Annotated in this window: 51 protein-coding genes and 2 tRNA genes; 37 read left to right on the forward strand and 16 right to left on the reverse strand. The window is 49.0% G+C overall.

Annotated elements, in window-relative coordinates; translation table 11 throughout:
• A partial coding sequence (locus tag EOJ37_RS02830; protein WP_127957606.1) for an autotransporter outer membrane beta-barrel domain-containing protein occupies window positions 1–852 on the forward strand: 852 nt, incomplete at its 5' end.
• 91 nt (window positions 853–943) lie between these two features.
• On the opposite strand, the gene EOJ37_RS02835 is transcribed toward EOJ37_RS02830, so the two are convergent.
• Window positions 944–2,056: a patatin-like phospholipase family protein gene (locus tag EOJ37_RS02835; protein ID WP_206194013.1), complete on the reverse strand. Its 1,113-nt coding sequence runs from the start codon at window positions 2,054–2,056 to the stop codon at window positions 944–946.
• 1,075 nt (window positions 2,057–3,131) lie between these two features.
• On the opposite strand from EOJ37_RS02835, the gene acpS reads away from it, so the two are divergent.
• From acpS to EOJ37_RS02915, 16 genes are all read left to right on the forward strand, one after another.
• Window positions 3,132–3,500: a holo-ACP synthase gene (acpS, locus tag EOJ37_RS02840; protein ID WP_127957609.1), complete on the forward strand. Its 369-nt coding sequence runs from the start codon at window positions 3,132–3,134 to the stop codon at window positions 3,498–3,500.
• Between the two features lie 22 nt (window positions 3,501–3,522).
• A complete protein-coding gene (locus EOJ37_RS02845) occupies window positions 3,523–4,278 on the forward strand; it encodes an SDR family oxidoreductase (RefSeq protein ID WP_127957611.1) in 756 nt (251 codons plus the stop codon).
• A gap of 16 nt (window positions 4,279–4,294) precedes the next feature.
• Window positions 4,295–4,906 (forward strand): 3-hydroxyacyl-ACP dehydratase FabZ family protein, encoded by a 612-nt coding sequence (locus EOJ37_RS02850; RefSeq protein WP_127957613.1) that lies wholly within the window; start codon window positions 4,295–4,297, stop codon window positions 4,904–4,906.
• The gene (locus EOJ37_RS02855) at window positions 4,903–5,229 is read left to right on the forward strand and encodes an acyl carrier protein (protein WP_206194014.1); all 327 of its coding nucleotides are present in this window, start codon (window positions 4,903–4,905) and stop codon (window positions 5,227–5,229) included. Before EOJ37_RS02850 ends, EOJ37_RS02855 begins: the two co-directional genes overlap by 4 nt.
• Window positions 5,226–6,470: an aminomethyl transferase family protein gene (locus EOJ37_RS02860; RefSeq protein WP_127957616.1), complete on the forward strand. Its 1,245-nt coding sequence runs from the start codon at window positions 5,226–5,228 to the stop codon at window positions 6,468–6,470. The genes EOJ37_RS02855 and EOJ37_RS02860 overlap by 4 nt, the downstream gene beginning before the upstream one ends.
• 247 nt (window positions 6,471–6,717) lie before the next feature.
• Window positions 6,718–9,276 (forward strand): beta-ketoacyl-[acyl-carrier-protein] synthase family protein, encoded by a 2,559-nt coding sequence (locus tag EOJ37_RS02865; protein WP_127957618.1) that lies wholly within the window; start codon window positions 6,718–6,720, stop codon window positions 9,274–9,276.
• Window positions 9,273–10,502, forward strand: a complete 1,230-nt coding sequence (locus tag EOJ37_RS02870) for a beta-ketoacyl synthase N-terminal-like domain-containing protein (protein WP_127957620.1) — start codon at window positions 9,273–9,275, stop codon at window positions 10,500–10,502. Before EOJ37_RS02865 ends, EOJ37_RS02870 begins: the two co-directional genes overlap by 4 nt.
• Entirely contained in the window at window positions 10,495–11,559 is a 1,065-nt protein-coding gene (locus EOJ37_RS02875) for a hypothetical protein (RefSeq protein ID WP_127957622.1), read from the forward strand. Before EOJ37_RS02870 ends, EOJ37_RS02875 begins: the two co-directional genes overlap by 8 nt.
• Window positions 11,560–11,623: 64 nt before the next feature.
• Complete coding sequence (locus tag EOJ37_RS02880) at window positions 11,624–12,337, forward strand: ABC transporter ATP-binding protein (protein WP_127957624.1); 714 nt, start codon at window positions 11,624–11,626, stop codon at window positions 12,335–12,337.
• On the forward strand, window positions 12,318–12,995 hold the full coding sequence (locus tag EOJ37_RS02885; protein WP_127957626.1) for a hypothetical protein: 678 nt from the start codon (window positions 12,318–12,320) through the stop codon (window positions 12,993–12,995). The genes EOJ37_RS02880 and EOJ37_RS02885 overlap by 20 nt, the downstream gene beginning before the upstream one ends.
• Window positions 12,992–14,320 (forward strand): ABC transporter permease, encoded by a 1,329-nt coding sequence (locus EOJ37_RS02890; protein ID WP_170174628.1) that lies wholly within the window; start codon window positions 12,992–12,994, stop codon window positions 14,318–14,320. Before EOJ37_RS02885 ends, EOJ37_RS02890 begins: the two co-directional genes overlap by 4 nt.
• Window positions 14,321–14,340: 20 nt before the next feature.
• A complete protein-coding gene (locus EOJ37_RS02895) occupies window positions 14,341–15,093 on the forward strand; it encodes an SDR family oxidoreductase (RefSeq protein WP_127957628.1) in 753 nt (250 codons plus the stop codon).
• 24 nt (window positions 15,094–15,117) lie between these two features.
• Window positions 15,118–15,948, forward strand: coding sequence for an outer membrane lipoprotein-sorting protein (locus EOJ37_RS02900; protein ID WP_127957630.1), 831 nt, complete (start codon window positions 15,118–15,120; stop codon window positions 15,946–15,948).
• Window positions 15,945–17,342 (forward strand): hypothetical protein, encoded by a 1,398-nt coding sequence (locus EOJ37_RS02905; protein ID WP_127957632.1) that lies wholly within the window; start codon window positions 15,945–15,947, stop codon window positions 17,340–17,342. The genes EOJ37_RS02900 and EOJ37_RS02905 overlap by 4 nt, the downstream gene beginning before the upstream one ends.
• The gene (locus EOJ37_RS02910; RefSeq protein ID WP_127957634.1) at window positions 17,317–18,312 is read left to right on the forward strand and encodes an ACP S-malonyltransferase; all 996 of its coding nucleotides are present in this window, start codon (window positions 17,317–17,319) and stop codon (window positions 18,310–18,312) included. The genes EOJ37_RS02905 and EOJ37_RS02910 overlap by 26 nt, the downstream gene beginning before the upstream one ends.
• Window positions 18,309–19,343 (forward strand): hypothetical protein, encoded by a 1,035-nt coding sequence (locus EOJ37_RS02915; RefSeq protein ID WP_127957636.1) that lies wholly within the window; start codon window positions 18,309–18,311, stop codon window positions 19,341–19,343. The genes EOJ37_RS02910 and EOJ37_RS02915 overlap by 4 nt, the downstream gene beginning before the upstream one ends.
• A 99-nt stretch (window positions 19,344–19,442) precedes the next feature.
• Here EOJ37_RS02915 and EOJ37_RS02920 read toward each other — a convergent pair whose 3' ends face one another.
• Window positions 19,443–19,982, reverse strand: coding sequence for a DUF2058 domain-containing protein (locus EOJ37_RS02920; protein ID WP_127957638.1), 540 nt, complete (start codon window positions 19,980–19,982; stop codon window positions 19,443–19,445).
• Between the two features lie 177 nt (window positions 19,983–20,159).
• Entirely contained in the window at window positions 20,160–20,468 is a 309-nt protein-coding gene (locus EOJ37_RS02925) for a hypothetical protein (RefSeq protein WP_127957640.1), read from the reverse strand.
• A gap of 743 nt (window positions 20,469–21,211) precedes the next feature.
• Between EOJ37_RS02925 and EOJ37_RS02930 the strand changes: the two genes are divergently transcribed.
• The 4 genes from EOJ37_RS02930 to EOJ37_RS02945 are packed head-to-tail and all read left to right on the forward strand — an operon-like array spanning window position 21,212 to window position 28,768.
• Window positions 21,212–22,918 carry a class I SAM-dependent DNA methyltransferase gene (locus tag EOJ37_RS02930; RefSeq protein ID WP_127957642.1) on the forward strand — a complete coding sequence of 569 codons (1,707 nt, stop codon included), beginning with the start codon at window positions 21,212–21,214 and terminating at the stop codon, window positions 22,916–22,918.
• Complete coding sequence (locus EOJ37_RS02935; protein ID WP_127957643.1) at window positions 22,908–24,203, forward strand: restriction endonuclease subunit S; 1,296 nt, start codon at window positions 22,908–22,910, stop codon at window positions 24,201–24,203. The genes EOJ37_RS02930 and EOJ37_RS02935 overlap by 11 nt, the downstream gene beginning before the upstream one ends.
• Complete coding sequence (locus tag EOJ37_RS02940; RefSeq protein ID WP_127957645.1) at window positions 24,203–25,609, forward strand: coiled-coil domain-containing protein; 1,407 nt, start codon at window positions 24,203–24,205, stop codon at window positions 25,607–25,609. The genes EOJ37_RS02935 and EOJ37_RS02940 overlap by 1 nt, the downstream gene beginning before the upstream one ends.
• Window positions 25,610–25,636: 27 nt before the next feature.
• Entirely contained in the window at window positions 25,637–28,768 is a 3,132-nt protein-coding gene (locus EOJ37_RS02945; protein ID WP_127957647.1) for a type I restriction endonuclease subunit R, read from the forward strand.
• A 69-nt stretch (window positions 28,769–28,837) separates the two neighbouring features.
• On the opposite strand, the gene EOJ37_RS02950 is transcribed toward EOJ37_RS02945, so the two are convergent.
• Window positions 28,838–29,101, reverse strand: a complete 264-nt coding sequence (locus tag EOJ37_RS02950) for a hypothetical protein (RefSeq protein WP_127957649.1) — start codon at window positions 29,099–29,101, stop codon at window positions 28,838–28,840.
• Window positions 29,102–29,616: 515 nt separating this feature from the next.
• Window positions 29,617–29,692, reverse strand: a tRNA-Phe gene (locus tag EOJ37_RS02955).
• 445 nt (window positions 29,693–30,137) lie between these two features.
• On the opposite strand from EOJ37_RS02955, the gene EOJ37_RS02960 reads away from it, so the two are divergent.
• The 3 genes from EOJ37_RS02960 to EOJ37_RS02970 all read left to right on the forward strand — a co-directional run bounded on the left by EOJ37_RS02960 (window position 30,138) and on the right by EOJ37_RS02970 (window position 34,202).
• A complete protein-coding gene (locus EOJ37_RS02960) occupies window positions 30,138–30,599 on the forward strand; it encodes an Lrp/AsnC family transcriptional regulator (protein ID WP_127957943.1) in 462 nt (153 codons plus the stop codon).
• Between the two features lie 76 nt (window positions 30,600–30,675).
• Window positions 30,676–32,445: a SmdA family multidrug ABC transporter permease/ATP-binding protein gene (locus EOJ37_RS02965; protein WP_127957652.1), complete on the forward strand. Its 1,770-nt coding sequence runs from the start codon at window positions 30,676–30,678 to the stop codon at window positions 32,443–32,445.
• Window positions 32,442–34,202 carry a SmdB family multidrug efflux ABC transporter permease/ATP-binding protein gene (locus EOJ37_RS02970; protein ID WP_127957654.1) on the forward strand — a complete coding sequence of 587 codons (1,761 nt, stop codon included), beginning with the start codon at window positions 32,442–32,444 and terminating at the stop codon, window positions 34,200–34,202. Before EOJ37_RS02965 ends, EOJ37_RS02970 begins: the two co-directional genes overlap by 4 nt.
• 86 nt (window positions 34,203–34,288) lie before the next feature.
• On the opposite strand, the gene tesB is transcribed toward EOJ37_RS02970, so the two are convergent.
• Together tesB and EOJ37_RS02980 are read right to left on the reverse strand one after the other, a co-directional pair.
• On the reverse strand, window positions 34,289–35,149 hold the full coding sequence (gene tesB, locus EOJ37_RS02975; RefSeq protein ID WP_127957656.1) for an acyl-CoA thioesterase II: 861 nt from the start codon (window positions 35,147–35,149) through the stop codon (window positions 34,289–34,291).
• Window positions 35,150–35,223: 74 nt separating this feature from the next.
• Window positions 35,224–35,535, reverse strand: a complete 312-nt coding sequence (locus tag EOJ37_RS02980; protein WP_127957658.1) for an MGMT family protein — start codon at window positions 35,533–35,535, stop codon at window positions 35,224–35,226.
• Between the two features lie 314 nt (window positions 35,536–35,849).
• Here EOJ37_RS02980 and EOJ37_RS02985 point away from each other — a divergent pair, with 314 nt between their 5' ends.
• The 3 genes from EOJ37_RS02985 (at window position 35,850) to trpR (ending at window position 39,196) form a co-directional block, all read left to right on the forward strand.
• Window positions 35,850–36,545 (forward strand): helix-turn-helix transcriptional regulator, encoded by a 696-nt coding sequence (locus EOJ37_RS02985; protein WP_127957660.1) that lies wholly within the window; start codon window positions 35,850–35,852, stop codon window positions 36,543–36,545.
• Between the two features lie 343 nt (window positions 36,546–36,888).
• A complete protein-coding gene (gene sltY / locus EOJ37_RS02990; RefSeq protein WP_127957662.1) occupies window positions 36,889–38,820 on the forward strand; it encodes a murein transglycosylase in 1,932 nt (643 codons plus the stop codon).
• A gap of 46 nt (window positions 38,821–38,866) precedes the next feature.
• A complete protein-coding gene (gene trpR / locus EOJ37_RS02995; protein ID WP_127957665.1) occupies window positions 38,867–39,196 on the forward strand; it encodes a trp operon repressor in 330 nt (109 codons plus the stop codon).
• A gap of 219 nt (window positions 39,197–39,415) precedes the next feature.
• On the opposite strand, the gene yjjX is transcribed toward trpR, so the two are convergent.
• Together yjjX and EOJ37_RS03005 are read right to left on the reverse strand one after the other, a co-directional pair.
• Window positions 39,416–39,958, reverse strand: a complete 543-nt coding sequence (gene yjjX, locus EOJ37_RS03000; RefSeq protein WP_127957667.1) for an inosine/xanthosine triphosphatase — start codon at window positions 39,956–39,958, stop codon at window positions 39,416–39,418.
• Between the two features lie 210 nt (window positions 39,959–40,168).
• Window positions 40,169–40,702, reverse strand: a complete 534-nt coding sequence (locus EOJ37_RS03005; RefSeq protein ID WP_127957668.1) for a chorismate--pyruvate lyase family protein — start codon at window positions 40,700–40,702, stop codon at window positions 40,169–40,171.
• A 259-nt stretch (window positions 40,703–40,961) separates the two neighbouring features.
• On the opposite strand from EOJ37_RS03005, the gene EOJ37_RS03010 reads away from it, so the two are divergent.
• From EOJ37_RS03010 to EOJ37_RS03025, 4 genes are all read left to right on the forward strand, one after another.
• Window positions 40,962–41,405 (forward strand): PTS sugar transporter subunit IIA, encoded by a 444-nt coding sequence (locus EOJ37_RS03010; protein WP_127957671.1) that lies wholly within the window; start codon window positions 40,962–40,964, stop codon window positions 41,403–41,405.
• A gap of 38 nt (window positions 41,406–41,443) precedes the next feature.
• Entirely contained in the window at window positions 41,444–41,731 is a 288-nt protein-coding gene (locus EOJ37_RS03015) for a PTS sugar transporter subunit IIB (RefSeq protein ID WP_127957674.1), read from the forward strand.
• A gap of 51 nt (window positions 41,732–41,782) precedes the next feature.
• Window positions 41,783–43,039 carry a PTS ascorbate transporter subunit IIC gene (locus tag EOJ37_RS03020; protein WP_127957675.1) on the forward strand — a complete coding sequence of 419 codons (1,257 nt, stop codon included), beginning with the start codon at window positions 41,783–41,785 and terminating at the stop codon, window positions 43,037–43,039.
• 227 nt (window positions 43,040–43,266) lie between these two features.
• Window positions 43,267–43,773 (forward strand): YjjA family protein, encoded by a 507-nt coding sequence (locus EOJ37_RS03025; protein ID WP_127957677.1) that lies wholly within the window; start codon window positions 43,267–43,269, stop codon window positions 43,771–43,773.
• Window positions 43,774–43,863: 90 nt separating this feature from the next.
• On the opposite strand, the gene fldA is transcribed toward EOJ37_RS03025, so the two are convergent.
• The 3 genes from fldA to ybfF form a co-directional block, all read right to left on the reverse strand.
• The gene (gene fldA / locus EOJ37_RS03030) at window positions 43,864–44,403 is read right to left on the reverse strand and encodes a flavodoxin FldA (RefSeq protein WP_127957679.1); all 540 of its coding nucleotides are present in this window, start codon (window positions 44,401–44,403) and stop codon (window positions 43,864–43,866) included.
• Between the two features lie 204 nt (window positions 44,404–44,607).
• Window positions 44,608–44,892, reverse strand: coding sequence for a LexA regulated protein (ybfE, locus tag EOJ37_RS03035; RefSeq protein WP_127957681.1), 285 nt, complete (start codon window positions 44,890–44,892; stop codon window positions 44,608–44,610).
• 137 nt (window positions 44,893–45,029) lie between these two features.
• A complete protein-coding gene (gene ybfF / locus EOJ37_RS03040) occupies window positions 45,030–45,836 on the reverse strand; it encodes an esterase (RefSeq protein WP_206194018.1) in 807 nt (268 codons plus the stop codon).
• 182 nt (window positions 45,837–46,018) lie between these two features.
• Between ybfF and seqA the strand changes: the two genes are divergently transcribed.
• Together seqA and pgm are read left to right on the forward strand one after the other, a co-directional pair.
• Window positions 46,019–46,558 carry a replication initiation negative regulator SeqA gene (gene seqA / locus EOJ37_RS03045; protein ID WP_127957686.1) on the forward strand — a complete coding sequence of 180 codons (540 nt, stop codon included), beginning with the start codon at window positions 46,019–46,021 and terminating at the stop codon, window positions 46,556–46,558.
• 64 nt (window positions 46,559–46,622) lie between these two features.
• The gene (pgm, locus tag EOJ37_RS03050) at window positions 46,623–48,266 is read left to right on the forward strand and encodes a phosphoglucomutase (alpha-D-glucose-1,6-bisphosphate-dependent) (RefSeq protein WP_127957688.1); all 1,644 of its coding nucleotides are present in this window, start codon (window positions 46,623–46,625) and stop codon (window positions 48,264–48,266) included.
• A gap of 45 nt (window positions 48,267–48,311) precedes the next feature.
• On the opposite strand, the gene EOJ37_RS03055 is transcribed toward pgm, so the two are convergent.
• A complete protein-coding gene (locus tag EOJ37_RS03055; RefSeq protein WP_127957690.1) occupies window positions 48,312–50,648 on the reverse strand; it encodes a Tex family protein in 2,337 nt (778 codons plus the stop codon).
• 101 nt (window positions 50,649–50,749) lie between these two features.
• Window positions 50,750–51,250 carry a transcription elongation factor GreB gene (gene greB / locus EOJ37_RS03060; RefSeq protein ID WP_127957692.1) on the reverse strand — a complete coding sequence of 167 codons (501 nt, stop codon included), beginning with the start codon at window positions 51,248–51,250 and terminating at the stop codon, window positions 50,750–50,752.
• A 395-nt stretch (window positions 51,251–51,645) separates the two neighbouring features.
• On the opposite strand from greB, the gene EOJ37_RS03065 reads away from it, so the two are divergent.
• From EOJ37_RS03065 to envZ, 3 genes are all read left to right on the forward strand, one after another.
• On the forward strand, window positions 51,646–52,098 hold the full coding sequence (locus tag EOJ37_RS03065; RefSeq protein WP_127957694.1) for an SgcJ/EcaC family oxidoreductase: 453 nt from the start codon (window positions 51,646–51,648) through the stop codon (window positions 52,096–52,098).
• A 523-nt stretch (window positions 52,099–52,621) separates the two neighbouring features.
• Window positions 52,622–53,341 carry an osmolarity response regulator transcription factor OmpR gene (gene ompR / locus EOJ37_RS03070; protein ID WP_127957695.1) on the forward strand — a complete coding sequence of 240 codons (720 nt, stop codon included), beginning with the start codon at window positions 52,622–52,624 and terminating at the stop codon, window positions 53,339–53,341.
• Window positions 53,338–54,711: a two-component system sensor histidine kinase EnvZ gene (gene envZ / locus EOJ37_RS03075; RefSeq protein ID WP_127957698.1), complete on the forward strand. Its 1,374-nt coding sequence runs from the start codon at window positions 53,338–53,340 to the stop codon at window positions 54,709–54,711. The genes ompR and envZ overlap by 4 nt, the downstream gene beginning before the upstream one ends.
• A gap of 247 nt (window positions 54,712–54,958) precedes the next feature.
• Here the strand turns inward: envZ and EOJ37_RS03080 are convergent.
• Window positions 54,959–55,035 (reverse strand) — tRNA-Arg (locus tag EOJ37_RS03080).
• Window positions 55,036–55,505: 470 nt separating this feature from the next.
• Between EOJ37_RS03080 and folD the strand changes: the two genes are divergently transcribed.
• The gene (gene folD, locus EOJ37_RS03085) at window positions 55,506–56,372 is read left to right on the forward strand and encodes a bifunctional methylenetetrahydrofolate dehydrogenase/methenyltetrahydrofolate cyclohydrolase FolD (protein WP_127957700.1); all 867 of its coding nucleotides are present in this window, start codon (window positions 55,506–55,508) and stop codon (window positions 56,370–56,372) included.
• Window positions 56,373–56,615: 243 nt separating this feature from the next.
• On the opposite strand, the gene EOJ37_RS03090 is transcribed toward folD, so the two are convergent.
• Window positions 56,616–57,275, reverse strand: coding sequence for an acyl-homoserine-lactone synthase (locus tag EOJ37_RS03090; RefSeq protein WP_127957702.1), 660 nt, complete (start codon window positions 57,273–57,275; stop codon window positions 56,616–56,618).
• Between the last annotated feature and the right edge of the window lie 396 nt (window positions 57,276–57,671).

Raw genomic sequence — 57,671 nt, forward strand, 5'->3', positions numbered from 1 at the left:
GGCGAAGCGCGCAGCACCAGCATGTGGTTACGCAGCGAAGGCGCACACAACCGCTCACGCGACAGCAGCCAGCAGTTAAAAACGCAGGCTAACCGCTATGTGATCCAGCTTGGTGGTGATGTTGCCCGCTGGCAGTTTGATCAGCAGCGCCTGCGTATGGGGGTCATGGCCGGTTATGGCAACAGCCGCAGCAGCACCGTTGCTCAGGTTTCTGGTTACAACAGCAAAGGCAAAGTCGACGGCTACAACCTGGGGCTGTATGCCACCTGGTATGCCAATGCGATAGATAATAGCGGTGGCTATCTGGACGGTTGGGTGCAGTATAGCTGGTTTGATAACACGGTATCTGGGCAGGGTCTACAATCGGAGCAGTATGACGCCGATGGCATCAGCGCCGCACTGGAGAGCGGCTACCGCTTCAAACTGCGTGACAACCCGGCCCAGACGGTGAGCTGGTACTTGCAGCCACAGGCGCAAGTGGTCTGGATGAATGTCGAGGCGGATGATCACCGCGAAGCCAATGGCACCTGGGTGCGTGGTGAAGGGGAAGGAAATCTGCAAACGCGTGTTGGCTTAAAACTGTTTGCACAGCGCAGCCATGCCCACGAACAGGCGATGGCATTTCAACCGTTTATTGAAGCCAACTGGGTACACAACAGCAAAGATTTCGCCAGCAGCCTGGATGGGGTGGTGGTTAGCCAACGTGGCGCGGCCAATATGGGTGAAGTCAAACTGGGCATGACCAGCAGGTTAACCAACCAACTGAGCCTCTGGGGCAACGTGGCACAGCAGATCGGCAACCACGGTTACAGCGACAGCGCCGCCACACTGGGTGTGCGTTATCAGTTCTAATTGTTCTGACCACTTCTGGCACCGGTGATATTGGGTGCCAGGATACGCAATCGCTAGACAGATAGGTGAGAACCAAACGAGCTAGCTGATGTTAAATGCTGTCAGCGCGCGACTCACTGTGATCAAACTGGCGATAGAACTTGTTGGCAACCAGATAACCGTGGTTGAGAATTGTGTCGAACTCTAATTCAGTTAATTTTCTCAGCGTGGTTGGAAAATTGGCAGCGAATGCTGCTGAAGCGCAAGGGGAGCCACTGCTGATTGATTTACCTATATAGAAATAAGCACCTCTCCCTTTCTCTTTTTTTAAATAATTGATAAATGTTCGAATGCGTAAAGAGCGTGACTGCCCGGACATAATATCGGCGACACGTTTCATCCGCCATGGATTCAGTCGAGAAAAGGAAAACCCTTGCATCAACGGCGCACCTGCATCAGATACGATAATTGCCGTTCCCTGAGGTAACACGGTTTTGATCACACCTCTACCGGCATCAAAAAATGGTTCGAGACCAAGATTATCGTAGATACCGCCATCATATAAGTGAAGATTGGCATAGGCTGGTAGGATGCATTTGGCATTTTCAACCGATTCATTCCACTGCCATTTTTTCCACTGATATTGTTCGGCTGATATCGTCAATGGGCCGATTGCGCCCGGAAATGCTGCGGACACAGCCAACGCATTAGCCAAAGGAAAGTCATCCGAACGAGCATAACCTAATACATAATCGCCAAAATCTTTCTGCTTGAAACGAAAACGTTTCCCTGTCTCGGCGGTTGTTGCATTGATTGACCATTCTGGATTGTCTGGCAACTGAGAGAGCGTCGCCGTCACTCCCCATTTATCACGTAACGCATACGCCAACAAGTTAGCGCGTGAAAACCAACAGCCCCAGTCTGTTATTTTCAGCGATTTCAGTTGGCTAACCATTCCGCTGATCAAACTTTGCGTACACAACTTTTTGCGCATCACGGGCAGTGAGTGAGTAAGATACTGAGCAGAGGTTGGCCATTGCATTTTGTTGTTTTGTAACAATAAGCCTAACACCAGACTGCCTCCAGATACGCTGGAAATATGGCTCACCCGCTCTAACGCATCATGTTCAGCTAAGAAACGCAGCACTCCCAGATGAAAAACCATCGCTCTGATGCCACCACCGGAAAGCGCCAACGCAATAAGTTGATTACTGTTGCTAATCACAATCTAGCCTCTACATAAATATGAATATTATCTTGGTTGCCAATGCGCACCATTTTATCTAAGGCAAAATCACCCACGTTTTCTCACCAAAAACAGTATTTGACCTGATCGCCTATTTATGTTCTTTCCCTTATCAAAGCAAAAGAACTTTTTAGCCCCTCCCCCTGTGAAGGGGGAGGTTGGGAGGGGGTTATTTTAAAATCATCCCATGCATTAAAACCCACTCTAACCTTCTCATTATCAACCGCAGGGAACTGTCTAGCGCCTTTCCTTGTGACACAAGACAAACACAGGTTTGTGCATTTTTACACGTTATTCACTCAATAAGGTGACTATTTTTAGTCAATAATCGGGTAAAAATGTTCATGCGTTTGCCCTGCCATTTTACCGGCTTCCCGGTGTTGAATGTGTGGTCGAGCAGCAAAATAAAATCTGCTTTCCAATATGTTGGTTATTTTATTGATATTAAACAACGTGTTTTCCATTATCATCCGTAGTCAATCACAGTTAATTAACGTAAGACATTAACAAGCAGCAGGTTATATTTTGCTGGTATGACTGTGCGACAGAGCGGTTTGACTCACACACTGCTGTTCGCGTTACAACCTGCCGCTGTCCTGCTTGGCCTGAGTGTGATACTGAGCAATAGGTTCACCTTTGATACGCCAAATTATTCACTTATCATAATGATTTTAAATGAATTAAAATCATTATGATCAGAGCTGCCGTTGGTAGGGTTTGGGTGTTGAAAATCTGCTTGGCATGATTTATCCACATGTTTAAATTAATATTTATTGCACTGGCGCTGGCTGAACAGTTCAGTTGAGCCAGCGTGGTGAGTCTGCCTGAATGGCTCAGTGATTATGAGTTGAATCCAAGTATTTTTTATGTATTATGCTAGCGTTGTTTACCGCCAAGGTCACGATGGCACTCACCAGAGTGACTGAAATAGCTGGATTGACAGCGCATGACCAGCCCCGAAAGCGATCTGAAGCAACCCGGGGATAAGTGATTTTGATTAAACCACCTTGATGCATTTAGAGGTTTTAATGGATTAAGAGAGAGGTTAGGACGAATGAATCTTGGTGTAGATATTATCGAAATTTCGCGGGTAAATACGGCACTGACGCGCAGCGGTGACAAGCTGATGCAACTCTTATTAACCCCAGCCGAGCAACAGGCACTGGGCGATCTGACCGAAAACATTGAGCGGGTAGCGGGTTACTGGGCAGCCAAAGAAGCGGCGGTAAAAGCACTGGGCACTGGCTTTCGCTTGGGGATCTTATTTCATGATATTCAAATTATGCATGATGATCTCGGTTGCCCCTATTATCTCTTCAGTGGTGAGTTTGCGCGAATAATGCAGCAAAAGAATCTCACCAGTTCCACATTAAGTATTTCTCATTGTCAGTCGCACGCCATTGCTGCTGCGGCGTTGAGTTAATGATTAAAATAAAGGAATATTTATGTCTAACTATCCCGATCTTGCGGGTAAAAACGTAGTCGTCACAGGTGCCAGTGGTGATATTGGCTTGGCGATTTGTGAAAAATACCTCGAGCAAAGCACTAACGTTTTCGCTATTTACCATTATGACAGTAGCGGGTTAGAAAAATTAAAAACCACCCACCCACAGGGTGAACATCTGCATATCAGGCAATGCGACATTGCTAATATCGCCGAACTGTCTCGTCTGGCGGATGAACTTGAAAAACAGATTGATGCAGTTCATGTGCTTATTAATAATGCTGGGATCTACAAAGACAATATATTTTCCGCATTGACCTATGAAGAGTTTGATCAGGTCATTAAGGTCAATCTATACGGAACATTCGGCATGACCAAAAAATTGCTGCCGTTATTACGCCATGCGCGTAATGCGACGGTGGTGAATATCTCCTCGGTATCTGGTATTACCTCCAGTTTTGGCCAAAGCAATTACAGTGCTGCCAAGGCGGGGATTATCGGCTTCACCCGTACATTGGCAAGTGAAATGGCGGCAAAGGGCATTCGAGTCAATGCCGTGGCGCCTGGCATGATCGAATCCAGAATGGTGAAAAAAGTACCACGCCAAATTGTACGTACCGTAATGTCAGCCATCCCGTTGAAACGTCTTGGCCGTGTTGATGAGATTGCCAATGTGGTGGCTTTTTTAAGTTCAGACGCATCAAGCTATATCGTGGGGCAGACGCTAGTGGCTGATGGCGGTCTAGTGATGCGTTAACCTACAGGAATGTTGAATGGCTAATTATAACAGGAGTTTAGTTCCCCCCCCATTACTGCTTAAGATGGGGGCGTGGCGTGCACCTATCTTTATGGTTGATCGTATTATTGACTTTTCGCCTGGCGAAAAGGGTTCGATCACCGTGATTAAACACGTCACCTTTAACGAGTCCTATATTCCCGGACATTTTCCTGATAACCCCGTGATGCCGGGGGTAATGATCGCCGAGATTTTTGGTCAGTCCAGTGAATATTTGAGCTTACTGAACGATTTTTGCTTACTGCATGAACGCGAAACGCAGCAGTCATTGAAGAAATTCGATGACGTTTCACGTGAATTGAGCACCCAAGAGGGGGCAAGACGCATAGTGGCAGAACGCGCGCGCATCATCGGTGTCCTGGCGTCACAGGACGTTAAATATAAGAACTTGGTGTTACCGGGTGACACGATTGAAGTAACCAGTCGGCTGGCCTATGCCGATATCAATGGATTCTACCACTACGAAGTGGAAGCGCGAGTTGGTCGTAATATCGTGAGTGCGGGACGTATTGTCAATTTTCGGACGGATGTCAGCAAAGCTGCAAGCAAGGGCATACAGGTGAAATATCAAGGAGAAACAGAATTATGAATAACATCACGCTGATTGAGGCGATCGAACAGCGCAAGCGGGTGCTGGAGAAGATCAAAACAGGTCTGATAGAGCGTCTGAATCTCTATCAAAATGCCAAGCAGATTGACGACGACACGCCGTTGTTTGGCAGCGGATTGAAGCTGGACTCCGTCGATGCGACCGAAGTTATCGTACTGCTTGACGAAACCTTCGGCATTCGTATCAAAGAGGGGGATGATCCTTCCTACATGCGCAGCGTCAATACCTTAGCTTCGTTTGTTATCGCCAAACAGCGAGAACTCACCTATGGGGCAGCCACAGCAGGAGCGAACAAGGAATGAGCAGACTCACTGAAATTCATCAACAGCACGGTGCGATCTTGGGCGAGCGCAACGGCGTCACTATCCCGCTCAGCTATGGTGCGGCGGATCAGGAATACAGAGCAGTACGTAAAAACATTTTGCTGTCTGACTACTCCCACTTTGGCATAGCTGCCATCAGTGGTGATGATGCATGGTCACTGCTAAACCAACTGGTTTCCGGCGATGTTTCATCGATCCGCGATGAACAGGCAATGTACAGCCTGATCCTTGACGACAGTGGCAACATCATCACCGATCTGTATATCGCCTGTGATGACGAGCGTTTTCTGCTGCTATCGGAGTGGGTGAGTGGTGAGCGACTGTGTGAATTGCTGCGTGCCAAACTGGCAGAAAATGAGCAAGAGTTTACCGAGATCGACGCGATCGAATCACTGACGCCAGAGTGGGGTGTACTGCATTTCGAAGGGCCATATGCCTGGGAGTTGTTGGCTGAAGTGTACGGCATGGACGTGATAGGTCTGCCGTTCCAGGAGCACATGCATGTAGACGATGATTTGATCCTGCTGCGTAGCGGCAAACACGGCGAATATTCCTACAAACTTATCGGGCCGCAAGATCTGTTAGCTGAGGTCTGGTTACAAATGCTAGCAGCGGGTGAGCAGTACGACATGCGCACCGGCGGATTGGACTATCAGCGTTTGGTACGTCTGGAAAACCCCTGCTGGGAGCCAGACACCCTGAACAGTTATAGCCGTTGCCCAATCGCATTACAGATGCAATGGGCCGTGCGTTACGACAAAGAGAGCTTCACCGGTCAGGAAAGTCTGAACCAGCGCTTGGCGCAGGGAGTCACTCACCGAGTGGTAGGGATGAAGATTGCCGGTAAACCTGAAGCGATCCCACAGCGTGGTGACAAAGTCATCTGTGATGGCAACTGCATTGGTGAAGTGATCACCTGTGGTTATTCGCCAGATCTGGATGCCTGTCTGGGACGGCTGTTGCTCAACGATGCGATGGCCTGGGCCGACATTGATGCTTACCAAGTTATGACAGCGGGCACATCGGTCACAGTCAACACCTCGCCGGTGCCTTTCGCGCGCAACTACAGCTTCTTGGTTAATCCTTCTGAACACAGCTGTGTCGACAGCACACGCCCGCGTGACCTGCTGCAACAAGCGGAATGGAATCGATTGAAAGAGGAGAACATGCGTGCAGAAAAAGCAGCCCGGGCTACAGCAGAAAGCGAATCAACAGTATAACGCATTGATAAAATAGCTTAATTAGCTTATTCGTTGCTGGGAAAATGTGAACTCCCAGTCTGATAACTCCAGCATCTGACTGGGACCAGCACAATTAGCCAGACAAGGTGCAGTATCACGGATATCTGTTTGCCATCAACGTGGTTTTCGATAGGGCTTTTTCCAAAAATCATTCTAATCACAAGTAGTTGTTATAGGTTATGGCATATCCACATTTGATTTCTGGTTTGTTGACACGGAATACACTATGACAGTCACTCGCAAAAGAGTGGTGATAACCGGCATGGGACACCTCTCTTCGATTGCTAATAACGTTGCCGATTTTAAACAAGCGCTGCTGGATAAAACCTGTGGCATAAAACCCAGCAAAAAGTATCTGGAATGGTTTGAGGATGCGAATGCCTCCGAAGTGTTACAACCACTGAGTTGGCCCGAACTCTCGGCGGAAACGGTTGCTGCGTTGGACAATGCGGCGCTATGGGCCTACAAAGTTGGCTACGAAGCGCTAAGCCAAGGGCAATTACCCCGTGGTGAACTGCGTGATAAAACCGGGTTGATTATTGGGGTTTCCTCTGCCGGCACTGAAGCTTTTATGCCATTGATTGAACATCAAATGGAGCGTTTCTCGCTGAAAAAAGTGATGGTTTCCGGCAGTTTCTCTTCCTGTTGTGCCATCGTTTCGTCACTGCTTGGGCTAAAGGGCGGTTTTGAACTGGTCGCTACCGCCTGCACTGCCAGCACTAACGCGATGGGGATCGGTTATGATCTGATCCAGAATGGCAAAAACCCTACCGTATTGGTGGTAGGCACCGAACCTATCTACCTACCGACCTTTGCCGGTTTCTATGCACTGCACGCGATGAAGCGCACCCCATCCAGCCCGTTCTCTGGCACACCGGGAATGTCAATTGGTGAAGGGGCGGGAGCATTACTGCTGGAAGAGTACGAACACGCTCTCGCGCGAGGTGCCACCATTTACGGCGAGATGGTCTCTTATGCCACCTCTTGCGATGCTTATCACGAAACCGCACCTGATCCACGCGGTGATGGCGCGGTACAAGTGATGCGCCACGCGATGCAGAATGCGGAAATCGGGCCGACAGACATTGATTATATCAATGCGCATGGCACCGGCACCGAGGCTAACGACCGCTGTGAAACCTTAGCCATGAAAAAGGTTTTCCCCAATATCATCGATATTCCAGTGAGTTCGACTAAAGCTTACGTCGGCCACAATATCGGTTCCGCTGGGATTATTGAACTGCTGGCCTGTTTTCTGACGTTACCTGAGAACAAAATCCTGCCGACACTTAACTTTACTACCCCACGCCCGAACTGTGATCTCAACTACGTGCCGAATGAGTTCCAACACGCTGAAGTTAAAATGTTCATGAAGAACAACTACGCCTTTGGTGGTAACAACTGCTGCGTGATCGCCAGCGTGAAGCCGGAACAGAGCCCAGCCAGCCAATACCAAGCTAAACGGGTAGCGATCACCGGCATGGGCGCGGTCAGTTCTGTTGGCCACACGCTGCACAACATCCTGGAAAAAATGTGGGCGCAGCAGCCACTATCGCAACTTCATCCGCTATTGCTTGACGCCTCAACCAGTCAGGATTTTGGCGAAATCCTCAATAGCATGAAGAGCAATCATGAAGTGGTTGACTACATGCAGCACCATTTCAGCGCAAGCGATATGGCGAGCAAACTGGATCAACCTTCAGGGGTGCATCAGGTTCTCGATCTCGATGCACGTAAAACCCTGCGCCGTTTTGACCCGCGTAAAGCCAATACCATCAGTACCTTTGCCTTACTGGCAATTACTCAGGCAATGGCCGATGCCGGGCGTAAAGTGAAGCGCGACGGCCAGACGCTCGGCATGATCCTGGGGATGTCAAAAGGCCCGCAAAGCACCGTCGTTCGCTATCTGGAAAGCCTCTTTCCTGATCCAACCAAAGTACGCACCTCTGAGTTCCCCGGCTCACTGATGAACGCCATCTCCACCTTCTGTTCGATTTCTGAAGGGATCAAAGGCTACAACACCTCACTGGCAACCGGTATCAACGCCGGCTTGGGGGCGTTGACCTACGGTTATGAATTGATCCGCCAGTCGTTACAGCCGCAAGTGATTGTCGGTGGTGCGGATGAAAACATGAGCACTTTCGTCATCTACCTGCTGGCGTTGAACAGTGATCTACAGTTGACCCTTGATCCGGCTGACTTCAAAGTTTACAGCCAGCATGCCAAAGGCTACGTTCCTGGTGAAGGGGCGGGTATGCTGCTGATTGAAGATCTGCAACATGCTCAAGATCGCGGAGCACATATTCATGCTGAGATCATCGGCTACGGCAAATCGAGCGACGGTAGCTTCTTTGAACAAGACAATATCACCGCCAAAGTGGCCTCGATGGCCAGCGCGATCCGCCAGGCATTACAGGAAGCGGACATCAAACCGCAGCAGGTCGATCTGATTTGTGGCACCAGCGACGGCACCCCGATCCGCGACGCGGCTGAGATCGGGGCGGTGCGCGAAGTGTTTGCGGAGTCGCGTTACCATCTGCCGTTTGTTAACTACAACGCCTGGTTTGGCTTGGTGGAATCCTGCATCGGTATTCTCAACATCGCGGTCGTCACCGAGATCATGAAACGTGGTGAAATATTACCTATCCCCTATACCGAGCAATTCTGTGCTGATGATATCGCCTTTGTCACTCAGCCATTAAACAAAACTGTCCGCATCGCGCTGGTGCTCGGTGCCACCGAAGGGGGCAACCATTATGCCGTGCTGTTGAGGAGTATGGCGTGATAGATAACGTCGCTCTCAGTGGTTGGAGTGTAACCAGTGCCTATGCGCCGGACTTTCCGGCGCTGATCGACGGTTTGATCGCCGGCAGAGTGATCGGCTCGCAACCGTGGTTCGATAGTGCCCATGAATGGCAAGATTTGCGCTTAAGCTGTAACCCGCACTATGCCCCTGAAGCGAAGCCCTTCGGCGCTGCTTTTTCTCGCCTGCAACCGGTGATTGCGCAAGCGCTCACCACGGCGGGTTTAAATCAGCAACAACTGCAAGGAAAACGGGTACGGGTTTATCTGGTCGGTCATGGCCAGCGCGCTGACATCGCCGACTACCTAGGCTATCAGGATCGCAACGATCAAGAAGAACTGCTGCTGTTTCCCAGCATCAAACGGCTACATGCCGACAACTTTGATCAGGATCGATTGGTACAACAGTTAACGCAAGCCTATCAGCTCAGTTGGCCGGTGATTTCACTCTATTGTGCCAGCAACTCCTCATTGGCGGCGGTTCATCTGGCACAGGCAGCGATTGCCGCCGGAGAACTGGATCTGGTACTGATTATTGGCTGGTTGGAAACACAGACGCAGGACATCGTGTTCCTGGGTGGACAAGACATGCTGGGCGAAGGGGGTTCACAGCCGTTCAGCAATCACAACAGCAGCATCTTACCGACTAACGGCGTCGTGGCACTCATCCTAGAAAGTGGACAACACGCTCAGCGGCGAGGGTTTAAACCGAGTGCTTGCTTACGTAGCTCGATGTTTTGCCAAAGCAGCGGCGGGCGCGGTAGCAGCTCGTTCACTGCCGATTTTCGCACCATCGCACAGACACTGGAACGCGTACTGAAACAGGCTAAGTTATCGCCCCAGGATATTGCCTGTGTTTTTCCTCATGCCAATGGGGTGATCGCCAGTGACAAAGCCGAGGCCATGGCACTGCAAAAACTCTGGGGAAAGACTGGCATTCCGGTGGTGAGCTACAAAGGTCAGATCGGTTATATGGTCACCTGTTGTGGCATCCTTGATCTGATGCTGATTGGTGAGGCGTTACAGCAGCGCCGCCTGCTGGCATCCACCAGCCGCTACCCTATCGATGAAAGCCTGCAAATTCAGGTTCATGCTGATAGCCCACCCTTAGCATTGGAAAAAAGTCACATCCTCAAATCCGGCATCGGGCTGGACGGCTCAGCGATCGCGATGGTGATTTCTGCTAACTGGGAAGGTGCCAATGCGTGAAGAGAAACGAACGATACCGGCAGCAGCGATTAATTTGGTCGGCTTTTCGCTGCTGGAACCGCGCCTGCCGATGCGCCGATTTTCACCGAGCTGGTACAACGTTTGGGAAGCGTGGCTGTATAAAAAAGCCAATGCCAAACTGGGCAGCAGCCAGTGGTTGTTCCGGCGCTTCGGGATTGACAGCGAGATGCTAGCGGAAGAGGCACTGCGCAAAGCCAATTATCGCGACTGGTTGAACAGCATGAACAGCGCTTGTAGTCAGGCGATGGCGCAACTCGGTAGCAAAGGTGAATTCCACCTGCGCCATGAGCGCAATGCGCTGTTTTATGTCGACTCCTGGGGAGAGACTGCCACCATTGAAGGGATCAACAGTTGGCGTGATTCATTAAGCGTCGACATTCTGCCGAAAAGCATTGTACGTGACTACGGCATTAAAGATTTCACCTGCAAATTGCGCGGTGAGCGCAATGGTTTGATGAATGCGCTGCTGCTGGCACAAGACAGCCTGAACAGCAATATGGCGGATAACGTGATCATTTGCGGCCAATTCCGCAGCTTCCCGGTGCTGGTTTTTTCCGAAACCCAGCGCTTCCCGCCCGCCAGCAAGCGCGCGCCGGTGTCGGCTAACTGCCAATTCAGTATTGAACGTGTCGGCTGCCTGATCCTGAAAAAGGCCGCCGGACAGGGGGTGACATTGCATCTCAGTGACTATCAGAGCCTACAAGGCTCAGCGCAGCAGCGCGCCACCCAGTTGGCAGATCAATGTAACGCTTATCTTCGCGCAGATACCCACGCCGTGTTAGGCGTCACACCACCCGCGCCGTCACTGCGCGCTATGCAACGCCAGGCTTTCCAGCAATTAGCCAACCACCCGCGCGTACCCAACCGCCAACTCGGTGTTTCACTCAGTGATCGGTATGGTGATAGCGGCTGCATGAACCCGGCACTGGCCTGGCAATATCTACAGCAAAACGGTATCAGTGGTCACAGTTTGCTCAGCGTGCTGGACGGTGACGGTAGCGCCTGGTTACTGGAAAACTGGGGAGCGCAGCAATGATGCACGATGACGGATTACTGTGGGCACAGGCGGTTCCGTTGCCGTCATGTTATTGGGGAGCATCATGACCACGCTACAGACCGCACAACCGCTGCCGATTGTCTCAATGCAGCAGGCCGGCAAACAATTTGGTAATGGCCCCGGTGCTATTGTTGCGCTGGCAAATATCACCACCGAAATTCATGACGGTGAATTTATCGCGCTGTGCGGCCCCTCCGGCAGTGGTAAAAGCACCCTGCTGAATCTGATGGCCGGGATCGATTACCCGACCAGCGGCCAGGTTTATCTACTGGGGAATGATCTCTCGCTGCTGAATGATCAGCAAACCGCCCGCTTGCGCGCTGATGCCATCGGTTTTGTGTTTCAGTTCTTTAACCTGTTGCCGGTGTTGAGTGTGTTTGACAACGTCTATTATCCGCTGATGCTCAACGGGTTTAGCCGCCGGGTAGCACAGCAACGGGTGATGGAGATGCTGGAGAGAGTGGGGTTGGCGGCACATTACCAGCGAATACCCAGCGAACTCTCCGGCGGACAACAACAGCGCGTGGCGATTGCGCGTGCGTTGGTAAAGCGTCCGCGCCTGGTAGTTGCCGACGAACCTACCGGTAATCTGGATAGCCGCACTGGACAGGAGATTATCGATCTGCTGCTGACGATGAATCAGCAGTTGAAAACGACATTTGTTATTTCCACTCACTCATTAGCATTGCGTGATCAGGCGAAACGGGTGTTGGAAATCAGGGATGGGAAACTGGAATATGATTCTGTTAGCGTTTAAACGTTACGCTGTGGTTTTGTATTTATTGGTCAGCGTGTTATCACTGACTAACAACGTGCTGGCAACAGCAGTTGAAACCCAGGGCAGCACAGGTTTGTCACTGTTGCAGGGGATTAATGCCCAAGCTTCAGTGAGTGCATTAACCGAGGCGGCCAGTCAGTTACAACAAAAGTATCAACAAAATGCCGATTATCGCATTGGCAAAATGTTCTATGGCTACGCTCAACTGTTTATCGCTAACGACTTCCTGAATAAAAAGAATTATATGCGTGCAGCAGAAAGCGCCAAACTGGGGTTTTTCTACATCGATGAAGCTGCAGAAACGGATGAACATGATTGGCAGATGCGCTTTCTACGCGCCAGGATGGATGCCTTTGTACCGCCATCTCATGGCCGCTGCGTTATCGCATTGCAAGACCTGCATTTTTTGCAACAGCAGCCAACTGTACCGACAGACCTGAAACCGATGATGGCGCTGATGTCGGCCAATGCGCTCACCGCTTGCCAACGCGCAACCGATGCCAAGATTGCGCTGGCCACGCTGGTGCAACTGGGCGCGGAGGGCAAACGGCTATCTCAGCTCAACAGCGGTGTGGCACCCGCATGGACACCTGCGGAACTGCGGCACATTATCCAACCACTGGCGGAGAAACCATGATGATGAATATCTTATTCTGGCTCGCCAATATCATCATTGTTTACGCACTGCTGGTGGTGCTGATCACGGCGATCCGTAAACCGACCGATATTCGTTATACCTTTCTTAATCTGTTCCGCCAACGCCGCCGTTCTGGCGTCACATTGTTGGCGATCACCTTGGGGGGCGTGGCGGTATTTATCTTTGGTGGTTTTGTCGATTATTCGTTCTGGGCATTGCGCGAGCAAACTATTCGCACCAACCTCGGACATATTCAGTTATATGAGCGGGGTTATCTCAACAGTGGCGCCAATAACTCGTTGCAATACACCATCAATAATTACGACCAGCTGAAAAATATTCTGCTGGCCGATCCGGTGATTGCCGCCAACATCGCCACCATCACCGGGCAACTGGCTTTCAGTGGCATTATTTCGCAATACGAGCAAGAGACATCCACCTTCTTCAGCGCTGTCGGCATTGAACCGCAAACCTCGTTAGTGTTGGGTTCACTCGATCGGATCATTTCAGGTAGCGATCTGTCGCGCGTGAAACCACAACAGATCACCCTCGGTTCTGGCATTGCCCACTCGCTCTCTGCCGGTTATGGCGATTGGGTCGATATGCTGGTGGTCAACCCGCAAGGTGGACAGAATGCCCTGTCTGCGCAGGTGCGTGGCGTGTTCCAGTCCGGCATCAAAGAGTACGACGACACGGCAATCAAAATGCCGCTGCACACCGCTCAGCGCCTGTTACAGACTGACGGGGTGAGTAAAATCATCATCATGCTACAGCAGACTGAGCAAACAGAAGCGGTATTGGCGCGCATCAATCAGTTGATCAACGATAAAAAGCTCAATCTGGAAACGCGCTCCTGGAATGAGCTGGCCGTGTTCTACCATCAAGTCGTCAACCTGTTTGAAGGGATTTTTCTGTTTATCAAATCGATTGTCAGCCTGATTGTGGTGTTTATGATCGGCAATACGCTGATGATGAATGTGATTGAACGCACACGCGAAATTGCCACCTTACGCGCATTAGGGCTGAACCAGTCTTATATTGGCCGCCTGTTTGTGCTGGAAGGGATCATCATCGGCATCATCGGTGCGCTGCTCAGCGTCAGCTTCGGTATTCTGATTGCTTCAATTATCAATATCAATGGCATACCGATGCCGCCCTCACCGGGCTACACCCAAGGTTATCTGGCCTTCGTGAGATGGGATCAGGATCTCAATCTATTCTGGTTCTCCTGCGCGTTACCGCTGGTCACCGCGTTGCTCGCATCGATTATCCCGGCTCGCCGCGCCTCGAAACTGGTGATTGCGCAAGCCTTCCGCTTTGTTTAATAGCTTGAGGGAGAAACGAGATGTCAAACGGACAAACTGTACTTATCACTGGCGCAGGCCGGGGCATTGGAATGGCGATCGCTGAAAAGCTGGCCGAACAAGGCTACCACCTGATCCTCAACTACCGTAAAGATCAGGGAAAAAGTGCCGCCAACCTGCAACGCTTTGTGAGCGCAGAAACCCGAGTCAAAGTGACATTGGCCAAAGCAGATATCGCCGAACCACGTGATATCAGTGAAATGGTGAAAAAACTGCGTCAACAGGGCATCGAGCGTATCGATCACTTGGTGCTGAATGCCGCCGCTGCGCCGTTCAAGCCGTTTATTGAGATGACACGCAATGACTGGAAACTGTTGCTGAATACTAACTTGATTGGTAACACCACCTGTGTACAGGAAATCGTGCCGCTGATGACCAATGGCGGCACGATTTGTGTCATCTCCAGCCTTGGCAGCCAGCGGGTATTACCAAAATACCCGCTCGGTATTGCTAAGTCAGCGCTGGAAAACCTGGTGCGTTATCTAGAGGTAGAACTGTATCAGCGCAATATTCGCGTCAATGCAATCTGCGCCGGGGTGGTGAATACCGATATGGCACCGTTCCTGCGAGATCAGTGGCCAGAGCTGTTCCAGCGCTACGAAAATAGCCCGCGCCGTTGGGTGTTGGAAGCGGAGGAAGTGGCCAATATTGCGGCGTTTCTGCTCTCTGACCAGTCAAGTGCGATACGGGGGAGCACCCTGGTTGCCGATCTTGGCATGACACTGGAACCATAAGCATTGCCGACAAGGAGTATACCGATGAAACATCAACTGGCTGGATGCCTCGTGCTGTTGAGTCTATCAGGCTCAGGGCAGGCGGCAGAACCCGCGCCGCTTTCGCTTGAAGGTGAGCAATTGAATCACCTAACCCAGCAAGATCAGCGTGCGCGCGAAATTATCCGTCGTGCCGATCGCGTGCGTGCCCCAGCCCAACCTTTCCGCTATACCCTGACGCTGTTGGAACATAAAGGCGGGCGCGACGTTAGCGAGGATCAGCAGGTGCTGGATATCTCAATGCGTTTCTACAAACCTTCAGAACAAGTGGAAAAGGGCGATGCTCGCGCACTGGTGCGCTTTGTCTCACCGGCACGCGATAAAGGTAAAGCGCTGCTCTCTGATCTGGATAAAATGTGGTATTACGCGCCTGATCTGCGCCGCCCGATCCCGATCTCACGCCAACAGCGCTTGAGAGGGCAGGTCTCCAACGGTGATGTGGTCGCCGCCGATTTCGACTACTCCTACATCTCACAACTGGTGGGTGAAGAAGCCTGTGGCGAGAGCCTCTGTTACAGACTGGCCTTGCAGCGCCGCTGGCCCCATGTCACCTATCCCGCGATCAACTACTGGGTGGAAAAACAGAGCGGCTACCCTAAACGCGCCGATTTTCTTTCTGCCGATGGCGTTGTGATCAAACGTTCGCACTATCGTGATTTTCAGCCGGTACTGGGCGAGATGCGGCCGACCACTATTGTGGTGGAGGATGCGCTGCACAAGGGCAACTACACCACCATGCGCTATAGCGATGTCCGTTTCGAGTCACTGCCGGAAAGTGTCTTCCAGAAAGAGTATCTGATGAGACTCAATGGATGATCAGCACTTATCGGCCTACGGCGATCGGCATACTATTGCTGGCAGCAACTTACAGCGATGCCAGTTGGGCGCTGGATTGCCAGCTACGGCGCGGGTATGCCGGTATTGAAGCACTCTCTTCGCATAGCGCGCAATCGTTATGGCAATTCGACGCGCCCGCGTTTGTTAACAACCGTGCCGCCAGCATCTACCTTTCCAGTGTCGGGCGTTGCAGCTTGAGCCAGCGCTTTACTATCAAGGCGCAAATCAGTGGGCAATACATCGCTCATGCCCACACACCGGGCGAGTTGGAAGATCAACGCCGCCAGCACTGGATGGTGCTCAACGAGCTGGTCGGCAGTTGGCAGGGCAGTGACAACTGGTATGTCGATATTGGCAAAATACGCCATACCAGCGGCTACCTGTTCTCGTTTTCCCCACTTGATGTGCTGCGCAATAGCGTTGGTCACCGACGTAACGTGCGCATCTTTGCCTTGGGAGATCGTTGGCGTAATTTTTATGATGAAGGCGCTTACGGTATCAGCAGCTCGTGGTACCGCAATGAAGGCAGCTACACCTTTGCCGCCTTTCCGCGCTTGAAGCGCCATGATCAGCGCCAGCAGGCCGGTTCTGAATGGGATGCACTGCTGCGCACCAACAGCAGTGACAGGTATTATGCCAGCTATAGCGCCACCGGGTTGAAGGCGTTCAACCCGACCATTTCGTTGCTGGCAGGCCAACAGAAAACGCTGGCACTCGGCACCAGCGGTAACCTGACCGACAAACTGATCCTCAGCGTTGAGGGATCGGTATCTGCTCGTGGAACTTGGCGCCATCTGGACAGCACCGCCGCACGCGCCATCCGTGACTACCGTTACGTGCAGCAGCCCTATCGGATGCGCTCGGGGGCGGTTGCGGATATTGGCATCGGTTTACGTTACACCACCGACGATCAAACCGAATACGGCGCAGAGTATTACGGCCAGAGCCAAGGCTATAGCCGCAGTGAGTGGCGAGAAAAATTCGCCACACTGCGTTTCGTTAACGGCGGTTACCGCAACCTGTTACCGCCAGAAATTGCCACACTTTATCGCGCTTTTTATCAACTTTACTCCCGCATGATGGCGGCAGAAATCGACAACGTTTCCCGCGCTGGGCATCTGCTCGGCAAACACTATCTCACGGTTTATATCCGTACCAACAAACAACAGGTCGGCAGCGTCGACTGGTCAGCCTCTGGCATGACCCATCTGGTGGATGGCAGCCATATGCTGAATTTGCACCTCAGCATACCGCTAAAAAACAGCACTGAAATTTACACCGGTGTTGCCGCCAGTTTCGGCAGTCAGGAGAGTGAATTTGGCACCTTCGGAGAAAAAGGAAATATCTATGCAGGTATACGAATCAATTGGTAACACGCACACTGGCGCTGAGATAGCGCAAGGCTGGATGATGATCTTTTCTGGCCAGGGTTCCCCAGCGGTAGGCATGGGCAGTGATGTGTGTGATATCTCGCCCGGCACCAAAGCGGTATGGGATTGTGCTAGCGATGTTTCAGGGCTGGATGTGCGCAAGCTGTGCCAGAAAGGGCCGATGACACGCCTGACGAAAACAGTCTACCAACAGCTGGCAGTCACCACCGTTAACACCGCGATGTTGACTGCGTTACGTGAGCGTCAGCCGGTGTTGGAAACCGGTTACGCCGGGCACAGCGCCGGTGAATACACGGCACTCTATGCCGCTGGCGTGATGGATTTGGAGACGTTATTTCGCGCTATTACCTTGCGCGCCACCATCATGCAAAACTTAGCTGAACAGTGCAAAGGCGCGATGTATGTACTCAAACCCTACAGTTATCAATCACTCCGTCAGCAGATTGATCATCTGGGACTCAACGATGTGCTGAATGTCTCCTGCGACAATGGACGGCAACAGCAAGTGGTTGGCGGTGAGTTGGCGGCGATCAAGACACTGATTAATCAGCTTGCACGTAGCGGGGTCGAGACCATCAAACTGGGTGTTAATGGAGCCTGGCATACGCCACTGATGCGCGAAGGGGTCAGTCAGATGCGCCAGGCACTGGCGGGCCTGCCATTTTTTACACCAACCTGCCCAGTCGTCATGAACTGTAGTGCAACAGCGGAAGATGATGTGGCCAAGATCAAAGAAAACCTGGCACTGCATCTGACGCATACCGTGCGTTGGCGTGAGAGTATGGATCTGTGGGCGGCAATCGGCCATTGCCGCTACCTGGAGATCAGCAATAAGAAAACCCTTAGCCATCTGCTGACTGAGCATTACGGCACGCGTGAGGATTATCACATTCAGCACTATTACCCGTTTATTGCCAGCCAACTGGATCACGCAGAGGGAAGGGCAGCATGATCCCTAGATTTGCTCCTTTCAGTGAAAAATACCTGAAGATAGCGGCAATCCCAATCGTGACCATCTCCAGCATGTTGAGTTGGTCACTGATCCGCAATGTGATCGATATCAGCTTGCTGGAGACGATCACCGGCTTAGGTGCGATTTGCCTCTCCATCGTCTGGAGCATGATGCGCGATGGTCGAGGCTATTGGGTATACAGCATTTTTACTATGCGGGTGTTCGAAAGCCCGCAAGTGCTGGAAAGCTATATCCAGCGTGAAACCAAGCCCACAGACAAATTGCTGTACCAGCCTTTTTGGGCTTCGCTGGTCACGCTATGTTCGGTGGTGACATTAAGTAGTCTGGTTTGGTTGGTGGAAGCAAACTGGCGCTATGTTTTGATCGGCTTACTGGGGGGCGTTGTGTTGCCAGGCTTGATGCTGCTGCAACTCAGCAGGTCGATCCGGTTCAATATTGTACGGGCGTTGCAATCCCACCGTGATCTGAACGTGGATCGCCCTCGGCGGCGTAGCCTGCCGGGCTATGTGGCTGAAGATTTATTATTGAGCCTACTGATAAACTTCGCCTTGGTATTGCCGATCGCGCGTAAACCGGCATTTAGCCTGGCGGCTGGCTATGCAGCGCCTGCGTTTATCATCGCATTTATCATTCTGATGGGCATTGTGATGCTGTCGATGCTGGTATTTGCCAGCCGGCAAAGGCGTTATGTGATGTTAGGGGAGTTGCTGAATGGTACGTTAGATAGTGAAAAGGTCCCTTTTGCGGCATGGTCATTCACCGGCAAATTGACGCGCTTTAAACGCAGCGTGATCTGGTTATTGGCCACTCTGCTATGGAGCATTTTGATTTGCCTTATCTTTGCTGCCTGGCCGATCACCCCACAATTTATGCCACTCTATCTCTGTGCGCTGTTACCACTGCTGGTGGTGTATTGTGCCGAACGCTATCAGACGCTATACAGTAATTTCCAGCAAGCACAGGAAATGTGCAAACGTTATCAGGCGCATATCTCAACTAAGACAAGATGATGCGCTAATTTACTGCTGCTGCACTTTCTCTGGCAATTGGCGCTCTGGCAATTGGCGTATTGTCACAGAAAGTGCGCTACGCTTGCTCGAACAGCCGGATCACCACATCAAATCATCCGGCACTTTAAAATCAGCATACGGATCATCGGCATCTTGCTCTTCCTGACTCAGCGCACTGTTTAATACGATGCTGCTGGCATCACGTTGGGCAATTTTATCCGCCACGCTAGCGGGGATAATGGCATACTCACTGCCACCGGCCTGATCAACCGCCAAACGCGCAATCGCCAGGCGGCCACTGATCAACTGAGCCTGTGTTGGTTTATCTACCACCAGTTTTTTAATTAACTTATTGTCGGTGAAGTTGAAATCAATATCGCCATTGGCAATCACGATCCTATTCATCTCAATCAGTTGTTTAACCTGTGCTTTGTATTCTTTTGATAAAGCCGCCTGTTTTTGCTGCTCGCTGAGCTGCTTATCACGCTCCAGTTGCGCCTTCTTGTTTTCTTCTACCGCCTCCCTTGCCTCACGCGCCTGAAGCCGCGATTTTCTCGCCGTTCTTTGCACTTTGGCCACTTTTTTGCTGGAGACTAAACCGGCTTTTAGCAACTGCTCTTGTAGGGTGAGTTTTGTCATCTTGGTTTTGAAATCCGCTGAAAAATTTTGTGGTTAGATATTCAAGTTTAATTTGCTTTCAGGGCAAAAGGTATCGTGTTGCTTCCTGTGTCATTTTCATCGTCTGAAAAACGTCCTGCCTTTTCGACCAGGTTATTCCGAACCCCAAATAAAGGATGCCGTAGTTTCATCTAACGCTTAATCACTACTACCACCATCACCGCCGCTGTCACCGCCACTGTAATCACTGCTACTGTCGCTGTCGCTTTGGTAGTGATAACTTGTCACTGAGTTAGTGCTGTTTTGTACACGGCTGTTGTTACCTTGAACAGGATGGGACAAGTGTAAGCCAAAATCTATCAAACTAGGCAGCAGCATAAAGCAAAGGATCAGACCACAAATGACGGCTATCACCCCCATGTCCAGGGTTATCGATAATATAAGAGTGGCAATCGTCAGTGAAATACGGACTGCACGGCTAAATAAAAGATTCTGTTTTATCTTCATGATGCAACTTTCCTAACTAATTGGTAACGCGTTGTTCTAGAGGGTTTGATGTTACATATTAATGATTTCTTGTTTACATTCATCCAGTGATGGCATAAAAGATACATCCTCTAAAAATGGGTGCTGTCCCATTAAATATTTTGAAATGCTCCTAACCAGTAATGATATAGCATAATTTTCTGTAGTAGTGCATTGAAAAATAAATGTTATCGATATGGCGTTTCTGGTGGGTGTGACGCAGATTTAGTCGTCATGGTTGATTGTCAGATACCAGCCAGTGATCTTATGGTGTATTTCTTCTGACTTTGAGTAGCAAAGGGTGTTGGTATCTGTATCTGTTTGCCTCTTGTACGGATATTGACCCGCTAGCCAGTGGTATGTGTTTTTTGCGGTGCAGTTGCCAATACCGGCAGAAGTGATCACGGGCAATACACAGACGATGCAGTGTAACCGTGTACTACATACACCGGCCTATCATCTACAGAATTGGTCAGCACGTTTGGCTCTTTACTCAAAACAAGTGATGGCTGATTGAGTGTCACGCCCCAGTTATGCTGGGGTATTTTCTCAAGCATTTACTACAGCTCTGCTTTCCTCCATAAGGTAGCTCTCCTGTTGAGGGTGATGGCTAGCTCACGGTTACGGTGATCTCTCGTTGGCGATAACGCTTGTTACGAGTATCATTTTGCGAGATGCATTCCAACTCACGTAGCTTGGACCAATACCGCTTTTTAAGGATTTTCATGAATAACAGTGAACAACTTTTCCTCAATGAGTTGGAGAAAAAACTCTGGAAGGCGGCAGACAAACTGCGCGCCAATATGGATGCCGCCAACTACAAACATGTGGTACTGGGGCTGCTTTTCCTTAAATATGTTTCGGATGCGTTTGACGCACGCCAAAAGGAGCTGCTCAAACTGTTTCGCGAACAAGGCAACCCGGACAATATCTATGCACTGCCGCGCGAGGATTACGGCTCTGATAAAGAATATCAGCAGGCACTGCTGGATGAGCTGGAAATAGAAGACTATTACCGCGAGAAGAATGTGTTTTGGGTGCCGAAGGCATCGCGCTGGGATACCTTAAAAAGCAAAGCGGCGCTGCCTATTGGCACGGAGCTGTGGCAAGATGCCGCCGGTAAGCCGGTGGTGCTGCGTTCGATCTCCTGGCTGGTTGACAATGCGCTGGAAGAGATCGAAAAAAGCAACCCGAAGCTGAAAAACATTCTTAACCGTATTGCCCAATACCAGCTAGGCAATGAGGTGCTGATTGGCCTGATCAACACTTTTTCCGATGCTAATTTCAACAGCCCGGAATATCACGGCGAGAAGCTGAAACTCAACAGCAAAGATCTGCTGGGGCACATTTACGAATACTTTCTTGGGCAGTTTGCGCTGGCTGAGGGTAAACAGGGCGGCCAATACTACACCCCAAAAAGCATCGTTACCCTGATTGTTGAAATGCTCGAACCATACCAAGGCCGGGTATACGATCCAGCGATGGGCTCGGGGGGCTTTTTTGTTTCCAGCGATCGTTTTATTGAGGAACACGCCGACGCGCAGCGCTACAACGCCACCGAACAGAAACGCAATATTTCAGTTTACGGCCAAGAATCTAACCCGACCACGTGGCGGCTGGCAGCCATGAATATGGCGATCCGTGGTATCGATTTTAACTTTGCTAAAAAGAACGCCGATACGCTGCTGGATGATCAGCACCCGGATCTGCGTGCGGATTTTGTGATGGCCAATCCACCGTTCAATATGAAGGAGTGGTGGAACGCTAAGTTGGAAAACGATGTGCGCTGGCAATATGGCACCCCACCGCAGGGCAACGCCAACTTTGCCTGGATGCAGCATATGATCCACCATATGGCGCCGAAAGGCTCGATGGCACTGTTGCTGGCTAACGGCTCGATGAGTTCTAACACCAATAACGAAGGGGAGATCCGCCGGGCGATTGTTGAGGCCGATCTGGTGGAGTGCATGGTGGCACTGCCGGGGCAGTTATTTACCAACACCCAAATTCCGGCCTGTATTTGGTTTCTCACTAAAGATAAATCTGGCAGCAACGGCAAGGCACACCGTAAAGGCGAGGTGCTGTTTATTGATGCGCGTCAGATGGGCTATATGAAAGACCGGGTACTGCGCGATTTTACCCAGCAAGATATTGCCACCATCGCGGATACTTTCCATGCCTGGCAGCGTGATCAAGGTTATCAAGATCAAGCTGGTTTCTGCTTTGCGGCCACACTGGCAGATATTAAGAAACATGATTATGTGCTCACCCCGGGGCGTTATGTTGGCGCTGCCGAGCAGGAGCAAGATAGCGAACCCTTCGCCGAGAAAATGGCACGGCTCACTGAACAACTAAAAGTGCAATTGGCCGAAAGCGCCGAGCTGGAAAAGCAGATTAAGGCTAATTTGGGGGGGCTGGGGTATGAGATTTAGAGTTCTGCTTTCTGATATTGCAGAAATAATTATGGGGCAATCACCTAAGAGTGATGATGTAAATAATTCAGGAGATGGCATCCCTCTTTTGAATGGACCAACGGAATTCAGTGAGCGTTATCCTAATCCAGTACAGTTTACTGAAAACGGTAAAAAATTTTCAGAAAGGGGAGATGTTCTATTTTGCGTTCGAGGCTCAACAACTGGACGAATGAACTATGCAGATAGAAAATACGCTATAGGAAGAGGTATTGGAGCAATAAGAGGGAAAAATGGATTTCCTACGCCATATATACGCGCTGTGATAGAAGAAAATTTAGAACTATTATTGAAGTCTGCTACAGGATCGACATTCCCAAATTTAAGTAGGGATGCTATCAGCAATTTTGAGGTGATGACTGTTGATAAAGATGTAGCTAGCTATATAAATAAACTGATTGTTGCGTTTGAAGATAAAACTTATCTCAACCACAAAATCAACCAAACCCTGGAACAAATGGCACAAGCGCTGTTTAAAAGCTGGTTTGTTGATTTTGAACCGGTTAAAGCCAAAATCGCCGCTCTGCAAGCAGGCGGCTCGCAAGAAGAGGCTTTACTCGCCGCCATGACCGCCATTTCTGGCAAAGATAGCACGGCGTTGGCGGAGTTTGCCGTTGAACAGCCGGAAAAATACGCTGAACTCAAAGCTACCGCAGCGTTATTCCCAGCAGCCATGCAGGAGAGTGAGTTGGGGGAGATTCCGGTGGGGTGGGAAATACAACGCATTGGAGATCTTCTTGAGTTAGTTTATGGTAAGGCCTTGAAGTCAACAAACCGTAGAGAAGGAACCATACCGGTTTATGGTTCTGGTGGTATTATTGGTTTTCACAATGAACCACTTGTTTCACATGGTTCGATTATAGTTGGACGCAAAGGTACGGTGGGTAGTTTGTACTGGGAAGACAACCCTTTTTTTGCTATTGATACAACTTATTACGTGCGGCCACTCACTGTCCCATTGACATATTGCTACTACGCAATGCAAACATTGAGGCTTGAGAATATGAACACTGATGCAGCTGTTCCAGGTCTTAATCGTGAGAATGTTTATCGACTTGAATTAGCTTGTCCAAGTGTATGCATTCTTGAAAAATTTGATGTGGAAGTTTTACTATTACGAAATGCTATAAGTGTTAACTCAAATTCTAGTAAAACTTTAATTAACCTCCGCGACACCCTACTCCCCAAACTGCTTTCGGGAGAGTTATCTTTCGTTAATCAATCAAATGAATTGGAGAGAAATTAATGTCAAAGTGGGATGATAAATATCAAGATTATATGATCTCATGGAATGAACTTGTTGAGTATTTAAATAGCCTGGATTCAATAAGCAATCCTGATATTTCGGAAGAGTTCGAACGCATCAAAAGAATTATTAATTATCTCGACGAGTTGCTGAAAATTATTGATCCCGAGCTCGTTAAATTTTCTTGCTGGGATGAATGGAAGGGCGTATGCAAGCAGATAAAAATTCAATTCAATCGCTATTCACATAATATGGCCTCTCGAGAAATACTTCAAGCAGGCCATTTGGTTGAACAACTATTATCTCAGATGCAAATATATAGCTTTACCGATTCTAAGTCTATAAGTAATATAAGAAAATCCACTACAACAGCAGTTAGGCAGTTAAAACAAAGCTATGAGCAAATGAATGGTGAGATTAATGAGATTAGAAAGGATCTTGTTGATAATAAAAAAAGAATGGATGATCTCTTGTCCGATATTATTTTAAATCAGCAGCAATCAAATAATTTCAAAAATGAAATTGAACAGTTTCACTCTATTAGCAATAAAAATAACCAAGCTATAACTGCGTGCTACAATGATGTTTTTTTGGGAGATGAGAATTCTCCGGGAATAAAACACTCTATTACGGAAGCTCATGAAAGTATCTTGAGAGGACGAGATCACATAAATTCTAATTTACGCGAGATTAACTCTAAGATAGATGAAATAAAGGAATTCCATGTCAAAATTTTTGGAAGTGGTGATAATAGCTCAGATGGTTTAGAGAAGAGTCTGGATTCTTTAAAAAAAGAACTAGAGAAATTTCAGGAGGTACAGAAAGAACGTTATCTTGCACTTAATCAACAAATAGAGTCTCTACTACCCGGAGCCACAGCAGCTGGTTTAGCTTCGGCTTATCATGAAATGAAGCATTCATTTGATCAGTCGATTAAAAAATCCAGTTGGCTTTTTTACTGTTCAATTATTATTTTTATTCTTGGATCAGTTTATTTATCAATTGACAGTATTGGTGGTGAATCATGGATTAAATTTGTCGCCTTGGAGGACTGGAGCGCAATTTTTAAACGAATGATCTATAAGCTACCTTTGTTTGGTGCGGTAGTTTGGTTAGCACTCTACGCCTTAAGAAGGCGCAGTGAAGCACAACGCCTTCAACAAGAATATGCCCATAAAGAGGCACTTGCCAAGTCTTACCACTCATATAAGCAACAGCTTGAAGAATTAGATTCCAGTGATACTGCAATGTTAAAAGACTTGATTAATAAAGCAATTGATTCAATTGCCTATAATGCAGCAAAGACATTAGACGGAAAGCACGGTGATCAACATCCTTCTGTTGAGTTACTCGAAAAGCTACTTGATAAAACGAATGAGAAACTGACTAGTCCTAAACGCCAATGATGTGAAATAAAAAAAGGGCACACAGAAATGACCGAAGATCAACTCGAACAGCAATGCCTCACCTGGTTTGCTGAAACCGGTTGGGAAGTTTGCCACGGCCCTGATATTGCGCCCGATGGCTGCAATCCGCAGCGCGGCTCTTACCATGATGTGTTCTTGCGTGCCATCTTGGCAAACAGCTTGCACAGCATTAATGCACACTTGCCCGTCGAGGTGTTCGAGCAGGTTATTGCCCAAGTGACGCGTGCGCAAAGCCCGGATGTGCTCATCAGTAACCAACACTTTCATCATCTGCTGCTGCAAGGGGTGCCGGTGCAATACAAACAGGGGGATCAGGTTATCCATGATCACGCCTTGTTGATCGACTTTAACCAACCGAGCAATAACCGCTTTATGGTGGTTAACCAGATGACACTGGTTGGTAGCAAACAACTGCGCCGACCTGATATTGTCTGCTTTATTAATGGATTACCAATCGCTGTTATTGAATTAAAAAGCCCTGCCGATGAGAGCGCCGATATCTGGGCGGCCTTCAACCAGTTACAAACCTATAAAAATGAATTGAGTGATTTGTTTATCTGCAATCAAGCCTTAGTGATCAGTGATGGTTACCATGCGCGTATTGGTTCCCTCACGGCAGATCAAGAGCGCTTTATGCCCTGGAAGACCCTTAGCCACCAGAATGATAAACCGCTGCTGGAGTGGCAATTGGAAACGGTGGTAAAAGGCTTCTTCAATCGTGAATTGCTGCTTGATTACCTGCATTACTTCATTTTGTTTGAACAGGGTGATAAACATCTGATCAAAAAAATCGCCGCTTATCACCAGTTTCATGCGGTGCGTGAAGCGGTACGTGCCACCATTGTCGCCACTACCGGTAAACACCTGGATTTGCACAGCGCTATTCTTCCTGGTGGAAAAAAAGCGGGGGTGATTTGGCATACGCAAGGCTCAGGCAAAAGCATCTCAATGTGCTGCTATGCGGGCAAACTGCTACAGCAACCAGAAATGGATAACCCCACTATCGTGGTGGTCACCGATCGTAATGATCTTGATGACCAACTGTTCACCACCTTCTGCCTGGCACAGGCACTGTTTAAACAGACACCCGAGCAGGCTGAGGATCGCGAAAAACTGCGTGAGCTACTCAATGCGCGTGAGTCTGGCGGTATTATTTTCACCACCGTGCAGCGCTTCACCTTGGAAAAAGAGGAGAAGATACACCCGGCACTCAATCTGCGCAGCAATATTGTGGTGATCTCCGATGAAGCACACCGCAGCCAGTATGGGCTAAAGGCTAAGCTAGAACGGAAAAGCGGCGAATATAAATACGGTTATGCCAAACATATGCGTAGCGCCTTGCCTAATGCCTGTTTTATCGGTTTCACCGGCACGCCCATCTCTGCCGAGGATAAAGATACGCGCGCGGTATTTGGTGATTATGTCTCGATTTACGATATTCAGGATGCGGTAGAAGATGGTGCCACCGTGCCGATCTACTACGAATCGCGCCTGGCTAAACTTGATCTTAACCATGAAGAGCTAGAGTCCCTTTCTGATCAGGTTGATCAACTGGTAGAAGACGAAGAGAGTGATCAGCAGGAGAAAACCAAGGGGGAGTGGAGCCGCCTGGAAAAACTGGTCGGTTCTACCCCACGCTTGCGTCAGGTCGCCGAAGATCTGATCCAACATTTTGAAGCACGTAACAACGCCATTGATGGCAAAGCCATGGTGGTAGCTATGAGCCGCGAGATCTGCGTGCGGCTGTATAACGCCTTGGTCGAACTGCGCCCAGAATGGCATAGCGATGATGTAGAACACGGCGCGATCAAAATCATCATGACCGGCTCTGCGGCAGATAAAGCAGCACTGCAACCGCATATTTACAATAGACAGACCAAAAAACGCCTTGAAGCGCGTTTTAAAGACGCCAGTGATCCGCTGAAAATCGTCATCGTGCGTGACATGTGGCTCACCGGATTTGATGCGCCTTGCTGCCATACCATGTATATCGACAAACCGATGCATAGCCACAACCTTATGCAGGCGATAGCACGGGTCAACCGGGTATTTAAAGATAAACCGGGTGGATTGGTGGTCGATTACATCGGTATTGCCAATGAACTCAAGCAGGCGCTAAAAACGTACACCGATTCACAAGGGAAGGGGCAAACTACCATCAACGCCCAAGAGGCGTTTGCGCTACTGCTGGAAAAGCTGGATATCATTCACGGCTTGTTTGCCAAAACCTCCAACTCAACGGGCTTTGACTATAGCGGCTTTGCCGCCGATCCCAGGCCACTGCTGCTAGGGGCGGCAAACCATATTTTGAGCCTACCTGAAGGTAAAAAGCGTTTTGCTGACACGGTGTTGGCAATGAGCAAAGCCTGGTCGCTGTGCAGCACGTTGGATGAAGCGGAACCGTTGCAACAAGAGATCGCTTTTTTGTGTGCGGTTAAAGCGGCCCTCACCAAACTGGGTTCTACCGATCACACACTGAGCGAAGCGGAAAAACACTCGGTACTGAGCCGTATTCTAGACAATGCCATCGTCGCCAATGGGGTCGATGATGTGTTCGCGCTGGCAGGCTTGGATAAGCCCAATATCGGCTTGTTGTCTGATGCGTTTTTGCAGGAAGTACGTGATATGCCCTATCGCAATCTGGCGGTGGAGTTACTGCAAAAACTGCTTAATGATGGCATTTATGCCCGCAGCAATAATAACGTGGTGCAGACTAAGAAGTACTCCGAACGGCTTCAGGCAGTGCTCAACCGCTACAACAGCCGGGCGATTGAGACTGCACAGGTGATTGAAGAGCTGATCCAGATGGCGAAAGAGTTCCAGGCGGCGATGTCACGCGATGAAGAACTGGGGCTGAACCCGGACGAAATCGCCTTCTATGATGCACTGGCAGAAAATGAAAGTGCGGTGCGTGAACTGGGTGATGAGGTACTCAGAAAACTGGCGATAGAGGTGACCGAACAGCTAAGAAAATCGACCACAGTAGATTGGCAGGTGCGCGAAAGTGTGCGTGCAGAGTTGCGTATACGTGTGCGTAATACCTTGCGTAAATATAAATATCCACCGGATAAAACACCTGGAGCGATAGAGTTGATACTGAAACAGGCCGAGGTAGTCTCAAACAGTTGGACGCAGTAATAGCGGGTAACGGGCTCATGCATCGACATGGCGCGAATTCAGATAGAAAGTATGTTCATGGTGATATTTTCATATATCACAATGAATTATGTTGGTGGCTATTATTCTATTTTTTGCTGTGAGAGATTTTTTTGCTTCTGAGATAAGCCATTCAATCACATCTAACGGGAGATCCTCTTCGTAACATGTCAGGAAGAATTGGTGGGTCACATCAGAATAGAAAACTTCAGCAAGTTGTCGAAGCGGAGATGTTCCCGCTTCAGACAACTCGAGATACATACCATCACGGTGAATGTCACTGCCGCGAGTCAGCATATATTTAATCTTGGCCATAATAGAGGTATCTCTATTGCTCGCATAAAGGATGCGGTAGTGCAGAAGTATAGTGAATTTGGCCACCTAATTAAAGGTGATATCCTTACCCCAACCTAAAATAGGTGACTTAGAGCCTATTTTCAGCCGCCATGAACGCCATTTTCTTCGTTCTGAGGATGGGGTGCCAAATGTCGTCACACTGCCACGGGATAACCTGCAAATTCAACTGATTTGAGAAGTCGGTGAAATGTGGTTATTTATCGGCACCTTCATCGAACGTGAGTATTACGTTGATATAGCATCAACTGATTGAATACATAACCGTCAGGGCCATAATTGGAAGGCAACACTTGATCGAAGAAGGATGCCCTCATCATTGCCCCTGAAATTACCTGGTTAGCAATGGTCAGGAGTAGATAAGACTGGTGCATCATTGAAATGCGCTAAAAACGTTAAAGGGGATATTAAATAATGAGATATGGCAGATTGGAGACATAAAAAAAGCCACCGTAAGGTAGCTTGATTTTTATTGATGGTGCCCGGACTCGGAATCGAACCAAGGACACGGGGATTTTCAATCCCCTGCTCTACCGACTGAGCTATCCGGGCAACGACGCGCATTAAACCCCATTTGCCGCAGGGCGTCAAACAGTTTTTGATTGCGATCTGGCTGAATGACTCATTTTTCATCAATAATGCACTGGGTTTTCAGCCGAATGTGATGAGCTGGTCGCATTGAAGCGAGCGTCTGTGTGGCTTAGGTGATGTGACGCAATGTTCTGTATGATGCCGTTTATTTGCCGCGAGGAGCGCTAACGACCTCTCTTTCCAGTGCCATATGAGTTGCTATTTTGTTCGCGTGTTGTCCGCGTACTGTGCTCGAAATCTTCAGTTTCTGTGTGTACGCTGCGTTTTTTTATCTGCAGCCAGTGTGCAAACGGCTGGGGTCAATGATACTTACTGGGATAGGTGCTAAATTTTCGGGGTGCGCAGAGTGCGGTTTTTTGCTACTTTGTTGTGCAAAGCGAGAAAAAATTTCTATGACATCACCAATATGCTAGATAAAACTGATCGAAAGTTGTTGCGTATGTTGCAGCAGGATTGCACGCAGTCACTACAGGTTTTGGCCGAAGCGGTTAACCTGACTTCAACGCCGTGCTGGAAAAGGCTGAAGCGACTTGAGGATGAAGGGTATATTCGTGGCCGAGTTGCGCTGTTGGATAATGAGAAACTGGGTCTGCGCTTAACCGCGTTTGTGCAGATCAAAACACAGCAACACAGCAGTGAGTGGTATCAGAAATTTGTTGATATTACTTCACAGATGCCGGAGGTGCTGGCGTTCTACCGGATGGCGGGAGAGTATGACTATTTGATGCAGGTTGAAGTGGCTGACATGAAGAGCTACGACAACTTTTACAAACGGCTGGTGACTGGGGTTTCCGGATTGATTGATGTGACTTCCAGTTTTGCAATGGAAAAAATCAAATACACTACCGCGTTGCCATTACCAGAGTAGTGAGCCAATTCAACCGCCATTATGGCCGGGGCCACCGAGAATTTCCCTTTTCGTTAAGCGGGTTGGAATAAACTGCGTGAGACTATTTACCCAAATTGGCTGGTATTTCCGCCGTGAGTGGCGTCGCTATGTTGGTGCGGTGCTGCTGTTAATCATCATTGCCATATTGCAGTTAGTGCCGCCCAAACTGGTCGGTGTGATTGTGGATGGTGTGAGCCGCCAACAGATGTCCGCTGAAACGTTGCTCTATTGGCTGGGCGTGATGGTTGCGATTGCGATTGTGGTCTATCTGTTGCGCTATGTGTGGCGGATTTTGCTGTTTGGCGCGTCTTACCAACTGGCGGTTGAGTTACGCAAAAATTTTTATCAGCAGCTCAGTCGGCAGAATCCTGGCTTTTATCAACGCCACCGTACCGGTGATTTAATGGCATTAACCACGAATGATGTCGATCGCGTGGTGTTTGCTGCCGGGGAGGGGGTGTTAACGCTGGTCGACTCACTGGTGATGGGGTTAGCGGTGCTGATGGTGATGAGCACACAGATCAGTTGGCAGTTAACGTTATTGGCGTTGATCCCGATGCCGGTGATGGCGGTGGCGATTAAGCGTCACGGTGAGCAGTTACATCAGCGCTTTAAGTACGCACAGGCTGCGTTTTCTGGCCTTAATGAGCGTGTGCAGCAGAGTCTGACTAATATTCGCATGATCAAAGCATTTGGTTTAGAGCAGCAGCAGTCACTGCTTTTTGCCGAGACCGCCAGACAAGCTGGTGTGAAGAATATGCACGTGGCACGTGTCGATGCGCGTTTTAATCCAACCATCTATATCGCGATTGCTGCCGCTAATTTATTGGCTATCGGTGGTGGTAGCTGGATGGTGATCAACCAACTGATGACATTGGGGCAATTGACCAGTTTTGTGATGTATCTGGGTTTGATGATTTGGCCGATGTTAGCACTGGCGTGGATGTTCAACATTGTTGAACGTGGTAGTGCGGCTTATAGCCGTATTTGTAATCTATTACAGGAAGCTGCCACAGTCACGGATGGCGATCAGCTGCTGCCAGCAGGGCGGGCTGATTTACAGATTAATATCAAAGCATTTTCCTATCCAGGAAGCGATCAGGTAGCGCTGCATGATGTGTCATGCCAATTGCCGCCTGGACAGATGCTTGGTTTGTGTGGGCCAACTGGGGCGGGCAAGTCAACACTGTTAGCGCTGATCCAGCGTCAGTTTGATATTGATCAGGGTGAGATCTGTTATCACGGGTTGCCATTGACGCGGCTAAAGCTGGAACAGTGGCGCGCGCGTTTATCGGTGGTCAGCCAAACACCGTTTCTATTTTCAGATACTGTGGCGAATAACATTGCGCTAGGTAAGCCGGATGCCAGTACTGAACAAATTGAGCAGGTAGCCCGGTTAGCGTGTATACATGAAGATATTCTGCATTTGCCACAGGGGTATCAGACCGAAGTGGGCGAGCGTGGAGTGATGTTGTCTGGTGGGCAAAAGCAGCGTATTGCGATTGCTAGGGCGCTGCTGTTGGATGCGGAAATCCTGATCCTCGATGATGCACTTTCTGCGGTTGATGGCCGTAGTGAATATCAAATTTTGCAAAACCTTAATGTATGGGCGCAACATCGTACCGTGATCATTAGCGCTCACCGTCTTTCGGCGTTGCAACAGGCTAATCACATTCTCGTTATGCAGCAGGGCAGTATCGCTCAGCGTGGTCAACATCAGCAGTTGATCAGTCAGCCAGGTTGGTATCGTGAGATGTACCGTTACCAGCAGTTGGAAGCGGCATTAAGTGATGTGCCCATCGTCCAGCAACAGGGGGGCAGATGAACGCTAAACCAGCCCTGTGGCCAACATTAAAACGCTTGCTTGCTTACGGTGCGCCTTATCGTCACTCGCTGATAGCGGCGGTGATTATGTTGTGGATTGCCGCAGCAGCCGAGGTGGCGGGGCCGTTTTTGATCAGTTACTTCATTGATAGTTACCTAACCCAAGGGAAACTACCGCTGTCGTGGGTGGCAGGATTGGCTCTGGTTTACATTTTGCTGCAATTGCTCGCGGCGCTATTGAGCTATTTTCAGACCGTGCTGTTTAGCCAGGCTGCGGTTGGGGTCGTGCAACGGTTGCGAAGCGATGTGATGTCTGCGGCATTGCGTCAGCCATTGCGTATTTTTGATACCCAACCAGTTGGTCAGCTTATTTCGCGTGTGACTAATGATACCGAAGTGATCAAAGATCTCTACGTCACGGTGGTGGCAACCGTACTGAAGAGCGTGGCGCTGATCAGTACTATGCTGGTGGCTATGTTTAGTTTGGATGTGCGCATGGCAACTATCGCTATCTGTATCTTCCCTGCCGTGTTGATTGTGATGGTGATTTACCAATATTACAGCACACCGATTGTGCGTCGCGTTCGTGGTTATTTGGCTGATATTAATGATGGCTTTAACGAGATTATTGGCGGGATGACGGTGATCCAGCAGTTTCGCCAGCAGCAACGTTTTGCCGAGCGAATCAGCCGGGTCAGTCAGGCCCACTATTCGGCGCGTATGCAGGCATTGCGCTTGGAGGGCGTGTTATTACGGCCACTGTTGAGCTTGTTTTCAGCACTGGTACTGTGTGGTTTGTTGATGCTATTTGGCTTTAGTGGCCAGGGGGCAATTGGTGTTGGCGTGTTATATGCCTTCATCAATTACCTTGGGCGGTTGAATGAGCCTTTGATCGAGTTAACCTCGCAGCAAGCGATTTTACAGCAAGCACTGGTGGCTGGAGAGCGAGTGTTCGAGCTGATGGATGCTGATTTGCAACCCTATGGTGATGATGATCGGCTATTGGCCAGTGGGCGGATTGATATTCGCGAACTGAGTTTTGCTTATCGTCATCAGAAGCAGGTGTTGCATAACATTTCATTGCAAGTACCCGCGCGTGGTTTTGTTGCATTGGTCGGCCATACTGGCAGCGGTAAAAGTACGTTAGCTAACTTATTGATGGGGTATTATCCACCGAATCAGGGTGAGATCGCGTTGGATGGCCGGTTACTGCCCACACTCACCCATTCAGTTTTGCGTCAGGGGATTGCGATGGTGCAACAAGATCCGGTGGTGATGGCGGAGTCTGTGCGGGAAAATGTGACACTGGGCCGCGCAATCAGTGAGCAAACTGTTTGGCAAGCGTTAGAAACGGTACAACTGGCGCAGTTGGTGCGAAGCTTTCCGGCTGGGCTCCAGACGTGTCTGAGTGAAGAGGGGCGATCGCTGTCGGTAGGGCAAAAGCAGTTGCTGGCATTGGCGCGTGTGTTGGTACAACCGCCGCAGATCCTGATCCTTGATGAGGCTACCGCTAACATTGACTCAGGAACAGAACAGGCGATCCAGCGCGCTTTGCAGGTGATCCGCCAACGCACCACCCTGGTGGTGATCGCTCACCGGCTATCGACCGTGGTCAGTGCGGATACGATATATGTGCTACATGCAGGCCAGATTGTCGAGCAGGGTGAACATCGTGAGCTATTGGCACAGCGCGGGCGTTATTATCAGATGTATCAGTTACAGTTGGTGAGTAAAGAGTTGCAGGCAGCCACAAGTTAGTGGGCTAAATTGTGGCTGCTATCGGAAAAACAGCGGGGCAGTCTTTTTCAACCCCGACAGTGGGCAGTTCCGCCGTGGATCGAGCACTAGGTCCAGTGCCGAATCAGCCCCTCTTGTGCGCTGGATGCGACCAATGCGCCATCACGGCGGTAGAATTGACCGCGTACCAGTCCACGCCCTCCCGCCGCAGATGGGCTTTCTACCGCGTATAGTAGCCACTGGTCGAGACGAAAAGGGCGATGAAACCACAGTGCGTGATCCAGTGTGGCGACTTGCATGTTCTGTTGTAGAAAACCAACGCCATGCGGTTGCAGTGCGGCGGGGAGAAAATGGAAATCAGAAGCATAGCCGAGTAAGTATTGGTGCAGGTGCAGGTCATCCGGCAATTTACCGTTAGTTCGCATCCAGATATAACGATAGGGCGGTTCCGATTTTCCTTGTAGCGGGTTATAAAACTTCACTGGGCGCATTTCTATCGGCATTTCAGCGGTAAATTTTTCGCGTATTGCGGCGGGTAGAGTTGCGGCGATTTTTCGCATCAGAATCGGTTCTGCCTGTAGCGTTTCCGGTGCTGGCACTTGCGGCATATTGTTCTGGTGTTCAAACCCCTGTTCTGAGAGCTGGAACGAGGCGGTGAGGTAGAAAATAGCATACCCTTTTTGCACTGCACCGACGCGTCGAGCACTAAAGCTGCTACCATCACGTAATGTTTCTACTTGATAAATTATGGGTTTACTGCTGTCTGCCGGGCGTAAAAAATGGCAGTGCAATGAGTGTAGTGTGCGTTCCCTGATCACGGTCTGTTGTGCGGCATAGATCGCCTGGCCAATCAATTGGCCACCAAAAACTTGGCGTAAGCCGATATCTTCACTGTGGCCACGAAACAACCCCTCTTCGGTTCTTTCTACTTGCAGCAGGGCAAGTAAATCCTTTAGTGGCTGGCTCATCAATTATCATCCTGGTTATTGTTATCGATAGGGTATCTAGCTGTTTCATCGGTGGTGGGTATGGCTGTGATCAGCTAGTTAATCTGCCAACCCTCACGTTGTAAATCGATCTGCCCTTGGGGGTTAAAGTGAATGCCTTCAGCCCGTAGCGCTTGTCGTTGACGTTGGAAATCTTCTCCTTGCTGTGAAATCTGCCCATAACGATTGACCACGCGATGCCAAGGCAGTGTGCTGTTAGGTGGTAAATTGCGTAATACGCCACCAACCTGACGCGCTGCGCGCGGTGAGCCGGCCAGTTTTGCTACTGTGCCGTAAGTTGTCACCTTCCCGTAAGGGATGGCAGCGACGATCATTATCACCCGTTGTTTGAAGCTATCTACTGACATGCTTTATTTCCGTACTGCTGAGATACAATACATCTTGTTACAATTAGTGTACATTTTATTCCGATCGGTGAGTGCATTTGTACAGCATAGAGCGAGTCGCGCTGTTAGCGAGTATCACTTTGATCGATAACTACAATCGATAACCACGCTCCTAGTGCCGTAGCCTGACATTTTGTCATTGATGAGAGCAGGGTTAAGCCTGGTCATCGACCGCATCAATGAGTGATATCTACCCGCGAGTTGCCAAGCTGCTGCTTAGATTAACACGATGTTTTCTGCTCGGTTAGTATTGCCGTTAAAGGAGTTTCACCGCCATGACACGTACCCAGCGCCTGCTTGAGTTGATGCAGCTATTGCGAGCATACCGTTATCCGGTTACTGCCTTGATATTGGCGGAAAAGCTCAATATTAGTGTGCGCACACTTTATCGCGACATTCAGACACTTCAGCAGCAGGGAGTTGAAATTGAAGGTAGTGCCGGTGTCGGTTACCGCTTGAAGTCGGATTACCTTCTTTCTGCACTGATGTTTAACCAACAAGAGGTTGAAGCGTTATCACTTGGGCTGGATTGGGTCTCGTGCCATACAGATCCTGAACTGCAAAAAGCGGCAAAAGAGGCACGAGTGAAGATCCACTCACTGTTGCCAGACAAGCTGGCACATGGCATTGAGTATCCATCATTAATGATCGCCAGCGAGGGTAGCGATCAACTGCATGAGGTGATGCCGGAAATACGGCGCGCTATCCGTCAGCGCCGTAAACTCAAATTTACTTATCGTGATAAAGACGATGTTGTTTCATCACGCTTGGTTTGGCCTGTTGCTGTCGGTTTTTTCAACTCAGTGCGTATATTGGCTGGGTGGTGTGAGTTACGTCAGGCATTTAGACATTTTCGTCTCGACCGAATGATCAGTGTGCAAGTGATGCCGCAGCAGTATCCTAATAGCCGTCATCAACTGCTTAAAGCATGGCGAGAAGATGAAAATATGCTAGAAAAACAGACCTACTGACCAACACGGTCATGGCATCAGGTTGAACCAGAACAGTGAGAGTCAGCATTGTCGCCGGACCTGATGACTAACAACAAAATTCCAGTATCACATTGATTAAAAGTGGATTAGATATCCACACAAAATTTTTGTCGAAGTTATGGCGGAATTGCCGCCATTTGCGACTATGATACGCGCCAGAGAGTGACCTGATGTGCAGTGTTGGCACTGTGTTGGGGGTTGGCTCAAATTTTATGCTGTTATTGGGTCATGAGTATTCACACTAATTGGAACTGGTAAAATAAAAAGTGAATATTTAATTGATTTTATTGTTTTTTTTAAGGTGGAGAGGAAACCGTTTAGTATGATCAAAATAGGAAGAGTATGCCTAGCGGTGGTTGGGCTTTATTTTTGTACCTCTTCTGGTATGGTGCTCTCCGGAGCGCTCGATGAGCAGCGTCAGCGTTACCAGCAAATTACCCAAGCGTGGGATAGAAACCAGATCGAGCTGGTCGAGAAGTTAATGCCGGCGCTGGAAAACTATCCGCTCTATCCCTACCTTGAGCATCGTCGACTGATGGAAACGATGCCGAGCGTTAGCCGGCTTCAGATTGAACAGTTCTTACGGAAGTATCCCGATTTGGCCGTCGCCGATTCACTTACCAATGCTTTTATCAACGAACTTGCTCGGCGTGAAGATTGGCCGGGAGTGCTGGCATTTAGTCGACAGGAACCAAAAACAGTTGAGGCCCGTTGCCACTATCATTATGCCAAGTGGCGCGTTGGTGAGGCACACGCAGCATGGCGTGGTGTTGAGCAACTTTGGTTAACCGGCAGTTCGTTACCACGCGCTTGTGACAGTCTGTTAACGGCATGGCGTGCAGCGGACCAGCAAACTGCGCTTCAAACCCTCACGCGTATGGCATTAGTACTCAAGGAGGGAGGTAATGGTTTATTGGCTGAACTTTCACGCCAACTTCCCAGTGATCATCAGCCGTTGGGCAGTGCCTTATTGCGTTTGCAAAAAGACCCGTCCACCCTAGGTGCATTTGTGCGTAGTGAGCCAGCCAGCGATTTTAGCCGTTCAGTCAGTGGGATTGTGCTGGCTAAGTTGGCACGCCAGGATGTTGAAAAAGCACGTCTGTTGCTACCAACTTTAGTTGAGTTGCAAAAAATGAGTGCGCCGGAGAAGGTGGCACTTGAAGAAGCAGTGGCGGCGCGTTTAATCGGCAATGAGGCGAACAGTAAGCAGGCAGAGTGGCGTGATCAGGTGCTGGAACGTAGTCAGTCGGTAGCATTGCTTGAACGACGTATTCGTTTGGCGTTGGCGACGGCAGATCGCGACGGGCTTAAGTTTTGGCTTGAGCGTCTGCCTGAGCAGGCGCGTAGCAAAGAGGAGTGGCAGTATTGGCGTGCCATCTCTTTGCTTGAAAATGGTGAAGAAGATAAAGGCCGGGATATATTGCGCCGTTTGGTAAGAAAGCGTGGTTTTTATCCGATGGTGGCAGCGCAAAAACTAAATATGCCACATTTGATTCGGGTCGAAGTGGCTCGTAGACCTGAGCCTGGGTTGAGCCAACGGTTAGAGATTGCTCGTGTACGTGAGCTGCTCCATTGGAATTTGGATGAGTTGGCGCGTAATGAGTGGAAAGTGTTTGTTGCTAATCACAACCGATTGGAGCAGGAGGCGCTAGCGCGTTATGCCTTTGAGCAGCAATGGGTCGATTTGAGCGTTCAGGCGACCATTGTGGGCAAGCTTTGGGATCATTTGGAAGAGCGTTTTCCCGTGGGTTGGCCACAGGAGTTTCGTCACGCGACGGATGATAAAGCGATTAGCTTGAGTTATGCCATGGCGATTGCGCGCCAGGAGAGTGCTTGGGATCCGAAAGCGCGTTCTCCAGTGGGAGCTACCGGGCTGATGCAACTGATGCCGCGAACTGCACAGGATACCGCCAAGAAATTTGCGATTACCGATTATCGTGATAAAAGCCAATTAGTAGAGCCGCAAATGAACATTAAAATAGGCACTCAGTATCTTGAGTCGGTCTATCAGCAGTTTGACCATAACCGTATTTTGGCGTCAGCAGCCTATAATGCTGGGCCTGCACGAGTAAAAAGTTGGCTGAATAACAGTAATGGGCGGTTGGATTCAGTTGCTTTTATTGAGAGTATTCCATTTGCCGAGACACGCGGTTACGTAAAAAATGTACTGGCATATGATGCGTTTTATCGTTACTTTCTGCACCATCAGCCGACAAAAATTCTCACTGATGCCGAGTGGCAGCGGCACTATTGATGGCAATAGCTCTGGTACTTCCCATTCATAATGTATGGTGGCAACAATGACCCAATCATCTTCAAACGATCAACTGCTTGCTACAGCGGAGAACCGCGATTGGCAGCGTGTGATGACACTACTGCAACAGGCAGTGGCGCAGAATTTGCACCAACCGTTGATGCAGTTGTTGCTCACCCCAGATGAGCGCAGCGCACTCAGTACCCGAGTACGTATTATTCAAGAGCTAATGCGCGGTGAAATGAGTCAGCGAGATTTGAAAAATGAGCTGGGAGCAGGGATCGCGACGGTAACACGTGGTTCAAATAGCTTAAAGGCTGCCAGCCCACAGTTGAAACAGTGGTTAGAACAGCAATTATTGGCTGAGGATAGATGATCGGCTCAATTTGTGCCGCTGACTTGAACAGTTGGCACGGTGCAAAAAGTGTGGCAGACAAGGCAGGGTGAGCGCAGCTAGATCGCTGGCCAAAATTTGAACGGCAACTTGGTGGCGGTAAATCGTATAGGTGCTGAGCTGGCGCACTCCTCAACGTAAGCGGAGGTAGGCCAGCTTCAGGTGGGGCATGGTAGCCACAGAAACATTATCGATAGGTTGTTATAGTACAGGTACAGGCTGGTTTTGCTGTTGATACACTGGGTTGCAGAATGGTACCAGTGCCAGTAGCAGTGCTTGATGGTAAACGCTGGTGCGACTCAGTTTACCATCGGTGAACAGCCCGATTGCACCACCTTGCCGTTTCAGATCGCGGTTGCCAGTCAGTAAGGCGATTTCACTGCCCAACTCACGTCCAGTGCGGATACCTTCTAATACCAACTCTGGCAGCATCAGGCTGGCAGAGCGAGATTCACCACGGATGGTTGGGTTTTCTACCGTCATCCAGGCGAAAGTCATGTTTTCTTCAATGCCTGCTTCCACGCCAACCCAGAAATCGGCTTCAGGTCTTACTTGCCGTGCTTCCATCACACGTTGACGGGCACCGCTGCGTGTTTCTGCATTTCCCATCGGTTGTAATGAGACTCCGCTAGCGACATCAACAGGTTCGAGGCGGAATTGATCAGCACCAAAGGTGTCGGCAAAGGCCAACTCAATCGCTTTAATCTTGGCTGGATTCGTCGTTGCTGCGATAACATGATACATAGCGGGTATAGCTCCCTTAAATATTGAGTTCTACGTTGCCTACTCTGGCCGGATAGGTGCGAGCATTCACCATTCAGCGCGAGTTGCCAAACGACGCTAGCTCGATCTTCGTTTATGTCACATAAGCGATATGGCACAGAAACTGCCAGCTAAAATAGCGCCTATCGCTCTCCAGATGGTTGGTTGGGCTAGCATGTTACTCCAGCATCACTAGTTATGGCAAAGCAGATCAGGAAGAAACAGCTCATGAATCAGTAATGGGCTACCATCAAGAAACAGGCGTGAACGTCGTCCCCATACGGTAGCAGCACGACAGTAGGGGTTGGATAAAATCTCGAAATTGGCCAATTGCAGGTGGTCACGTGGCACAAATTCAGCCGCAAATAGCCGATCGCCTATTGGTTGCGCAGCAGAGACGGTCGATGCATTTTGCATAAGCACCGAGTTGGTAAACAGCGTCCAGGCAAGGATTGCTGGTCCGTGATCACCATGTAAAATTACTGTGCGGCAGACTCCCTGGGTACTGGTAGACGCGACCAGTTGTTGCTCTTCACATGAAAAATCAACAGTCTGGTTGCCCAACCACGTTAATGAAAAATGCTGATGATGGCGGCGTAGCCGCTGGGTTAACGAGCAGGGTTCCAGTAACCAGGGGCGCAATGGTTGCGGGAATGGGTAAGATTCCGCAGGCTGCCATGCGCTGGTTCGTATTAACGGAATGGGGAGAGTAACAACATTGTGCATTACGAGTTTACCCGTGAGTTGCCGGTTGGTCTTTCAGCCGGCCATTATCGATAAATTGACGGTAAAAAGTAAGTGTTAGTGTGTTGGCAGCGAGAGACATAGACAATCATCGTGCCAGTTGCTGAGGTCAATAGTGAGTGCAAGCTAACCAAACCAGCGTTTACGTCATTTGGGTTGTATAGTTTATTTTGATATACTTAACACTACTTCGCTGCCAATCTGACTGGGTTGGCGATCTACTTTTCCATCGGATAGCATCATGTTGACTCAACTTTTGACCGCAGAGGTCATCCGAATTGAACCTACTGCGCGTGACTGGCGTCATGCGATTGAGCTGGCAACCGCCCCACTACTGGCGAAAGGCATCATCAATCCCTCCTATGTGAACGCTCTTTTTAGTTCCCACGAGAAGCTAGGCCCTTACTATGTGTTGGGACCTGGTATTGCTATGCCTCATGCTCGCCCAGAAGATGGCGTAAACTGTTTAGGCTTGGGCTTGACGGTGATCAAACAGGGCGTGAATTTTGGTTCGGATGGCAATGATCCGGTCTATTTGTTGATCACGCTGGCGGCCAGTGATAGCAACTCTCATGTTGAAACCATCGCTCAGTTAGCCGAGTTGTTTATGAATGAAGCCGACGTGTCGGCGATTATTGCTGCCGAGACGAAAGACGAGATACTGCGCATCTTGGCGCGTTATTAATTGGCGCTGATTGGCGCATTGAACAGAGGAAGTAAGTGATGAAAATTTTGGTTGTCTGTGGTCATGGTCTTGGTACTAGTCTGATGATGGAGATGAGTATCAAAACGATTTTAAAAGAGTTGTCAGTCACTGCGGACGTTGATCACCGTGATCTGGCTTCTGCTGGTACAGAAACGGCGGAAATATTTGTAGCTACCCGTGATATTGCTGAACAACTGCAAGCAATGGGAGTGAATGGCCGTTTGGTAGCGCTTGATAATATGGTCGATAAGGCAGCAATGAAAGAGAAAATTTCTGCTGCGTTGCGTGAGCTTGGTGCGTTGTAACACCTCTGTTTGCGGCCCGAGGGCCGCCTCTATGACTGTCTGGAACTGACTATGGCGTTTTTCAATTTTCTGATGTTTGATGTGCTCTCTGAACCAGCAGTACTGGTTGGTCTTATTGCACTGATCGGTTTGATTGCTCAGAAAAAACCGGTAACTGAGTGTATTAAAGGTACAGTTAAAACCATCATGGGTTTTGTCATTTTGGGGGCTGGTGCCACTTTGGTGATTAACTCTCTGGGTGACTTTGCCACCATTTTCCAACACGCCTTTGGTATTAAGGGGGTGGTGCCGAACAATGAAGCGATTGTTTCGATCGCTCAGAAGTCGTTTGGTAAAGAGATGGCGATGATTATGTTTTTCGCCATGTTGGTGAATATCCTGATTGCTCGTTTTACGCCGTGGAAGTTTATCTTTTTGACCGGCCACCACACGATGTTTATGTCGATGATGGTGGCTGCTATTCTTGCTGCGGGTGGCATGTCGGGCGTGGCGCTGATCGCGGTCGGTAGCCTTGTGGTAGGGGTAACGATGGTGCTGTTCCCAGCATTGGCGCACCCTTACATGAAGCAGATCACCGGTTCTGACGATGTTGCACTGGGGCATTTCTCGACCATTTCCTATGTGTTGGCCGGTTTTATTGGTGCCAAACTGGGTAACAAAGCACACAGTAGTGAAGATGTGCAAGTGCCGAAAAGTCTGCTTTTCCTGCGTGATACTCCGGTGGCGATCTCGTTCACTATGGGGATCATTTTCATCATCACTTCGCTGTTTGCCGGTGCAGAGTTTGTTGCAACCCTCTCTAAGGGTAAGCATTGGTTGATGTTCTCGTTGCTGCAATCAATCACGTTTGCTGCGGGCGTGTACATCATTCTGCAAGGGGTGCGCATGGTGATCGCCGAAATTGTGCCGGCGTTCAAAGGCATTTCTGATAAGTTAGTGCCGAATGCTAAGCCAGCACTGGATTGTCCAATTGTATTTCCCTATGCCCCGAATGCGGTGTTACTCGGCTTTTTAGCCAGCTTCACTGCTGGGCTGCTGGGCATGGTTTTGCTTTACCTGGTTGGGCTAACAGTGATTATTCCTGGTGTGGTGCCGCACTTTTTTGTCGGTGCCGCTGCAGGTGTGTTTGGTAATGCAACCGGTGGACGTCGTGGTGCTTTGCTAGGTGCTTTCGCCAACGGTTTGCTGATCACCTTCCTGCCAGTTTTCCTGCTGCCGGTGCTGGGTGATCTTGGCTTTGCGAATACTACATTCAGTGATGCTGATTTCGGTGTGGTTGGCATTCTGCTGGGTTTGATTGTGCGTTAAATAGTCATTTGGTGTTTAAAAAAGCCACCTCAGAATACCGGTCAGGATTTCCTGGCCGGTATTTTTTTATGTTTAATCATCAGCAAGATCATGCTATTCAATCGAGTCTGTGCTTATTGTGGTTCAATCACACTTGAATAAAGGGAACTTATCGGTAAATATATCGTCTTAAGCGATGTTTTTAGATAAATATGAAACATTCAAACTTAATTAAGGGTTTTAACGATATGAATAAGCAAAATCGTCTGTTGCTGGCGTTGAGCGTGGCTAGCGTACTGGTAACCGGTAGCGTGCAGGCTGGGGTGCTTGATTCACTGAGTAGTGCGATTGGTGGCTTAACAAAACCAGGCAGTAGTAACACCACAAGCACTGCCAACAGCGCTAACACGTTATCACTTTCTACATTGACCGATTTACTCAATGGTGGCGATTCTGCCTTGAGTGCGAAAACAATGGGTAATGCCGCCGGTATTTTGGAGTATTGCGTCAAGAATAATATCTTGTCGCAGAGTGGTACTGATCTGGTTAAAAATCAGTTGCTGGATAAATTAGGGCTAAATACGCCCGCCAGCGCTAATAATCAGGATTATCAACAAGGATTGGCTGGGCTGCTAAACACCAATAATGGTCAACAGGTTGATTTGGCAAGTCTGGATATGTCAAAAATCACCGAGCAGGTGAAGCACAAGGCGTGTGAGCTGGTGCTGGATCAGGGTAAGTCATTTCTGTTCTAACGGTTAATCACCGCTGGCAGTGTTTATTGCCTGAATGGCATCGCACTGTGAAGGAGAGGGCACTGGGTCGGTGCCCTGCTCTGATGCGGGTTAGCCAATGATTTCATCCAGGCTTAGCTCATCACGGATCTGCTGTACCCACGCTTCTACCCGTTGGGCAGTCAGTTCAGGTTGGCGATCTTCGTCGATCGCCAGACCGATAAAGTGTTGTTCATCAGCCAGCCCTTTAGAGGCTTCAAAATGGTAACCGGCGGTTGACCAGTTGCCGACAATGACCGCACCACGCGGCTCGATGATGTCACGGATGGTGCCCATCGCATCACAGAAATATTCCGCATAATCTTCCTGATCACCACAGCCGAACAGCGCCACTAATTTTCCATTAAAGTCAATCTCTTCCAGTGTTGGGAAGAAGTCATCCCAGTCACACTGTGCTTCACCGTAGTACCAAGTTGGGATACCAAGCAGCAGGATATCAAATGCTTCCAGATCCTGTTTACTGCTTTTCGCGATGTCGTGCAGTACAGCGACATCTTTCTGGTACTTTTGCTGAAGAATTTTTTGGATCATCTTGGCAATGTTTTCGGTATTGCCAGTATCGCTGCCAAAGAAAATACCTACCTGAGCCATATCAAATATAACCTTTTTATTCAATTAACTGCATCAAAAACGTCACCACAACCGACTATCAAACCCTGCTGTTATTGAGCAGCCAACGCTGTATACGATCTGTTTTCTGCTGTTGTCCCGTGAGCAATCAACCAGTTCAATTGGCTGACGATTCTGTACATGTCAGCAACTCTGTGCACCACCGCAAGGGTTAAAACAGGCGGTTTACGACTCTGACTGTTCTGCTAATTGGGCCAGCAGCATCTGCTCAATCAGCTCGCTGCGGCTCAGATTACGCTGTTGTGCCAGCTTATTTAACGCAGTGACTGCATTTGCGTCCATCTTCAGTTCTACACGCCGTAATCCACGCACTTTGTCGCGTTTTAGCTGATTGCGCTTATTCACCTTGAGCTGTTCATCACGGGAAAGCGGACTGGTTTTCGGCCGCCCAGGGCGGCGTTCATCAGCAAACAGATCCGGTGTGGTACGATCGGTTTGTTCTTTTGCCATTGTTGCACTATTGCCATTGTCGCACTATTGCAAGAGAGTGTAATACCTTTGTTACCTGAACGGGCAGGCGTAGCGCGGCATATTACCTTAGCAGTGGTAATAACGACAATGGGTAATGTGGCTAAAAACGCAACAAGCTATGTGTTGTGGTCCTCGTTGGTTGATTTCTCGCTGATGAAACGTTCAATTGCACGTAGCACTGTTTCTGGTTTTTCGGCATGTACCCAGTGGCCGGCTGCGGCCACTTCATAAGCGCGCGCTTGTGGAAATTGGCGCACAATCTGTTCACGGTAGCTATCCTGAAGATAGTTAGAGTGTGCCCCACGAATAAACAACACCGGATGTGGCCAAGGTGGCAGCTCTTGCCAACCGATGATGTGGTGATATTCCGCCATCAGTGCTGGCAGATTAAAGCGCCAGTTACCTTGGTGGAAAGATTTCAGCAGAAACTGGATCACGCCCTCTTCGGTTAAGGTTGTTCGTAACTGTTCAGCCGCTGCTGAGCGTTGCGTGATGCCAGCCTCAACGACGGACTGTAGTGCCGCGAAGATGTGATCATGCTGACGTAGCGAATAACTGACCGGTGCAATGTCGATCACCACTAGGCGAGCAATACGTGCAGGGGCTAATGCCGTGAGCGCCATGGCTGCTTTGCCACCCATTGAGTGACCAATCACGATAGTCTGTTCTATCTGTAATTCATCAAGCAGTTGCAGGAGATCTTCCGCCATCAGTGGGTAATTCATCGCGTTGCTATGAGGAGAGCGGCCATGATTGCGTAAATCGACTTTGATGACAGCGTGTTGCTGGTTTAATTCGCGTGCCAATTGGCCTAAATTATCAAGATTGCCGAACAGACCGTGGATCAGCAGTAGGGGTAAGCTTGCCGGTTGTGCGGTTTGAGCAGGCAGTAATTGGTAGTGTAATTTCATGCTGAACAACATCACAGTGAAATGGTCTGTAGCACGTTACTGCAAGATGGCCTTATGAGCAACTTGCCGTGTTTTCGGTTTAATAGATCGTTCACCCAGCAGGCGATCTGGTGTAAGCTGGCGCGGTTCGTGCGGTTACCAAGTTATGCAGCCACAGTTGGCGCAACAGTGTAGAGAAAACAGACTGGATTAAGATGAAAACGATAGAAGTTGATGAAGAACTGTACCGTTATATCGCCAGCCATACCCAGCATATTGGCGAGAGTGCCTCCGACATTTTACGCCGGATGCTAAAATTCACCCCAAGTCAAACCCCAACAGTGGCCGAGAGTGTCAGTGCGCAGGTGCAAACAGAATTGGCGCTGGTCGCGCCAGCACCGCTCCGTGAGCGTGTGCGTGCGATGCGTGAGTTGCTGCTGTCGGATGAATATGCGGCACAACGTAAGGTGGTTGATCGTTTTATGTTGGTGCTAGCGACACTCTATCAGCTCGATGCTGCCATGTTTTCCACCACTGTGAGTGAGTTGCATGGGCGTACTCGTACCTATTTTGCGGATGATCGACAAATATTGCTGGATCGTGGTACTCATACGCAGCCAAGGCAGATTGCCGATACTCCTTACTGGGTGATCACCAATACTAACAGTGCGCGTAAACGTAGCATGGTCGAACAGATTATGCTGGCGATGCAATTTCCGCCAGAGCTGATTGAGAAGGTGCGCACGACTATCTAAGTGAGCGAATTCTGCCGTAGGTTGTTGCGTGATGACTGACGGCTTTGGCTTTGGGAGAGAATTCATGATCAATAATCCACGAGCCGGGCAAGCGGCTCAGCAAGATGATTTAATCAATATTGCGCAACTGACATCACACTATTATGTCTTACAACCACAACCCGATAACCCTGCCCATGCAGTGAAGTTTGGTACATCAGGCCATCGAGGTTGCGCCAGCCGGCAGAGTTTTAATCAAGCACATATTTGGGCGATTGCACAGGCGATTGCTGAGGTACGTAAGCTGAGTGGTATTGACGGCCCCTGTTATGTTGGTAAAGACACTCATGCGCTATCGGAACCGGCTTTTATCTCGGTGCTGGAAGTATTAACGGCGAATCGGGTTGAAGTGGTGATTCAGCAGAATAATGGTTTCACCCCAACGCCGGCAGTATCGCACGCTATTTTATGCCATAACCGCCAGGGTGGTAGATTGGCGGATGGTATTGTGATCACGCCTTCACATAATCCACCAGAAGATGGTGGTATCAAGTACAACCCTGCAAATGGTGGCCCTGCTGACAGTGATTTGACTCGCTTGATTGAGCAGCGCGCTAACCAGTTATTGGCTGACAATCTACGCGGAGTGCAACGGCAGTCTATCGAACAAGCCTGCCAGAGCAGCTATTTACATGTTGAAGATTTAGTGCAGCCATATGTTGAGGGGTTGGTGGATGTGGTCGATATGGCGGCGATCCAGCGTGCTGAATTAAAGCTGGGTGTTGATCCGTTAGGTGGTTCAGGTATCGGTTACTGGCAGCGGATTGCCGAACATTATCGGCTGGATCTGACGTTGGTGAATCAAGCGCTGGATCAGACGTTCCGTTTTATGCCACTCGATTACGATGGCATGATCCGGATGGATTGCTCATCAGAATTTGCTATGGCCGGTCTGCTGGCGTTGCGTGACAAATTTGACTTGGCATTTGCCAATGATCCCGACTATGACCGTCATGGCATTGTGACGCCCAGTGGATTGATGAGCCCAAACCACTATCTGGCGGTGGCAATCGACTATCTTTTCCGCCATCGCCCAGCATGGGCAGCACAGGTGGCGGTAGGTAAGACGCTGGTGTCGAGTGCGATGATTGATCGCGTCGTGGCAGCTTTGGGGCGTCAATTGGTAGAGGTGCCAGTGGGCTTCAAATGGTTTGTTGACGGCTTGTTTGAGGGGCGTTTCGGTTTCGCTGGTGAAGAGAGTGCTGGGGCCTCTTTTTTGCGTTTTGATGGTCACCCTTGGTCGACGGATAAAGATGGCATCATTATGTGTCTGCTGGCGGCAGAGATCACTGCGGTTACTGGGCAAAACCCGCAACAGCACTACTTATCGCTAACCAACCGTTTTGGTTCATCCAGCTACAATCGGCTACAGGCAGCCGCTAGTGCGGTGCAGAAAAAGGCGTTGGCACAACTCTCTGCTGACAGCGTACAAGCGACGATGCTGGCAGGAGAACCGATTATCGCTCGTTTGACTCGCGCGCCGGGTAACGGTGCGCCGATAGGCGGTTTGAAGGTGATGACTCAGAACGGCTGGTTTGCTGCTCGTCCTTCCGGTACTGAGGATGCGTACAAAATATATTGTGAGAGTCTATTGGGTAGCGAACATCGCGAACAGATTGAGCGTGAGGCGGTCGAGATCGTCAATACGGTATTGGCTTCATCTGGCTAACAGTGAGTTGCCACCGTGGGCACGGCAACGGTGGCAACTTGGCGACTAACGTTTTTTGTTAAATGCTGCCGCTAGTGCATCACTCATCGCGCTGTTGCCGCTGTTTTGCACACTGCTCGGCTTTGCTTTATGTTCGCTTGAGCGGGCGGTGTTGCGGTTGCTGGCGGGATTGCCACTGTGAGTTGTGCCTCGGCGCGTGTTGTTTTCGCCAGGCTGCTCGTCTAGACGCATACTCAGCGCAATACGTTTGCGCGGTAGATCTACCTCCATCACCTTCACCTTCACGATGTCTCCTGCTTTGACGACAGTGTGTGGATCTTCAACGAATTTATTCGCCAGCGAAGAGATGTGTACCAGACCATCCTGGTGTACGCCGATATCAACAAAGGCACCAAAATTGGTGACATTGGTTACCGCACCTTCCAAGATCATACCGATTTTAAGGTCATTCAGCGTTTCGACCCCTTCGGCAAATACCGCTGTTTTGAACTCTGGGCGCGGATCTCGTCCTGGTTTTTCCAGCTCTTTCAGGATATCACTGACGGTGGGGACACCAAACTTCTCATCAGTAAAATCACTGGCTTTGAGATTGCGTATTGCGCTGGCATTGCCCATCAGATCACGCAGTGCTTGTTCGGTTGCCGCCAGAATGCGTTCAACAACTGGGTAAGCTTCTGGGTGTACCGTTGAGGCATCTAACGGGTTATCGCCTTGGTTGATGCGCAGAAAACCAGCACATTGTTCGAACGCTTTCGGCCCCAGCCGGCTGACTTTTAACAGTTGATTGCGGTTGCTGAAACGGCCATGTTCATCACGCCAAGCGACAATGTTCTGTGCCATCATTTTTGTTAGGCCTGCGACGCGTGTGAGCAGCGGTACCGAGGCGGTGTTTAGATCAACCCCAACAGCATTAACGCAATCTTCAACTACTGAATCGAGTTTCTTGGCTAATTGGCTTTGGCTGACGTCGTGTTGGTATTGGCCGACACCGATCGATTTCGGATCGATCTTGACCAGTTCCGCCAAAGGGTCCTGTAACCGGCGAGCGATGGAAACGGCCCCACGCAGTGACACATCCAACTGGGGAAACTCTTGTGCTGCCAGTTCGGAAGCGGAGTAGACTGAGGCTCCCGCTTCACTGACAATCACTTTTTGTGCCGTTATTGCTGGGTATTGCTGTTGTAATTCGCTGTAGAAGCGTTCGGTTTCGCGTGAGGCGGTGCCGTTGCCGATGGCGACCAGTTCTACATTATGCTTACTGCACAGTGCAGCGACAGTGGCGGCGGCTTTTGCCGCTTGACCGGTATGTGGGTAAACGGTGTCGGTGGCGACCAGTTTGCCGGTGGCATCAACAACGGCGACTTTAACCCCGGTACGCAGGCCTGGATCGAGCCCCATAGTGGCACGCATTCCTGCGGGTGCTGCCATCAGCAGATCGTGCAGATTACGGGCGAATACCTTGATTGCTTCATCCTCGGCACGTTCGCGCAGTGTGCTCATCAATTCAGTTTCCAGATGTAGCAGCACTTTAATGCGCCAAGTCCAGTTCACGACTGATTTACGCCAGCTATCTGCCGGTGCCTGATTTAAACGTAAGTCCAGATGGTTGATGATGATCAATTCACCCTGGCTCTCGCGTGGTGGTTCCTCGTGGTGTGGATCGGCATTCAGTGTGAGTTGCAGGATGCCTTCATTGCGACCACGGAACATGGCGAGTGCCCGGTGTGAGGGCACCTGAGCGATGGGTTCTTGGTGGTTAAAGTAATCACGAAATTTCGCCCCTTCCTCTTCTTTGCCTGCTACCACACTGGAGACCAGATGAGCATTTTTCCATAAGTAATCACGTACTTTGGCCAGCAAGGCAGCATCTTCAGCAAAGCGTTCCATCAAAATATAACGTGCGCCATCCAATGCGGCTTTGACATCGGCAACACCTTTTTCCGGATCAACGAATGCGGCAGCTAGCTGTTCTGGTTGCTGTTGTGGCTGTTGCCAGAGTGTTTCTGCCAGTGGCTGTAAACCGGCTTCGATAGCAATCTGACCGCGTGTGCGGCGTTTCGGTTTGTACGGTAGATAGAGATCTTCCAGTTCGGTTTTGCTCAGTGTGCGCTTGATCGCTTGTTCCAGCTCTGTGCTGAGCTTACCTTGATCACTGATCGACTTGAGAATAGTTTGACGACGTTCCTCCAGTTCACGCAGGTAACTTAAGCGAGTTTCCAACTGGCGCAGTTGGGTATCATCTAATGCGCCGGTCACCTCTTTACGGTAACGGGCGATAAACGGCACGGTGTTACCTTCATCCAGTAAACGGATTGTGGCATCCACTTGTTCAACGCGAACTTGGAGTTCGCTGGCAATGGTACTGCTGACTGACTCAATCATAAATAGGATATCTGCTTGCAACAATAATCAATGAGGGACAGTTATACGTTCTGCTAGCCTGAAATGCCAGTGCAGCACTGAAAGCTTGTCCCAGTAGCGTATTAGGTAACCGAGTGATCAGTTTCAGTGGTTTTAATATAGTCAATCTGGTTGACCCACCACTCAACAATACCGGTTGGTGTGTGCACGCTAGCACTATCGCCCTCGGCTTTTTTGAGCAGTGCGCGAGCCATCGGGGAATCGATTGAGATGTAATCCTTACGACCAAAAATTTCATCATAACCCACAATACGGAATCGTTTGGTTTCACCGGCTTCATTCTCGACCGTGACCCAGGCACCAAAAAAGACCCGCCCCTCCTGTTGTGGCGAGTAATCGACGATCTTTAACTGCTCCAGGCATTTGGTTAGGTAACGGACACGGCGATCAATTTCACGCAGGCGTTTCTTGTTGTACTGATAATCTGCATTTTCGCTACGATCACCAAGGCTAGCTGCCCAAGTGACCTTTTTAGTCACTTCAGGACGCTCATCACGCCATAGAAAATCTAGCTCCTGTTTCAGTTTGTTGTACCCCTCACGGGTGATCAGCAATGTTTTCATCACAAAATCCGTTGATAGCCTTTCGGTATAACAGATTTTCGCACAAAGTTGGCTTGCTGCTAATGGTTTATCAAGTCACCGTTGGATTGGTCGAGGTGCTTAAAACGGGATTTTCATTATCTATATAATAAATAAAGTGATTATAACCAGGTTTGCAACTGTGGTGGCTAAGATGGAATGTGCCAGCTATCCCGATAAGGGAAAAATATATTTTATATCAATGAAATAATTTTATTGTGGTGATAGCTGATAGGTTTAAAATGGGATTTTTTGATTAAAAAATGATCTTTTTGATTAAAAATTGATCTTATTGGTTGAGAAATGTTCTACTTTGCCCTCATCCTACCTCGGCAGTGCAACAGAGTAAATGCTAACTATTAGGAGTTACTATCACTATGAAAGAATTTGTATCTCTGGTTATACCTCTGACGTTGTTTTCGGCCTCTTCTTTGGCAACTGAAACGCACGGCTGTGCTAATGCTACTCCTCAGCAGATTGCAGCACTGTTTGAACGCTGGAACAGTGCGTTAATGACAAGTGATGCGGTACTGGTTGCGCAACACTATCTTAGCGATGCAGTTCTGTTACCGACTGTTTCTAATCAGGTTAGGTTAACCGATGCTGAACGGATTGACTATTTTGAGCATTTCTTGGAAAAAAGTCCGGTTGGTCAGATTGACAGCCGTACTATTCGTATTGGTTGTAACACGGCGATAGATACAGGAACATATTCTTTTGTCTTTAAAGATCAATCAAAAGTCTCTGCTCGTTATACCTTTACTTACGCTTGGGATGGCAGTGAGTGGAAGATTTCATCCCACCATTCGTCAGTGATGCCTGAACACTGATTAACGCTGCACACACTGGGCTGTCGCCCAACACTGAAACGTCATCGTGCCTATTGATCTGCCGATGGCGTTTTTTGTTTTTATCTGAGTTAAACTGTTGAGTGTGTCGTTACGCTATTTTGTGCCTAAAATTGCTGTTTAGGTATGCTCCGAGGGGTATTTTTTGCTGGTAGTGACACGCTTTTAAGCAAAGCTCATTATTATTTGTTTGAAAAACAAGATTTGTAACAATAGTTATAACATGCATACCATTAACTACTGTTAGTAATAATGAGTTTTCTGACAATACAAGACTATTGCCGATGTAGTCGCTAGCGTGGGCGGTGTATACCTAAATGAGCCTAGGGGAAGAAGGTAGCACCAGCTATCAACCCGTAGCTTTGGCAAATGGGGTATACTCGAGAGTACGTTTAGGGTAGAAAGAGGTAAGGCGGCCAACACCGCTGCCTCTTGATGAGCGACGGGTATATTAAGGGCGAGGCATGACCTCGAATCAGGCAATACAGCCTTTGGGAGTAAGCTAATGCAAGAAAATCATAAGATCCTGGTCGTCGATGATGATATGCGATTACGTGCGCTGTTAGAGCGTTATTTAACTGAACAGGGTTTCCAGGTTCGTAGCGTTGCCAATGCTGAGCAGATGGATCGTTTCCTGACGAGAGAATCTTTTCATTTGATGGTGCTGGATCTGATGTTGCCCGGAGAAGATGGGTTATCTATTTGTCGCCGTTTGCGTAGCCAGAGTAGCCCAATGCCGATCATTATGGTCACTGCCAAGGGTGAAGAAGTTGATCGAATCGTTGGTTTGGAAATCGGTGCTGATGACTACATTCCGAAACCATTTAATCCACGTGAGCTGTTAGCTCGTATCCGTGCAGTGCTGCGTCGGCAGGCGAATGAGCTACCGGGAGCACCTTCTCAAGAAGAAGCCGTGATCGCGTTTGGTAAGTTTAAACTCAACCTTGGCACACGGGAAATGTTCCGTGAAGATGAGTCTATGCCATTAACCAGTGGCGAATTTGCTGTGTTGAAGGCGTTGGTTAGTCATCCGCGAGAGCCACTTTCTCGCGATAAACTGATGAATTTGGCACGTGGGCGTGAATACAGCGCAATGGAGCGTTCGATTGACGTGCAGATCTCCCGTTTGCGTCGGATGATCGAAGAAGATCCCGCCCACCCACGTTACATTCAGACAGTTTGGGGGTTGGGCTACGTCTTTGTACCGGATGGCCGTAAGGCATGAAACGATTGCGTTTCTCACCACGCAGCTCGTTTGCTCGCACTTTGTTAATGATTGTCACCTTGCTGTTTGTGAGCTTGGTGACAACTTACTTGGTGCTGCTTAATTTCGCCATTCTACCGAGTCTCCAGCAGTTTAATAAGGTATTAGCCTACGAAGTACGTATGCTGATGACTGACCGGTTACAGTTGGAAGATGGAACGCAGCTTGAAGTGCCCGCTGCTTTTCGTCGTGAGATTTATCGTGAACTCGGTATCTCTCTTTATACCGATGCGGCTGCACAAAAAAGTGGTTTACGTTGGGCACAACACTACCACTTTCTCAGTGAACAGATGGAACAGCAGCTAGGGGGACCGACTGATGTTCGCATTGAAGTCACCAAAAATTATCCGGTAGTCTGGTTAAAAACCTGGCTGCAACCGGACATCTGGGTGCGGGTGCCTCTGACAGAGATCCATCAGGGCGATTTTTCACCGCTATTCCGTTATACCCTGGCAATTATGCTGTTGGCGATTGGTGGCGCTTGGCTGTTTATTCGTATTCAGAACCGCCCGCTACTAGAGCTGGAACATGCTGCTTTGGAAGTTGGGCAGGGGCGGATCCCGCCTCAATTACGCGAATATGGAGCTTCTGAAGTACGTTCGGTGATCCGTGCGTTTAACCAGATGGCGGCAGGCGTGAAACAGCTTGCTGATGACCGCACACTGCTAATGGCCGGAGTGAGCCATGATCTGCGCACCCCGTTGACGCGTATTCGATTGGCTACTGAGATGATGAGTACCGCAGATGGCTACCTGGCTGAGTCGATCAACAACGATATTGAAGATTGCAATGCCATCATTGAACAATTTATTGATTATCTGCGTACTGGGCAGGAGATGCCGACAGAGTTGATGGATCTTAACACCATCCTTGCGGAAGTGATTGCGGCAGAGAGTGGTTATGAGAGGGTAATTGAAGGCGCGTTGATGGAAGGGCCACTGCGTGTTGAGGCGCATCCGCTATCGATCAAGCGAGCTGCGGTGAACATGGTTGCCAATGCAGCGCGTTATGGCAATGGGTGGATCAAGGTGAGTAGTGGTCGCGATTTTCCACGTGCCTGGTTCCAAGTGGAAGATGATGGTCCTGGTATTAAAACTGAGGAAATCAATTATCTACTGCAACCTTTTGTGCGAGGTAACAGTGCACGCAGCACGAGCGGCACGGGTCTTGGTCTGGCAATTGTTCAGCGCATTATTGATGCCCATGCCGGTGAGCTAGAGATCGGTACTAGTGAACGTGGTGGATTGCGCATTCGGGTCTACCTGATCCAGCCGATAGAGAAGAAAGAGGTAGCGGCAACCAGCCCTAAACCTAACAAAGAACCGAGTTGAACAGTTTCGTTTTGCTGGTTATCAACGCTAGACTTGGGCGCACTTTGGGTGCGCCCTTTGTTTTCCTATTTACTAGGTAACATCTTCTGGCTGGTGGTTAATCGTGCGAGCGATGCTGCTGGCAATGCTTGCTGTCAGTAATAGGTTATTGAACACGATAGGTGAGGGCGGCGCTTGTGCGATGTCACTAATCTGGCACTTTTGGAAAGTGTGGCTGTCGGTGAATAGTATAACTTATTGTTTCTAATGGCACGCCCTACAGGATTCGAACCTGTGACCTACGGCTTAGAAGGCCGTTGCTCTATCCAGCTGAGCTAAGGGCGCAGAGTGAGGAGAGTGAGTGCGATATTGCACTGAACAACATTTAATTCAGCAATGCTTGCTTGAATATTGACTTAATTTCAACGCACAGCATCCCAGTGAACAACACGCTGAGGATGCTGATTATACGGCTGAACGCCCTTGAGTCAATGCCTTTTGACTGTCTGGCGATCGAGTGAACATTTTTTATCGAGTAAAAAATTTTGCTCAATTGCTAGCACAAACCAATTGCTGAATGTATCGCTTCTGTTAGGAGCTGTTGACGCAACAGCAGCCCATTTCCCTATTCTGGATCATGCAGAACAGCGAGCAAGCTGTGCTATTTCATGTGGATGTTTTTCTTTGATCATAAAACGTAGCACATTTATTTACCGCTCTGTAGTTTTCGGCTGATTCATCACCTGACAGAGTCCCTTTCTTCTGACAAAATAACAGCACTTCTGCTTCTTCATACACGATGGGTTTTCTTTTTGATGTCAGCAAAGATTATTGATGGTAAAACAGTGGCGCAACAGGTCAGGAACGAAGTGGCCGAGCGTGTTAGACAACGATTGGCTGCTGGTAGACGTGCTCCAGGGCTGGCAGTTATCCTGGTTGGTGAAAATCCGGCTTCACAGATTTATGTTGCCAGTAAACGTAAAGCTTGCGAAGAAGTCGGTTTTGTTTCTCGCTCATATGATCTGCCGGACTCTACGACAGAGGCGGAGCTACTTGCACTGATCGATAATTTAAATGCAGATAATTCGATAGATGGCATTCTGGTACAACTGCCGCTACCTATAGGCGTTGATAACATCAAAGTGCTTGAGCGTATTCATCCAGATAAAGACGTTGATGGTTTTCACCCTTACAACATCGGTCGACTCTGTCAGCGCGCCCCCAGACTACGCCCCTGTACGCCGCATGGCATTATTACCTTACTTGAACGTTACCAAGTTGATACTTACGGTCAGAATGCCGTTGTTGTTGGAGCATCGAATATCGTTGGTCGTCCAATGAGTCTAGAACTGCTGCTGGCAGGCTGCACCACTACCGTGACGCACCGTTTCACTAAAAATTTGCGCCATCATGTTGAAAATGCTGATATATTGATTGTTGCTGTTGGCAAGCCACACTTTATTCCTGGTGACTGGATCAAACGGGGAGCGATCGTGATTGATGTCGGGATCAATCGGTTGGAAACAGGCAAAGTGGTCGGCGATGTTGAGTTTGCCACTGCCAGTGAGCGTGCAGCATATATTACTCCAGTGCCAGGAGGCGTGGGACCGATGACGGTGGCAACACTGATCGAGAATACCTTGAAGGCGTGTGAGGAGTACCACGATACAACACCTGTTTGATTGCGGTACTTGTTGAGGTAGTCGTTCGATCTGAACAGCTAGAACAGCATGGTGGCGCAAATGGGCGCTATGTGACACGACGATGTTGTCAGTAGACAGGATTGCTGTGGTGCATTAGCGCGATGTTTGGGGGTAGCGCGGTATTGAGATAAGTGATTACCCCAGAGGTTGGTCAATGACTGTTCTGGGGATTTATCTGTCGTGAATTAGCCAAACACCATCACTAGCCGTTAAACGCCATGATTAGCTGATGACAGCTTCGGCTGCTGCAACCGAACATATTAGTGGCCACTCCTTCAGTTGAGATCTTTCAATTGGGGCATATTTGGTTATCCCATCAATTAAAATATTTTGATTTTCAACATCGTTTGGTAAATTTAATAGATAAATACTTTCATTCTTTTCTGATAAACCTTTCGATATGACTGTAAATTTCCAGCCAGAACGCTCCAGAATTGTGAACATTGAATGACTAACAATAGTTAATATTCCATCATAATTGAAATTTCTGGAGTAATTAATTGTGGCCAGAAACATAAGTAAACTTATTGGGAATCTCTCACGGTTTATCTTTTTTGCTCTTGCTTTATCGACAAAAAATCTGCTTGATTCAATGTAGTTACCCTCGGGAAGGGTAAAGTTTTCAAAACAAGAGGCAAAAGTTCCAACGATCATATTAGGGTATTGCATTTCAATGAGTCGTGAACCACAAATTACGGTGTCATCCATAATGCCAAAAAGATAATTTGCATTATGGTCATCATACTCATCGAACTCCAAACCATTAATACAGTTCACTGACCAATTCAGACGATCTTTAAATACTTCTTTTCTTAATGCAAACAGTTCTTCTGATTTTCTCTCAGAAAGAAAGTCATGATTGACACTAATAATTTCTAACATAATGTACCCCGCCCACTACAGTTCAATTAGCATACCAAGTGCAACAGGCAATTGACTCGGAAGAGATAATCTGTAGTAAATTCCTTGGTTCTGAAACTATGAAACAGTTGCCTGATCTGCCAATACAAAATAGGCCACATAGTTTGTGACGCGCAGCAAAGATACCAGTTTTTTCCCCTAAATCGCAAAGGTTTTCTTAAGAGTTATTGGCGTTCAGTAGAGAAAATCATGTTTATCTGTAGCGATACACCATCATAAACATAATTTAAAAAATCATTTTAAATCATTTCGTTAAGTGTTCATTGATGTATTGTTATAGAAGTAATAGCTTATTGCGCTACTTTTTTCCGGATAAAATTCGAGAGTGACTGATTGAAGTTTATAGTCATTGAAATA

Origin of the sequence: Serratia microhaemolytica (assembly GCF_004011885.1) — a bacterium.
Taxonomy (GTDB): Bacteria; Pseudomonadota; Gammaproteobacteria; order Enterobacterales; family Enterobacteriaceae; genus Serratia_G; species Serratia_G microhaemolytica.

Excerpts from the sequence above, each read along its gene's own strand:
- acpS (WP_127957609.1), top strand. The coding sequence starts at position 3,132 with ATGAATCTTGGTGTAGATATTATCGAAATTTCGCGGGTAAATACGGCA.
- EOJ37_RS02845 (WP_127957611.1), top strand. The coding sequence starts at position 3,523 with ATGTCTAACTATCCCGATCTTGCGGGTAAAAACGTAGTCGTCACAGGT.
- EOJ37_RS02850 (WP_127957613.1), top strand. The coding sequence starts at position 4,295 with ATGGCTAATTATAACAGGAGTTTAGTTCCCCCCCCATTACTGCTTAAG.
- EOJ37_RS02855 (WP_206194014.1), top strand. The coding sequence starts at position 4,903 with ATGAATAACATCACGCTGATTGAGGCGATCGAACAGCGCAAGCGGGTG.
- EOJ37_RS02860 (WP_127957616.1), top strand. The coding sequence starts at position 5,226 with ATGAGCAGACTCACTGAAATTCATCAACAGCACGGTGCGATCTTGGGC.
- EOJ37_RS02865 (WP_127957618.1), top strand. The coding sequence starts at position 6,718 with ATGACAGTCACTCGCAAAAGAGTGGTGATAACCGGCATGGGACACCTC.
- EOJ37_RS02875 (WP_127957622.1), top strand. The coding sequence starts at position 10,495 with ATGCGTGAAGAGAAACGAACGATACCGGCAGCAGCGATTAATTTGGTC.
- EOJ37_RS02880 (WP_127957624.1), top strand. The coding sequence starts at position 11,624 with ATGACCACGCTACAGACCGCACAACCGCTGCCGATTGTCTCAATGCAG.
- EOJ37_RS02885 (WP_127957626.1), top strand. The coding sequence starts at position 12,318 with ATGATTCTGTTAGCGTTTAAACGTTACGCTGTGGTTTTGTATTTATTG.
- EOJ37_RS02890 (WP_170174628.1), top strand. The coding sequence starts at position 12,992 with ATGATGATGAATATCTTATTCTGGCTCGCCAATATCATCATTGTTTAC.
- EOJ37_RS02895 (WP_127957628.1), top strand. The coding sequence starts at position 14,341 with ATGTCAAACGGACAAACTGTACTTATCACTGGCGCAGGCCGGGGCATT.
- EOJ37_RS02900 (WP_127957630.1), top strand. The coding sequence starts at position 15,118 with ATGAAACATCAACTGGCTGGATGCCTCGTGCTGTTGAGTCTATCAGGC.
- EOJ37_RS02905 (WP_127957632.1), top strand. The coding sequence starts at position 15,945 with ATGATCAGCACTTATCGGCCTACGGCGATCGGCATACTATTGCTGGCA.
- EOJ37_RS02910 (WP_127957634.1), top strand. The coding sequence starts at position 17,317 with ATGCAGGTATACGAATCAATTGGTAACACGCACACTGGCGCTGAGATA.
- EOJ37_RS02915 (WP_127957636.1), top strand. The coding sequence starts at position 18,309 with ATGATCCCTAGATTTGCTCCTTTCAGTGAAAAATACCTGAAGATAGCG.
- EOJ37_RS02920 (WP_127957638.1), bottom strand. The coding sequence starts at position 19,982 with ATGACAAAACTCACCCTACAAGAGCAGTTGCTAAAAGCCGGTTTAGTC.
- EOJ37_RS02925 (WP_127957640.1), bottom strand. The coding sequence starts at position 20,468 with ATGAAGATAAAACAGAATCTTTTATTTAGCCGTGCAGTCCGTATTTCA.
- EOJ37_RS02930 (WP_127957642.1), top strand. The coding sequence starts at position 21,212 with ATGAATAACAGTGAACAACTTTTCCTCAATGAGTTGGAGAAAAAACTC.
- EOJ37_RS02935 (WP_127957643.1), top strand. The coding sequence starts at position 22,908 with ATGAGATTTAGAGTTCTGCTTTCTGATATTGCAGAAATAATTATGGGG.
- EOJ37_RS02940 (WP_127957645.1), top strand. The coding sequence starts at position 24,203 with ATGTCAAAGTGGGATGATAAATATCAAGATTATATGATCTCATGGAAT.
- EOJ37_RS02945 (WP_127957647.1), top strand. The coding sequence starts at position 25,637 with ATGACCGAAGATCAACTCGAACAGCAATGCCTCACCTGGTTTGCTGAA.
- EOJ37_RS02950 (WP_127957649.1), bottom strand. The coding sequence starts at position 29,101 with ATGGCCAAGATTAAATATATGCTGACTCGCGGCAGTGACATTCACCGT.
- EOJ37_RS02960 (WP_127957943.1), top strand. The coding sequence starts at position 30,138 with ATGCTAGATAAAACTGATCGAAAGTTGTTGCGTATGTTGCAGCAGGAT.
- EOJ37_RS02970 (WP_127957654.1), top strand. The coding sequence starts at position 32,442 with ATGAACGCTAAACCAGCCCTGTGGCCAACATTAAAACGCTTGCTTGCT.
- tesB (WP_127957656.1), bottom strand. The coding sequence starts at position 35,149 with ATGAGCCAGCCACTAAAGGATTTACTTGCCCTGCTGCAAGTAGAAAGA.
- EOJ37_RS02980 (WP_127957658.1), bottom strand. The coding sequence starts at position 35,535 with ATGTCAGTAGATAGCTTCAAACAACGGGTGATAATGATCGTCGCTGCC.
- EOJ37_RS02985 (WP_127957660.1), top strand. The coding sequence starts at position 35,850 with ATGACACGTACCCAGCGCCTGCTTGAGTTGATGCAGCTATTGCGAGCA.
- sltY (WP_127957662.1), top strand. The coding sequence starts at position 36,889 with ATGATCAAAATAGGAAGAGTATGCCTAGCGGTGGTTGGGCTTTATTTT.
- trpR (WP_127957665.1), top strand. The coding sequence starts at position 38,867 with ATGACCCAATCATCTTCAAACGATCAACTGCTTGCTACAGCGGAGAAC.
- yjjX (WP_127957667.1), bottom strand. The coding sequence starts at position 39,958 with ATGTATCATGTTATCGCAGCAACGACGAATCCAGCCAAGATTAAAGCG.
- EOJ37_RS03005 (WP_127957668.1), bottom strand. The coding sequence starts at position 40,702 with ATGCACAATGTTGTTACTCTCCCCATTCCGTTAATACGAACCAGCGCA.
- EOJ37_RS03010 (WP_127957671.1), top strand. The coding sequence starts at position 40,962 with ATGTTGACTCAACTTTTGACCGCAGAGGTCATCCGAATTGAACCTACT.
- EOJ37_RS03015 (WP_127957674.1), top strand. The coding sequence starts at position 41,444 with ATGAAAATTTTGGTTGTCTGTGGTCATGGTCTTGGTACTAGTCTGATG.
- EOJ37_RS03020 (WP_127957675.1), top strand. The coding sequence starts at position 41,783 with ATGGCGTTTTTCAATTTTCTGATGTTTGATGTGCTCTCTGAACCAGCA.
- EOJ37_RS03025 (WP_127957677.1), top strand. The coding sequence starts at position 43,267 with ATGAATAAGCAAAATCGTCTGTTGCTGGCGTTGAGCGTGGCTAGCGTA.
- fldA (WP_127957679.1), bottom strand. The coding sequence starts at position 44,403 with ATGGCTCAGGTAGGTATTTTCTTTGGCAGCGATACTGGCAATACCGAA.
- ybfE (WP_127957681.1), bottom strand. The coding sequence starts at position 44,892 with ATGGCAAAAGAACAAACCGATCGTACCACACCGGATCTGTTTGCTGAT.
- ybfF (WP_206194018.1), bottom strand. The coding sequence starts at position 45,836 with ATGTTGTTCAGCATGAAATTACACTACCAATTACTGCCTGCTCAAACC.
- seqA (WP_127957686.1), top strand. The coding sequence starts at position 46,019 with ATGAAAACGATAGAAGTTGATGAAGAACTGTACCGTTATATCGCCAGC.
- pgm (WP_127957688.1), top strand. The coding sequence starts at position 46,623 with ATGATCAATAATCCACGAGCCGGGCAAGCGGCTCAGCAAGATGATTTA.
- EOJ37_RS03055 (WP_127957690.1), bottom strand. The coding sequence starts at position 50,648 with ATGATTGAGTCAGTCAGCAGTACCATTGCCAGCGAACTCCAAGTTCGC.
- greB (WP_127957692.1), bottom strand. The coding sequence starts at position 51,250 with ATGAAAACATTGCTGATCACCCGTGAGGGGTACAACAAACTGAAACAG.
- EOJ37_RS03065 (WP_127957694.1), top strand. The coding sequence starts at position 51,646 with ATGAAAGAATTTGTATCTCTGGTTATACCTCTGACGTTGTTTTCGGCC.
- ompR (WP_127957695.1), top strand. The coding sequence starts at position 52,622 with ATGCAAGAAAATCATAAGATCCTGGTCGTCGATGATGATATGCGATTA.
- envZ (WP_127957698.1), top strand. The coding sequence starts at position 53,338 with ATGAAACGATTGCGTTTCTCACCACGCAGCTCGTTTGCTCGCACTTTG.
- folD (WP_127957700.1), top strand. The coding sequence starts at position 55,506 with ATGTCAGCAAAGATTATTGATGGTAAAACAGTGGCGCAACAGGTCAGG.
- EOJ37_RS03090 (WP_127957702.1), bottom strand. The coding sequence starts at position 57,275 with ATGTTAGAAATTATTAGTGTCAATCATGACTTTCTTTCTGAGAGAAAA.